The 57,671-nt window shown below is 69.5% G+C and carries 40 protein-coding genes and 3 rRNA genes (1 of these 43 running past the window's edge); 18 read left to right on the forward strand and 25 right to left on the reverse strand.

Annotated elements, in window-relative coordinates; genetic code table 11:
• The first annotated feature begins 176 nt into the window (after window positions 1-176).
• Together EJ357_RS18085 and EJ357_RS18090 are read left to right on the forward strand one after the other, a co-directional pair.
• The gene (locus EJ357_RS18085) at window positions 177-773 is read left to right on the forward strand and encodes a GNAT family N-acetyltransferase (RefSeq protein WP_126392664.1); all 597 of its coding nucleotides are present in this window, start codon (window positions 177-179) and stop codon (window positions 771-773) included.
• An 81-nt stretch (window positions 774-854) separates the two neighbouring features.
• Window positions 855-2,051: a winged helix-turn-helix domain-containing protein gene (locus EJ357_RS18090; protein WP_126392665.1), complete on the forward strand. Its 1,197-nt coding sequence runs from the start codon at window positions 855-857 to the stop codon at window positions 2,049-2,051.
• 12 nt (window positions 2,052-2,063) lie between these two features.
• On the opposite strand, the gene EJ357_RS18095 is transcribed toward EJ357_RS18090, so the two are convergent.
• The 7 genes from EJ357_RS18095 to mtnA form a co-directional block, all read right to left on the reverse strand.
• Window positions 2,064-2,810: a response regulator gene (locus EJ357_RS18095; RefSeq protein WP_126392666.1), complete on the reverse strand. Its 747-nt coding sequence runs from the start codon at window positions 2,808-2,810 to the stop codon at window positions 2,064-2,066.
• Window positions 2,811-3,011: 201 nt separating this feature from the next.
• On the reverse strand, window positions 3,012-3,704 hold the full coding sequence (hpf, locus tag EJ357_RS18100; protein ID WP_407698495.1) for a ribosome hibernation-promoting factor, HPF/YfiA family: 693 nt from the start codon (window positions 3,702-3,704) through the stop codon (window positions 3,012-3,014).
• 315 nt (window positions 3,705-4,019) lie between these two features.
• Complete coding sequence (locus EJ357_RS18110) at window positions 4,020-4,964, reverse strand: ComF family protein (protein ID WP_126392669.1); 945 nt, start codon at window positions 4,962-4,964, stop codon at window positions 4,020-4,022.
• Window positions 4,965-5,211: 247 nt separating this feature from the next.
• Window positions 5,212-7,050, reverse strand: coding sequence for an LpqB family beta-propeller domain-containing protein (locus EJ357_RS18115; protein WP_126399610.1), 1,839 nt, complete (start codon window positions 7,048-7,050; stop codon window positions 5,212-5,214).
• Window positions 7,040-9,115 (reverse strand): MtrAB system histidine kinase MtrB, encoded by a 2,076-nt coding sequence (gene mtrB / locus EJ357_RS18120; protein WP_126392670.1) that lies wholly within the window; start codon window positions 9,113-9,115, stop codon window positions 7,040-7,042. Before mtrB ends, EJ357_RS18115 begins: the two co-directional genes overlap by 11 nt.
• A 1-nt stretch (window position 9,116) precedes the next feature.
• Complete coding sequence (gene mtrA, locus EJ357_RS18125) at window positions 9,117-9,806, reverse strand: two-component system response regulator MtrA (RefSeq protein ID WP_187822996.1); 690 nt, start codon at window positions 9,804-9,806, stop codon at window positions 9,117-9,119.
• 183 nt (window positions 9,807-9,989) lie between these two features.
• Complete coding sequence (gene mtnA, locus EJ357_RS18130; protein ID WP_126392671.1) at window positions 9,990-11,132, reverse strand: S-methyl-5-thioribose-1-phosphate isomerase; 1,143 nt, start codon at window positions 11,130-11,132, stop codon at window positions 9,990-9,992.
• A gap of 140 nt (window positions 11,133-11,272) precedes the next feature.
• On the opposite strand from mtnA, the gene EJ357_RS18135 reads away from it, so the two are divergent.
• The 5 genes from EJ357_RS18135 to EJ357_RS18155 all read left to right on the forward strand — a co-directional run bounded on the left by EJ357_RS18135 (window position 11,273) and on the right by EJ357_RS18155 (window position 16,922).
• Complete coding sequence (locus EJ357_RS18135) at window positions 11,273-12,610, forward strand: glycerophosphoryl diester phosphodiesterase membrane domain-containing protein (RefSeq protein WP_126392672.1); 1,338 nt, start codon at window positions 11,273-11,275, stop codon at window positions 12,608-12,610.
• An 85-nt stretch (window positions 12,611-12,695) separates the two neighbouring features.
• Entirely contained in the window at window positions 12,696-13,424 is a 729-nt protein-coding gene (locus EJ357_RS18140; protein ID WP_126392673.1) for a DUF4129 domain-containing protein, read from the forward strand.
• A complete protein-coding gene (locus EJ357_RS18145) occupies window positions 13,421-14,623 on the forward strand; it encodes a DUF4350 domain-containing protein (protein WP_126392674.1) in 1,203 nt (400 codons plus the stop codon). The genes EJ357_RS18140 and EJ357_RS18145 overlap by 4 nt, the downstream gene beginning before the upstream one ends.
• On the forward strand, window positions 14,623-15,612 hold the full coding sequence (locus tag EJ357_RS18150; protein ID WP_126399613.1) for an AAA family ATPase: 990 nt from the start codon (window positions 14,623-14,625) through the stop codon (window positions 15,610-15,612). Before EJ357_RS18145 ends, EJ357_RS18150 begins: the two co-directional genes overlap by 1 nt.
• Window positions 15,612-16,922 carry a DUF58 domain-containing protein gene (locus EJ357_RS18155; RefSeq protein WP_126392675.1) on the forward strand — a complete coding sequence of 437 codons (1,311 nt, stop codon included), beginning with the start codon at window positions 15,612-15,614 and terminating at the stop codon, window positions 16,920-16,922. Before EJ357_RS18150 ends, EJ357_RS18155 begins: the two co-directional genes overlap by 1 nt.
• Window positions 16,923-17,036: 114 nt before the next feature.
• Here EJ357_RS18155 and rrf read toward each other — a convergent pair.
• From rrf to EJ357_RS18180, 4 genes are all read right to left on the reverse strand, one after another.
• Window positions 17,037-17,153 (reverse strand): 5S ribosomal RNA (rrf, locus tag EJ357_RS18160).
• Window positions 17,154-17,246: 93 nt separating this feature from the next.
• Window positions 17,247-20,368, reverse strand: a 23S ribosomal RNA gene (locus tag EJ357_RS18165).
• 322 nt (window positions 20,369-20,690) lie between these two features.
• Window positions 20,691-22,216, reverse strand: a 16S ribosomal RNA gene (locus tag EJ357_RS18170).
• Together the 16S, 23S and 5S rRNA genes form the textbook arrangement of a ribosomal RNA operon.
• A gap of 562 nt (window positions 22,217-22,778) precedes the next feature.
• Window positions 22,779-23,786 carry a stage II sporulation protein M gene (locus EJ357_RS18180; RefSeq protein ID WP_126392676.1) on the reverse strand — a complete coding sequence of 336 codons (1,008 nt, stop codon included), beginning with the start codon at window positions 23,784-23,786 and terminating at the stop codon, window positions 22,779-22,781.
• A gap of 130 nt (window positions 23,787-23,916) precedes the next feature.
• Here EJ357_RS18180 and EJ357_RS18185 point away from each other — a divergent pair, with 130 nt between their 5' ends.
• Window positions 23,917-24,969 (forward strand): RDD family protein, encoded by a 1,053-nt coding sequence (locus tag EJ357_RS18185; RefSeq protein ID WP_126392677.1) that lies wholly within the window; start codon window positions 23,917-23,919, stop codon window positions 24,967-24,969.
• A 50-nt stretch (window positions 24,970-25,019) separates the two neighbouring features.
• Here the strand turns inward: EJ357_RS18185 and EJ357_RS18190 are convergent, their stop codons facing one another.
• Both EJ357_RS18190 and ahcY read right to left on the reverse strand, forming a co-directional pair.
• Entirely contained in the window at window positions 25,020-25,634 is a 615-nt protein-coding gene (locus EJ357_RS18190) for a hypothetical protein (protein ID WP_126392678.1), read from the reverse strand.
• A gap of 130 nt (window positions 25,635-25,764) precedes the next feature.
• A complete protein-coding gene (gene ahcY / locus EJ357_RS18195) occupies window positions 25,765-27,222 on the reverse strand; it encodes an adenosylhomocysteinase (RefSeq protein ID WP_126392679.1) in 1,458 nt (485 codons plus the stop codon).
• A gap of 516 nt (window positions 27,223-27,738) precedes the next feature.
• Between ahcY and EJ357_RS18200 the strand changes: the two genes are divergently transcribed.
• Together EJ357_RS18200 and lepB are read left to right on the forward strand one after the other, a co-directional pair.
• Complete coding sequence (locus tag EJ357_RS18200; protein ID WP_126392680.1) at window positions 27,739-29,865, forward strand: fructose-specific PTS transporter subunit EIIC; 2,127 nt, start codon at window positions 27,739-27,741, stop codon at window positions 29,863-29,865.
• Window positions 29,866-29,958: 93 nt separating this feature from the next.
• Window positions 29,959-30,657 (forward strand): signal peptidase I, encoded by a 699-nt coding sequence (gene lepB, locus EJ357_RS18205; RefSeq protein ID WP_228473089.1) that lies wholly within the window; start codon window positions 29,959-29,961, stop codon window positions 30,655-30,657.
• A gap of 69 nt (window positions 30,658-30,726) precedes the next feature.
• Here the strand turns inward: lepB and EJ357_RS18210 are convergent, their stop codons facing one another.
• The 7 genes from EJ357_RS18210 to EJ357_RS18240 form a co-directional block, all read right to left on the reverse strand.
• A complete protein-coding gene (locus EJ357_RS18210) occupies window positions 30,727-31,707 on the reverse strand; it encodes a cation diffusion facilitator family transporter (RefSeq protein WP_126392681.1) in 981 nt (326 codons plus the stop codon).
• 170 nt (window positions 31,708-31,877) lie between these two features.
• A complete protein-coding gene (gene manA, locus EJ357_RS18215) occupies window positions 31,878-33,029 on the reverse strand; it encodes a mannose-6-phosphate isomerase, class I (protein WP_126392682.1) in 1,152 nt (383 codons plus the stop codon).
• A gap of 191 nt (window positions 33,030-33,220) precedes the next feature.
• The gene (locus tag EJ357_RS18220; protein ID WP_126392683.1) at window positions 33,221-34,348 is read right to left on the reverse strand and encodes an SIS domain-containing protein; all 1,128 of its coding nucleotides are present in this window, start codon (window positions 34,346-34,348) and stop codon (window positions 33,221-33,223) included.
• A 348-nt stretch (window positions 34,349-34,696) separates the two neighbouring features.
• Window positions 34,697-34,867, reverse strand: a complete 171-nt coding sequence (locus tag EJ357_RS18225; protein ID WP_126392684.1) for a Trm112 family protein — start codon at window positions 34,865-34,867, stop codon at window positions 34,697-34,699.
• A gap of 331 nt (window positions 34,868-35,198) precedes the next feature.
• Window positions 35,199-36,563: a phosphomannomutase/phosphoglucomutase gene (locus tag EJ357_RS18230; protein WP_126392685.1), complete on the reverse strand. Its 1,365-nt coding sequence runs from the start codon at window positions 36,561-36,563 to the stop codon at window positions 35,199-35,201.
• Window positions 36,564-36,676: 113 nt separating this feature from the next.
• Entirely contained in the window at window positions 36,677-38,293 is a 1,617-nt protein-coding gene (locus EJ357_RS18235; protein WP_126399619.1) for an L-lactate permease, read from the reverse strand.
• A 185-nt stretch (window positions 38,294-38,478) separates the two neighbouring features.
• Window positions 38,479-38,856 carry a DUF3499 domain-containing protein gene (locus tag EJ357_RS18240; RefSeq protein ID WP_030053098.1) on the reverse strand — a complete coding sequence of 126 codons (378 nt, stop codon included), beginning with the start codon at window positions 38,854-38,856 and terminating at the stop codon, window positions 38,479-38,481.
• A gap of 343 nt (window positions 38,857-39,199) precedes the next feature.
• Between EJ357_RS18240 and EJ357_RS18245 the strand changes: the two genes are divergently transcribed.
• Window positions 39,200-39,649 (forward strand): metallopeptidase family protein, encoded by a 450-nt coding sequence (locus tag EJ357_RS18245; protein ID WP_126399622.1) that lies wholly within the window; start codon window positions 39,200-39,202, stop codon window positions 39,647-39,649.
• A 92-nt stretch (window positions 39,650-39,741) separates the two neighbouring features.
• Here EJ357_RS18245 and EJ357_RS18250 read toward each other — a convergent pair whose 3' ends face one another.
• From EJ357_RS18250 to EJ357_RS18260, 3 genes are all read right to left on the reverse strand, one after another.
• Entirely contained in the window at window positions 39,742-41,268 is a 1,527-nt protein-coding gene (locus EJ357_RS18250) for a DUF5719 family protein (RefSeq protein ID WP_126392686.1), read from the reverse strand.
• Window positions 41,265-44,963 carry a glycosyltransferase family 2 protein gene (locus EJ357_RS18255; RefSeq protein WP_126392687.1) on the reverse strand — a complete coding sequence of 1,233 codons (3,699 nt, stop codon included), beginning with the start codon at window positions 44,961-44,963 and terminating at the stop codon, window positions 41,265-41,267. Before EJ357_RS18255 ends, EJ357_RS18250 begins: the two co-directional genes overlap by 4 nt.
• 234 nt (window positions 44,964-45,197) lie before the next feature.
• Window positions 45,198-45,461, reverse strand: coding sequence for a WhiB family transcriptional regulator (locus EJ357_RS18260; protein ID WP_003975777.1), 264 nt, complete (start codon window positions 45,459-45,461; stop codon window positions 45,198-45,200).
• Between the two features lie 648 nt (window positions 45,462-46,109).
• Between EJ357_RS18260 and EJ357_RS18270 the strand changes: the two genes are divergently transcribed.
• From EJ357_RS18270 to EJ357_RS18285, 4 genes are all read left to right on the forward strand, one after another.
• Window positions 46,110-46,616, forward strand: a complete 507-nt coding sequence (locus EJ357_RS18270) for a cysteine dioxygenase (RefSeq protein ID WP_126392688.1) — start codon at window positions 46,110-46,112, stop codon at window positions 46,614-46,616.
• A 91-nt stretch (window positions 46,617-46,707) separates the two neighbouring features.
• On the forward strand, window positions 46,708-47,667 hold the full coding sequence (cofD, locus tag EJ357_RS18275) for a 2-phospho-L-lactate transferase (RefSeq protein WP_126392689.1): 960 nt from the start codon (window positions 46,708-46,710) through the stop codon (window positions 47,665-47,667).
• Entirely contained in the window at window positions 47,664-48,980 is a 1,317-nt protein-coding gene (locus tag EJ357_RS18280; RefSeq protein ID WP_126392690.1) for a coenzyme F420-0:L-glutamate ligase, read from the forward strand. Before cofD ends, EJ357_RS18280 begins: the two co-directional genes overlap by 4 nt.
• Before the next feature lie 176 nt (window positions 48,981-49,156).
• Window positions 49,157-50,158, forward strand: a complete 1,002-nt coding sequence (locus EJ357_RS18285; protein WP_126392691.1) for a DNA-3-methyladenine glycosylase family protein — start codon at window positions 49,157-49,159, stop codon at window positions 50,156-50,158.
• A 324-nt stretch (window positions 50,159-50,482) separates the two neighbouring features.
• Here EJ357_RS18285 and manB read toward each other — a convergent pair whose 3' ends face one another.
• Both manB and EJ357_RS18295 read right to left on the reverse strand, forming a co-directional pair.
• Window positions 50,483-51,565 carry a mannose-1-phosphate guanylyltransferase gene (manB, locus tag EJ357_RS18290; RefSeq protein ID WP_126392692.1) on the reverse strand — a complete coding sequence of 361 codons (1,083 nt, stop codon included), beginning with the start codon at window positions 51,563-51,565 and terminating at the stop codon, window positions 50,483-50,485.
• 252 nt (window positions 51,566-51,817) lie between these two features.
• A complete protein-coding gene (locus tag EJ357_RS18295) occupies window positions 51,818-53,350 on the reverse strand; it encodes an N-acetylmuramoyl-L-alanine amidase (RefSeq protein WP_126399626.1) in 1,533 nt (510 codons plus the stop codon).
• Window positions 53,351-53,491: 141 nt separating this feature from the next.
• Between EJ357_RS18295 and EJ357_RS18300 the strand changes: the two genes are divergently transcribed.
• From EJ357_RS18300 to EJ357_RS18320, 3 genes are all read left to right on the forward strand, one after another.
• The gene (locus tag EJ357_RS18300; RefSeq protein ID WP_126392693.1) at window positions 53,492-54,247 is read left to right on the forward strand and encodes a TIGR03089 family protein; all 756 of its coding nucleotides are present in this window, start codon (window positions 53,492-53,494) and stop codon (window positions 54,245-54,247) included.
• A gap of 723 nt (window positions 54,248-54,970) precedes the next feature.
• Window positions 54,971-56,113, forward strand: coding sequence for an LCP family protein (locus EJ357_RS18315; protein ID WP_175647428.1), 1,143 nt, complete (start codon window positions 54,971-54,973; stop codon window positions 56,111-56,113).
• A 223-nt stretch (window positions 56,114-56,336) separates the two neighbouring features.
• Window positions 56,337-57,671: the 5' portion of an LCP family protein gene (locus EJ357_RS18320; RefSeq protein WP_126392695.1), read on the forward strand. 459 nt of this gene lie beyond the right edge of the window; the window shows 1,335 of its 1,794 coding nt (coding positions 1-1,335); its start codon is at window positions 56,337-56,339; the stop codon falls past the right edge of the window.

Here is a 57,671-nt window from a genome sequence, read left to right on the forward strand (position 1 = left end):
GCGACGGTGATCCGCCGCTTCAAATCTCCGTCAAAGGGGACAACGGCCGGGGGTCGCGGATGGTGCCGCGATCCGCCAACGAATTGTGCGAAACGCGATCACACGCTCACACACCGCATGGTTCACGCAGCGCATAAAGAATGGCGCTCCCGTCGGGCCCCGAGCAGAATCGGCCGATGGAACCCGTCACGCTCACCACGGACCGCCTCCTCATGCGCACGGTCGGCCCAAAGGACACCGATGCCGTGTACGAGGCCGTCCAGGACCCCGACATCCTGCGCTGGACCACGATCCCCTCCCCTTACCTGTACGAACACGCCCACAGCTTCACGCACCAACTGGTCCCGGAGGGCTGGCACAACGGTTCGATGTTCACGTGGGGCCTCTTCCTCCCCGAAGGGGAGGACCTGGTGGGGATGCTCGGCCTGACGATGCGTTCCATGAGCGACGCCGAGATCGGTTTCTGGGGCACGAAGGAGCACCGCGGCAACGGCTACATCACCGAGGCGGTCCTCGCCGCTTCCCGCTGGGCCTTCAGCCACATGGCGATCGACCGCGTGGAATGGCGCGCGGAGGTCGGCAACGCCCCCTCCCGCGCGGTGGCGGAACGCACCGGCTTCACCCTGGAGGGCACCCTCCGCTCCGCGATCGTGCACCAGGGCGTACGCCGCGACTGCTGGGTGGGTTCCTTCCTCCCGTCGGACCTGGGACTCCCGTCAACGGCGCCCTACCTGCCCGCCCCGCCCCGGAAAGCCGGGCCCAGCCGTCCCTGACCCCACGCCCGTGGAGGGGTACTCCTCCCAAACCCCCAGCTCACCCCGCATTGTCAGTGCCACCCTTTATCGTCCGATCCCATGACGACCCCGCGCCCCACTACCAACCTCTCGGCAGACGAAGCCCGCCGCATCGCGCTGAGAGCCCAGGGCTTCCTCGGCACGCCCAACCGCAGGTCCGGCGTCCGCGGCATACTCCGTCACCTCGGCGCGGTCCAGCTCGACACCATCTCGGTCCTGGCCCGCTCCCACGAACTCATCCCGTACGCCCGCCTGGGCGCGGTGGGCCGCAAGACGGTCGAGAAGGCGTACTGGACGACTGCGTCCGAGGGCGCGCCGTCCGCACCGCACGCCTTCGAGTACTGGTCCCACGCCGCCTGCATCCTCCCCGTCGAGGAGTGGCCCCACTTCGCCTTCCGCCGCCGCGCCTACCGCAGCCGCCCCCACTGGAACCACGACCTCCCCGACGGCACCTACGACCAGGTGATCAAACAGCTCCGCTCGGAGGGCCCCCTCACCGCAACCGAACTGGGCGGCGCGAAGAGAACCAGCGAGTGGTGGGACTGGTCGGGCGCGAAGGTCGCCGTCGAACGCGCCCTGATGTACGGCGAGGTGGTCTGCGTCGAGCGCCGCGGCTGGAAGCGCGTGTACGACCTCGCCGAACGCGCCATCCCGGAGGCACTGCTGCACGACGAACTGGACGACACCGAGTGCCTGCGCCGCCTGGTCCGCCTGGCCGGCCAGTCCCTGGGCGTCGGCACCCGCGCGGACATCGCCGACTACCACCGTCTCAAGGGCGAACAGGTGGACGCGGTGATCGCCGACTCGGGCCTGGTCCCGGTCACGGTGGAGGGCTGGGGCAAGCCTGCCTGGGCCGACCCGGCGGCCCTCGAAACCCCGCCGCGCGGCCGCCACCGTACGACGCTCCTGTCTCCGTTCGACTCGCTGATCTGGGAACGAGCACGTACGGAGCGGATCTTCGGCTTCACCCACCGGCTGGAGGCGTACGTCCCCAGGCAGAAGCGGGTCCACGGCTACTTCGCGATGCCCGTCCTGGCCGGCGGCCATCTCGTCGGCCGCGTGGACCCGGCCCGTGACGGCCACACGCTGGTGGCCAAGCAGGTCACCCTGGAAGGCCCGAAGGCGGTCCCCGCGGTGGCCCAGGCCCTGATCGAGGCGGCCGGCTGGGTGGACTGCACGGACGTACGCGTGGAACGGGTGGACGCGCCGGAGCTGCGTGAGCCCCTGGTGCGGGAACTCACCCGCGCCACCGCCTGAGCGCTCCCGCGGTCACCGGATCTCGAGGATCTTCTCCCGCATCGCGTACACCACGGCCTCCATCCTGGAGTGCAGCTGCAGCTTCTCCAGGATGTTGCGCACATGGTTCTTCACGGTGTTCTCGGAGATGAACAACTCCTTCGCGATATCGCGGTTGTTCATCCCGGTGGCAACGAGCTTGAGGACCTCCAGCTCGCGGTCCGTCAGCCGTGGCGCGGGCACGAGCCGACGCTCGTCCGTCCGCTGGATCATCGACTTGAACTCGGTGAGCAGCTTCGACGCCATGGACGGGCTGATCTGCGACTGCCCGTCGGCCACCGCGCGGATGGCTGTGGCCACCTCGTCCGTGGAGATCTCCTTGAGGAGATAACCGGTCGCGCCCGCCTTGATCGCGTCGTAGAGGTCGGCCTCCTCATCACTGATCGTCAGCATGATGATCTTCGCGCTGGGGGCCACCTCCTTGATGGAGGTGCAGGCCTCGATCCCGCCCCGCTTGGGCATCCGGACGTCCATCAGGACGATGTCCGGCAGCAGGTCCGCGGCCTTGTCGACGGCCTCAGCGCCGTCGCCCGCCTCCCCCACGACCTGGATGTCCTCCTCGGCGGCGAGCACGATCTCCAGTCCACGACGGAAGAGGGCATGGTCGTCCACGACGAGGACTCTGATCGGTTCCTTGCGTGAAGAGCCCGCGTTCGAGCCCATGCCGACGACATCACCGTCGGCATCGTCGTCCCGCATCGGTCCGAAGCTGTCCGCCATCGTTCCTCCCCCTGAAGGCTGTGGCTGGTCCTTTGCCATCGCCAACCCAAGGCAGCGGCCCACCGGTTGGGCCGGTGCGGCCATGATTTCATGCCCGTCCGACACTACGGTGACGAGCGGGGCGCGAAGTGGTCGCACACCGGTGCCCCTGGGGGCGCACGCGCGCTCCAGGGGCACCGGCTCAGCTGTCAGCCGGATGGGTCAGCCGCCCAGCGTGCCACCTGCCGCGGGAGCCTGCGCCTGGGTGACCATCGGGTCGGTGCTGAGGTGGATGACGCCGTAGTCGTAGGCGTGCCGCCGGTAGACGACACTCGGTTCCTTGGTCTCGGAGTCGACGAACAGGTAGAAGTCGTGCCCGACCAGCTCCATCTCGTAGAGGGCCTGGTCGAGGGTCATCGGGGAGGCGACGTGCGTCTTCTCGCGTACGACGAGAGGGCCTTCGCCCTTCACTTCCAGCGAGCCGATCTTCTTGGTGGGAATGCCGTCCGGTTCTTCCGTCTGGAAGGTGTGGCCGTTCCCGTTCAGCGTCGCCACGCCCGGAACGTGGTCAGGGACCTCGGCCGCCGTGAGTCGGCGTGCGCCTCGGCGTGAGAAACGCTTGTCGTGCTGCTTGCGCAGCCGGGCATCCAGCTTCTCCGCCGCCAGGTCGAGCGCCGCGTACGGATCGCTGGCCGCTGCCTCCGCCCGGATCACCGGACCGCGGGAGCGGAGCGTGATCTCCACTCGATCGCTGCGGTCGGCCTGTCGGGGGTTGGGCTCCTTGGACACCTCGACGTCGAGGCTGATCACCTTGGCATCGAGCCTCTGGATTTTCTCCAGCTTCAGCTTCTCGGCCACGTGCTTGCGGAACCGCTCGGGCACCTCGGTCTTGCGGCCCTTGACGACGATGTCCACGCAGAACTCCGTTCCCGGATCGCCCCGCTCCATCGGCGGAGCATCTCCCTTTTGCACCAGGCTCCGGTGAGCCCCGGAACCTCGGACTCGGTGACTTCCACCTCCTCCTCCCCCATGGGCAAGATCTCCACCCCATGGCCGCGAGTCAATGCGTAAAACCCGCAGCCCGGCATTCGGATATGACAGGGATGGCCTGCGCCTTTCCCTCACAACCGAACATATCTCGCCCGGACGGATGTCGTCACCCTCTACTGCGGCGTACCTCCGTTCAGGTGAATTGACCCTCTCGTTACCTGCAACGATGCAACTTCGCGGTCAGTTCCGGTTTATCTCGAAAGAATCCGGTGTCGCTGCGACCACGGCCGCGCACATCAGGTCACCGGACTGTCCGGAACCCATGATTCCCGGGTTCTTGCCCGCCCGCCGCACGACGCCCTCCGTTGATCCAGCACTCCGTTCCCCTGTGCTTTCCCGACTTCCCGCCGTGTACACAGCGGTTGTGCTGTCGCCCCGCGCACCGAACTCCGCGGCCACCCGTTCATACGCGTCCGCCTCCGCCGGCGTTCCGCCGTATACGCTCCCTCCCTCCGTCAAAGCCGCCCGCACGGCACGCGCCGCCTCCGCCAGGGACGCACCCGTCGTCATCAGGTCGTCGACGAGCACGACCGGACCACCGGCGAGCAGCCGGCCGCCCCCGGGAGCCAGCGCCAGCGCGCCCGCGAGATTGTCCAGCCTCTGCCGGGAGTTGAGCCCCGACTGATCGGCCACCGCACGCCGCTGCCGCAGCACGGCGAGCACCCGCGTCGGCATACCGGCCCGCCGCAGCTCTCCCGCCGCCGCGAGCGCGATCCGCCGCGCCGGATCATGCCCCCGCGCCCGCACAGCCCCGCGCGCGGACGGAACAGGTACGAGCAGCACAGGCGCACCAGCACTCCCGAACCGCCCCACACCGCCACCCGCGCAGGCCTCCCGCAGCCCCGCCCGTACAGCCCCCGCCAGAGCCGTCCCGAGCGGCGCGGCGAGCGCCAGCGCCCCGCGCTCCTTGTGAGCCAGCAGCGCCGCCCGCACCTCGTCCGCGTACCGGGCCGCCGCGTGCACGACCGGCAGCCCGGAAGGCTCCGGCACTGGTCGCACCCGGCTCGGTACGGCCCCGCCAAGGACGGCACGGCACTCCGGGCAGAGCACGGTGCGAGACCTTCCACAGCCGCCGCACTCGGCCGGCAGCACCAGGTCGGTGAGGTCCTGCCACCACCCCCGCATGCCCACCACTGTGCCAATGCCCGAGCCGACCGGCCACCCCTGTGGATAACTCCCTGTGGAAAACCTCGGCAGTCACACAGACGCCCTCTTCCGCCCCAAAGCCACGCCCAATCCCCGAGCAATCACCTGGAGCTGACCTCCCACCCCTACAAAAAAGCGACCGCCCCCAACCGGAGTCACCCTCCGGCCGGAAGCGGCCGCCAAGCTCACCGTCCGCGAACCTCAACGGCGCGGCCCGGGCACGACGTCACCCCGGATAAACCGGCGCCGTCCCGTCCGTCACCACCTTCTGCCAGGGCATCCCGGACGGCAGCCTTACGATCCCGTCCTCCGAGTAGCCGACCAGAGGCAGCCGTGTGTCCTCGGACGCGGTGATCTCCTTCACGCCGCTGAGAGCCGCGGGCACCGGCCCCTCCGGTGTCGAGCCGTCCACCTGCACATACCGCATCGACTGGACGCCGCCCTTCTCGCGCCCGGCCACCACGAGCCGGCTGTCCCCGGCCCACGACATGGCGGTGACCTCCTCCAACTCCGGCGTCGCGGAACGCAGTTCGTGCACCGACACGGCCGCTCGCTCGCCGTCCTTGCCGTCCTCGCCCCGCTCGATCCGCCCGATGAGCAGCGACGATGTGTCGCCCTTCTTCACGACGAGCGCGATCCGCACTCCATCGGCGGCCACCCGCACGGACTCGATGCGTCCTTCCAGCCCCGGTGTCTTCACCACCAGCGGATCGCCCACGCCCTCCTCCAGCAGGAGCAACCGGGGCTTGCGGGGATCGCGGTCCGCCACCCACAGGTCACCCTGGGCGTCCCAGCTCGGCGCCGACAACCGCTCGTCCTGCGTCCTGCCTTCACTGGTCAGCTCGGGCTCCCCGAGCGGGCCGCCCGACACCAGCGCCCCGACGTACAGCTCCTTGCCGTCCAGGCCGACCCCCGCCGCCATGTCCTCGTCACGCGACACGCCCACCGACCCGAGCTCCTTCTCGCCCTCCCCGAGGGCACCCGGCACGGCATCGGGATGCGTGTCGTTGGTGGCGGCGGCCAGCCGTACGAGCCGGTGCTTGGCGTCCAGGAAGTACAGGTACTCGGCGCGCTCGACCGACCCGCGCGCGGCCACGGCCTGTGCTCCTTCCTCCGTAAGCGTGCACAGCTGCCTGCCGCCCGCCTTCAGCTCGACCTCGTCCACGGTGGGGGTGAGGTTCTGCAGAGTGAACAGGAGCTGCGTCGCCATCTCATAGCACTTGGTCAGCCCGACCCGGGCCGCCTTGTCGTTCAACGAGACGGTCAGGATGTTCTGGTCGTTGGGGGTCAGCGAGGCGCCGTCTTCCTTCAACCCCGTACCGGTGGGGAAGCTCGACCTGACCACCGGATCGAGCCAGCTGGTGGGCCCCTTGAGCAGCGAACGCACCATCTCCGTCATGGGATCCACGTTCCTGCGCACGTACACGGGATCGGCGACGGCCGCCGTGTGCGGGGAGGTCCCGAGCGTGGTGTTCGTGGCGAAGTAGTACTTGTCGACGGGCATGTAGTTGCGCTGGAAGTCCGACTTGCCCATGACGACCCCGCGCGGCGGCACATCGATGCGCCACTGCTTGGTCTTCTTGTCCTGGGTGAGATGCATCGTCTCGCTGTAGTTCCCGTCGGCAGGCGAGTACGACTGCTGCGCGTCGACCGTGGCCACCTTGGCGCCGGTCAGCGTGTACGAGAGACTCTCGGTCTCCTCCCGGCCCCCCACCCGGTCGGATTCGACGCCCGGCCCGTCGGCGAGCACCGTAGTGGACAGCAAGGGCCGCCACTTCTCCGAGGCTTCCTTGGTCAGGTACTTGCGTGCTATCTCATAGTTCGGATCGTCACTGGTCAGCGCCTCCAGGAAGCCCGAGACGATCTCCGAAGACGAAGCGTTCTCGTGCGGAGGCATGGCGAAGACCCGCACCTGCGTGTCCTGGCGCGGCGTGGACTCGACGCCGCGCAGATCGCCGCTGTCGGGCATCGAGGCACACCCCGCCAGCAGTACGGCGCCACAGGCGGCGTAGGCCACCGCGCGCCCCGGCGTGCGCCGGGCGCCCCCGTCGCGGTCAGCGCCCACGAGATGCCTCCCCATGCTTGTTCGACTCCTCGGCCTGCCCGGCTTCCTCACTCGGCGGCCCTTCTGCACCGGGCGGGTCGTCCTGCCGACGCGCACCGGACGCGGGGCGGGGTACCACCCGCGCGCCGTTGCCCGGCAACGCCGTCGGATCGGCTTTGGGGACCGCAGTGCCCATCCGTGACGCGATCGGGCCCCTCGACGCCATAGGTGCCGCCTGGCCACCTGTGGGCTGCGCCGGCACCGTCGCGGCCTTCTCGCCTCCGCCGGACGGCAGACCGGCGTCATTAAGTCCTCGATTGCGCCGCGAGTCCTTGGGCTCCAGAGGTATCGGCGACCCTCGCAGCGGTTCGTCCGCGGTCCGCGGCAGCGTCAGCCGGAACTGCGAGCCGCCGCCCGGCTCGCCCCACGCCTGTAGCCAGCCGCCGTGCAGCCGCGCGTCCTCCAGCGCGATGGACAGCCCCAGACCCGTACCGCCCGTGGTACGCGCGCGTGCCGGGTCGGCCCGCCAGAAGCGGCTGAAGACACGGGTCGCCTCACCGGGCTTGAGCCCGACGCCGTAGTCCCGCACCGCGACCGCGACCGCCCCGCCCGCAGCCGCGAGCTTGACGATGACGTCCCTGCCCTCGCCGTGTTCGACGGCGTTGACGACCAGATTGCGCAGCACCCGCTCGACACGCCGGGCATCGGCCTCGGCGACGATGGGCTGCTGGTCACCGAGGATCCGTATCTGTGTGCCCTTGCGCTCGGCGAGCGGTTCGGCCCCGGTCACCACGCGCCGCACGACCTCCCTGAGGTCGATCGGCTCGGCCTCCAGCGCCGCCGCACCCGCGTCGAAGCGACTGATCTCCAGCAGGTCGGCGAGCAGCGACTCGAACCGGTCCAGCTGGTCGGTGAGCAACTCCGCCGACCGCGCGGTCACCGGATCGAAGTCCTCCCGCGCCTCATGGATGACATCGGCAGCCATACGCACGGTCGTCAGCGGCGTCCGCAACTCGTGCGATACGTCGGACACGAACCGCCGCTGCATCCGCGACAGGTCCTCCAGCTGCTGGATCTTCAGCTGCAGGTTCTGCGCCATCTTGTTGAAGGCCTCACCGAGCCGCGCGATGTCGTCCTCGCCGGTGACCTTCATCCGTTCCTGCAGCCGCCCGGCCGACAGCCGCTCGGCGATCCCGGCCGCCATCCGCACGGGCGTGACGACCTGGCGCACCACGAGCCAGGCGATGGCTCCGAGCAGTACGACGACGAAGAGCCCGGCGGTGGCAAGCGTCCCCTTGACCAGACTCAGCGACTTCTCCTCCTGGCTGAGCGGGAAGAGGTAGTAGAGCTGATACGGGTCACCGTTGGGATCGTTGACCTGCTTGCCGATGACCAGGGCCGGCTGGGACTCCTTGTGAGCGGTGGGCTGGTAGACGACACGGGTGTAGCTCTGGAACGCGCCCGTCGCACTGTCGATGCGATCGCGCAGGGCCTCCGGCACACTCGCGGTCGGATCCACACCGCCGGAGGCACGTCGCCCGCGACCACCGGTGTCACTCCCCGCGGAGGCCGGAAGCGTCACCACCTCGAAGGCGCCCTGCCCGCCGCTGGAGAGCGAGGACACGAGGTCGCTCATCCACTGGATGACGTTCTGATCCGAACGCTCGTCCACCGTCGCACCGTCGTCAGCGGTCCCGGCCTCCGCCTCGTCGGCCCTCTGCTTGGCCGCCGCGAACCCGCCCGTGGCCTGGCTCTGCGAGGCCTTCACCTTGGCGTCGAGCAGCCCGTTGCGCACCTGCCCGATGACCACGAAGCCCAGCAGCAGAACGACACCCAGCGACATCAGCAGGGTCGTGACGACGACCTTGAGCTGGATGTTGCGCCGCCACAGCCGCATGACCGGCAGCAGCGGCCGACGCACCCAGCGCAGCACAAGACGAAGGACCGGGCTGCCCTGGACTCCACCCTGCAGCAGCCCGCCCTCGAGGAACCGTCCCCATCGGGAGCCCGACCCCTTCCGGCCGACAGGCCGCTCCGGACGGGCCCCGGTCCGACCGGGGGCCGCAGCGGCACTGTCCCCGGACATGTCAGCTCGGCCCTGCCTTGTAGCCGACGCCACGGACGGTCACCACGATCTCCGGACGCTCCGGGTCCTTCTCGACCTTGGAACGCAGCCGCTGCACGTGCACGTTGACCAGCCGGGTGTCGGCCGCGTGCCGGTAGCCCCACACCTGCTCCAGGAGCACCTCACGCGTGAACACCTGCCACGGCTTACGGGCCAGCGCGACCAGCAGGTCGAACTCCAGAGGCGTCAGCGCGATCGACTGCCCGTCCCGCTTCACGGAGTGCCCGGCCACGTCGATCACGAGGTCACCGATGGCCAACTGCTCCGGCGCCGGCTCCTCCGACCTCCGCAGCCGCGCCCGGATACGGGCGACGAGCTCCTTCGGCTTGAACGGCTTCACGATGTAGTCATCGGCACCGGACTCCAGACCGACCACCACGTCCACGGTGTCGCTCTTGGCCGTGAGCATCACGATCGGCACCCCGGACTCCGCCCTGATCAGGCGGCACACCTCGATACCGTCCCGACCGGGCAGCATCAGGTCGAGCAGCACAAGATCGGGCTTGGTCTCCCGGAATGCGGCCAGCGCCTTGTCGCCGTCGGCTACGAAAGACGGCTCAAAACCTTCACCACGCAGCACGATGCCGAGCATCTCGGCCAGTGCGGTGTCGTCGTCGACGACAAGGACTCGTCCCTTCATGAATGCCATCATCCCATTCTCATAACAGTGGCGAAGGCAGTGGTGAGATAGGTCACCGGCCAGTGACCTTAGTCGTACGCGGTCGCCACTGTCTGCCCTTGCCGCGATCACACGGCGTTACCTTTGGGCGGCTTTACCCCCTCTGCCCGCCCGCCCGTTTCCAGCCCTTGCCTCACAAGCTCTGTGTCACCGGCTCTACGTCACCGACCTCGCCCTGGCACACAGCTCCGCCAGAGCCTCAGCCGTCACGGGCGAGACGACTCCCTCCTCCGTGACGATCGCCGTCACCAGCTCGGGCGGCGTCACATCGAACGCCGGGTTGTACGCCTGCGTCCCCAGCGGCGCCACCGGAATCCCGCCACCAGCCTCCGCCCCCGCCACCGGCACCTGAGGCGCCACGACTTCTGTCACCTCGAACCCGGGGCGCTGCTCGACCTCGATGGACGCCCCGTCCGGCGTCGCCGGATCCACCGTCGTCAGCGGCGCCACCACGATGAACGGCACATGGTGGTAGCGCGCGAGCACCGCGAGCGGATAGCTCCCGACCTTGTTCGCCACCGAACCGTCGGCCGCGATGCGATCCGCCCCGATCAGCACCGCATCCACCTCCCCGGCGGCGAACAACGAACCCGCCGCGTTGTCCGTGAGCAAGCTGTACGCCATCCCGTTGCGCGCCGCCTCGTACGCCGTGAGGCGAGCCCCTTGCAGCAACGGCCGTGTCTCGTCCACCCACAACCGCCTGAGCCGCCCGGCCCGGTGCGCCGAGAGCGCCACCGCGAACGCCGTGCCCTCCCCGCCCGACACCAGGGCCCCGGTATTGCAGTGCGTGAGGATGCGATGCCCACCGCCGGACAACAGCTCGTCCAGCAGCGCCAGCCCACGCTCTGCCATCCGCGCGCTGGCCTCGGCGTCCTCCTTGTGCAACGCCCGCGCAGCGCTCAGGGCAGCAGCCGCGGCCTGCTCGACGTCCCCACTCCGCGCGAGCTCGGCCCGGTACGCGGACTGGGCCCTTCGCACGCCGACGCCGAGATTCACGGCCGTTGGCCGGGCACCCGCCAGCGACTCCGCGGCGGCGTCCACGTCGAATCCGCGCGCGGCGGCGAGCGCGACCCCGTACGCCCCGGCGATCCCGAGCAGCGGCGCGCCGCGCACGGCGAGCGAACGGATCGCCTCCACCAGCGCGGGCGCGTCCGTGCAGACCAGCTCGACCTCCTCCGCCGGCAGTCTCGTCTGGTCGAGAAGCACCAGAACGGGACCCTCGGGTGGTTCGTCCCACCGGATCGCCGGTGTCCCCGTCGGCCTGTCGTCCTCGCCGGATTGCGCGTACTGATCAGCCATGCGATCAGTCTGCCCCTTGTCCGGCGGACAATTGAAGGTGTGCAGCCCATACCGCGGCCGGTACCTCGTCGACCACCCCATGGCACGATGGCTGCCAACCTGCCGCCGCGACCGCGGATGGGCACCGTGAAGGAGCGACGATGAACGACACTCCGGGCTGGGCCTCGCCCGGATCCGCCCCGTCCGACGGACAGGAACCCGGCGCGTCCGGCCCCACGGAGCCCGCGGACCGTCCCGACCCCGCACAGCAGCCGGGACCGGACCCACAGGACGCCGGCCAGAAGTGGTCCAAGGAGCAGCCGCCACCCGGCCAGTGGTCCGCCCCCACGGGGCCCCAGGCTCCCGGCCAGACCCCGCCGCCCCCACCGCCCGGCCCGGGCTGGGGCGCTCCCCCGCCTGCCGGCCCCGGCGGATACGGCGGCTACGGCGGCGGTCACCCGGGCTACGGCGCCCCGGGCGGATACGGCGCCTGGGGAAGCGGCTGGGGAGGCCCCCCGCCCGCTGCCAAGCCCGGCGTGATCCCGCTGCGTCCACTGGGCGTCGGCGAGATCCTCGACGGCGCGGTCTCCACCATGCGCACCTACTGGCGCACGGTCCTGGGCATCTCGCTGACCGTCGCGATCGTCACGGAGATCCTCGTGATCCTCCTCCAGGGCTTCGTCCTGAACGACCTCGCGAGCACCGAGGCCCTCAACGACCCGAGCGCCACCCTCAGCGAGCTGGCTCGCGCCACACGCGACGCCCTGCTCGGCTCCAGCGTGATCTTCCTGATCTCGGTGATCGGCGCGATCATCGCGACCGCCCTGCTCACGACGGTCACCAGCCGCGCGGTGCTCGGCAAGTCGGTGACCACCGGCGAGGCCTGGCGCGACGCGCGCCCTCAGGTGCTGCGACTCTTCGGCCTGCTCTTCCTGCTGTTGCTCATGACCTTCGGCCTGGTGTTCGTGGGTGCTCTCCCCGGCATCCTGGTGGCCGCCTCGGGCTCCGGTGACGGCGGCGCGGCACTCGTCTTCCTGGGCATCCTCGGCGCCGGCATCGTCGCGCTGTGGCTGTGGTTCCGTTTCTCCCTCGCCTCGCCCGCTCTGATGCTGGAGAAGCAGGGCATCATGAAGGCGCTGAGCCGCTCCGCCAAGCTGGTCCGCGGCTCCTGGTGGCGAGTCTTCGGCATCCAGTTGCTCGCCACGATCATCGCCAACATCGTCGCGGCGATCGTCGTCATCCCCTTCACCTTCCTCGCCGGCGCCCTCAGCGGCGACGGCGCGACCAGCTTCCTCGAAGGCACCAACGACCTCGGCTGGACGTTCCTCATCGTCAGCGGCGTGGGCTCGGTGATCGGCTCCATGATCACTTTCCCGATCACGGCCGGCGTCACCGTCCTGCTCTACATCGACCAACGCATCCGCCGCGAGGCCCTCGACCTCGAACTGGCCCGAGCAGCCGGCGTCCAGGGCTACGGCACCGGCACCCCGGGGAGCTGAACCGGTGAACCTGGCGGGGGGAGTTCTCACAACGGCATCAGCGCTGCCCGAGGCAGTCGTACGCGCGTTGCCAGGCACCGGCGACATGGTCACACCGTCGCTGTCGCGCTCCGGCGACACAGCCGTCCTGGCACTGCTCGCGCGTTCCGACGACGAGCCGCCGCTGACGATCCCACGCGATCCTGCGCGGGAGGCCGCCCGACGCGAGCTGTCCAAGGGCATGTACCACGAGAACGAGCCCAGTTGGTTCCAGCGCGCCCTCGATGCGTTCTGGGATTGGGTCGAGGACCTTTTCAGCAGCGCCGCGACCGTGACACCCGGAGGTCCGGTCGGCCTGGTCGTCGTCATCCTGGTCGTCCTCGCGGTCCTCGGCGCCCTGTGGTGGCGCCTGGGCACCCCACGCCGCGAACCCACCTCCTCCGCCGCCCTGTTCGACGACCGCCCCCGCAGCGCCGCCGAACACCGGGCCGCCGCCGAAGCACACGCCGCCCAGGGCCACTGGAACCAGGCCGTCCAGGAACGCATGCGCGCCATCGTCCGCTCCCTCGAGGAGCGCGCCCTGCTTGACGTCCGCCCCGGCCGCACCGCGGACGAGGCCGCCGCCGAAGCAGGCCGCTCACTGCCCTCCCACACGGACCGACTGCGCGCCGCGGCCCGGGACTTCGACGACGTCACATACGGCGGCCGCACGGCGACCCGGCAGGCGTACCAGCGCATCGCCGAACTCGACCGCGACCTGGAGAGCAGCAAGCCACAGCTCGCGAACAGCGCCCCCAGCACGGCCCACAACGCCCGCCAGGGAGCCGCCGAATGACGACCGAGGCCACGCTCCCGTCCACCTCGGCCTCGCCCACCGCACGCCAGGTATGGACCCGCGCGCGAGGCGTCGCCCTCGCAGTCGTGCTCCTCCTGGTGGCAGCCGTCGTGATCGCCACGATCCGCTCCGACACCCGGCACGGCACCCTCGACCCACGCTCCGCCGACCCCAAGGGCAGCCGAGCGGTCGCCGAACTCCTCGCCGACCGCGGCGTGGACACACGCGTGGTCACCACCCTTGACGAGGCACGCGCCGCAGCCGCTGCGGACACCACCCTCCTGGTCGCCTCCCCCGACCTGCTGACGCACCGTCAACAGTCCTGGCTGCGCTCGACGACCGCCGACTCCGGTGGCCGAACCGTCCTCGTCGCCCCGGGCAGTTGGTCCGTCGAACGACTCGTCCCCGGGGTCACCGCGGACCCCGCCACCAGCCTCGACTCGGAGCTCTCCCCCGACTGCGCCCTGCCCGCCGCCCAGCGCGCGGGCACCGCCGACCTGGGCGGAGTCCGCTACACCACCACCCACCTCGACGCCGACGAGTGCTACCCCAGCGAGCGCCTGGCCACCCTGCTGCGCGTCCCGGAGAGCACCGGGGACAGCGACTCCATCGTCCTCGGCGCGCCCGACATCCTCTACAACGAACGTCTCGACGAGCAGGGCAACGCCTCCCTCGCCCTCCAACTCCTCGGCTCCCGCCCCCACTTGGTCTGGTACCTCCCCTCGCTCTCCGACGCGTCGGCCGCCGACTCGGACGACGAACGCAGCTTCTTCGACCTGCTCCCTTCGGGCTGGCTCTGGGGCACGCTCCAGCTCTTCATCGCCGCAGCCCTGGCCGCCCTCTGGAGGGCACGCCGACTCGGCCCTCTGGTGCCCGAGAAACTCCCCGTGGCGATCCGCGCCTCCGAAACCGTCGAAGGCCGCGCCCGCCTCTACCGCAAGGCCAACGCCCGCGACCGCGCGGCCACCGCTCTTCGCTCCACCACCCGCACGCGCCTCGCCCCTCTGATCGGTGTCCCCATCACCCAGGCGCACGCGCCCGAGGCCCTGCTCCCCGCTCTGTCTGCCCACCTCCACAACCACGGAGACGGACAGACCCTGCACACGCTCCTCTTCGGCCCGCCGCCCAGCGACGACACGGCCCTCATCGCCCTAGCAGACCAACTCGACGCCCTCGAAAGAGAGGTACGCCGTCCATGATGGACCCGACCACTGACAACGCCGGGAACACCGGGGATCCGGGCACCGCCCGTGCTTCCCTGGAAGCCCTGCGCGCCGAGATCGCCAAAGCCGTGGTCGGCCAGGACCCCGCCGTGACCGGCCTCGTCGTCGCCCTCCTCTGCCGCGGACACGTTCTCCTAGAAGGAGTCCCTGGGGTCGCCAAAACGTTGCTCGTCCGCGCCCTCGCATCCGCACTCGAACTCGACACCAAGCGCGTCCAGTTCACCCCCGACCTCATGCCGAGCGACGTGACGGGCTCCCTCGTCTACGACACCCGCACAGCCGAGTTCTCCTTCCAGCCCGGCCCGGTCTTCACCAATCTCCTCCTCGCCGACGAGATCAACCGCACTCCGCCGAAGACCCAGTCGTCCCTGCTGGAAGCCATGGAGGAACGTCAGGTCACGGTCGACGGCACGCCCCGCCCGCTCCCCGATCCGTTCCTGGTCGCCGCGACCCAGAACCCGGTGGAGTACGAGGGCACGTACCCCCTCCCCGAAGCCCAGCTGGACCGTTTCCTCCTCAAGCTCACCATCCCGCTCCCCTCCCGCCAGGACGAGATCGACGTCCTCACCCGCCACGCCGAAGGCTTCAACCCGCGCGACCTGCGCTCCGCCGGCGTACGCCCCGTAGCGGGCCCCGCAGACCTAGAGGCGGCACGCGCCGCGGTGGCCAAGACGACGATCTCCCCGGAGATCACGGCCTACGTCGTCGACATCTGCCGAGCCACCCGCGAGTCGCCGTCCCTGACCCTGGGCGTCTCCCCGCGCGGCGCCACCGCCCTCCTGGCCACAGCCCGAGCATGGGCCTGGCTGACCGGCCGGGACTATGTCATCCCGGACGACGTCAAGGCACTGGCCCTCCCCACCCTCCGCCACCGCGTGCAGCTCCGCCCCGAGGCCGAGATGGAAGGCGTCACAGCCGACTCCGTCATCAACGCGATCCTCGCCCACGTCCCTGTGCCCCGCTGATGGCACTCACCGGACGCGCCGCGCTCCTCGCGGCCCTGGGCTCCCTCCCCGTAGGCATCTGGGATCCGAGCTGGACGGGCATCCTCGCGGTCAACGCACCCTTGGCCGCGGCCTGCGCCTGCGACTTCGCCCTGGCAGCACCGGTACGACGGCTGGGCCTGACCCGTTCCGGCGATACCTCCGTCCGCCTGGGCGAGTCAGCCGACGTCACCCTCACTATCACCAACCCGTCCGGCCGCCTGCTCCGCGCCCACCTCCGTGACGCCTGGCCGCCCAGCAGCTGGCAGCCAGGCACAGAGGTGGCGGCCTCCCGACACCGCGTGACGGTCCCCGCCGGCGAACGCCGCCGCATCACGACACGCCTACGGCCCACCCGCCGCGGCGACCGCCAGGCCGACCGCGTGACGATTCGCTCGTACGGCCCCCTTGGCCTCTTCACCCGCCAGGGCGCCCACAAAGTCCCCTGGACGGTACGCGTCCTGCCCCCCTTCACGAGCCGCAAGCACCTGCCCTCCAAACTGGCCCGCCTGCGCGAACTCGACGGCCGCACCAGCGTTCTCACTCGCGGCGAGGGCACAGAATTCGACAGCCTGCGCGAGTACGTCCCTGGCGACGACACCCGCTCCATCGACTGGCGCGCTACGGCCCGACAATCTACGGTCGCCGTACGCACCTGGCGCCCAGAACGCGACCGTCACATCCTCCTCGTCCTGGACACCGGGCGAACTTCGGCAGGACGCGTCGGCGACGCTCCCCGCCTCGACGCCTCCATGGACGCAGCACTGCTCCTGGCCGCCCTCGCCTCCCGAGCCGGCGACCGCGTGGACCTCCTCGCCTACGACCGCCGAGTACGCGCACTCGTCCAGGGCCGCACAGCAAGCGATGTCCTGCCCTCCCTGGTCAACGCGATGGCCACCCTCGAACCCGAGCTGGTCGAAACGGACGCCCGAGGCCTTACGGCCACAGCTCTCCGTACGGCGCCCCGCCACTCCCTGATCGTGCTGCTGACCACGCTCGATGCCGCCCCGATCGAAGAGGGCCTGCTCCCTGTCCTGCCTCAGCTCACCAAGCGCCACACAGTTCTGCTGGCATCAGTGGCGGACCCTCACATCGCAGGCATGGCAACAGCACGCGGAAACACAGACGCGGTGTACGAGGCAGCAGCATCCGCCCAGGCCCAGAACGAACGCCACCGCACGGCCGAACAGCTCCGCCGTCACGGCGTTACGGTCGTCGACGCAACGCCGGAGGAACTCGCGCCGGCCCTGGCGGACGCCTACCTGGCCCTCAAGACGGCAGGACGTCTGTAACCCATAGGGGGAGCCCGTCAATCGGACTCCCCCCAAAAGACCAAACCGCGCACGAACCAGAAATGCAGAAAGCCCCCGAACCGGTATCCCCGGTCGGGGGCTTTCTCAAATTTTGTTCGGCGGCGTCCTACTCTCCCACAGGGTCCCCCCTGCAGTACCATCGGCGCTGTAAGGCTTAGCTTCCGGGTTCGGAATGTAACCGGGCGTTTCCCTCACGCTATAACCACCGAAACACTATGAAACTGTCAAACATGCCGCACCACGCTCTGTGGGAACGCGGGGCCGTTCGTGGTTTCAGAACCAACACAGTGGACGCGAGCAACTGAGGACAAGCCCTCGGCCTATTAGTACCGGTCACCTCCACACCTCACGGTGCTTCCAGATCCGGCCTATCAACCCAGTCGTCTACTGGGAGCCTTACCCCATCAAGTGGGTGGGAGTCCTCATCTCGAAGCAGGCTTCCCGCTTAGATGCTTTCAGCGGTTATCCCTCCCGAACGTAGCCAACCAGCCATGCCCTTGGCAGAACAACTGGCACACCAGAGGTTCGTCCGTCCCGGTCCTCTCGTACTAGGGACAGCCCTTCTCAAGACTCCTACGCGCACAGCGGATAGGGACCGAACTGTCTCACGACGTTCTAAACCCAGCTCGCGTACCGCTTTAATGGGCGAACAGCCCAACCCTTGGGACCGACTCCAGCCCCAGGATGCGACGAGCCGACATCGAGGTGCCAAACCATCCCGTCGATATGGACTCTTGGGGAAGATCAGCCTGTTATCCCCGGGGTACCTTTTATCCGTTGAGCGACGGCGCTTCCACAAGCCACCGCCGGATCACTAGTCCCGACTTTCGTCCCTGCTCGACCCGTCGGTCTCACAGTCAAGCTCCCTTGTGCACTTACACTCAACACCTGATTGCCAACCAGGCTGAGGGAACCTTTGGGCGCCTCCGTTACCCTTTAGGAGGCAACCGCCCCAGTTAAACTACCCATCAGACACTGTCCCTGATCCGGATCACGGACCCAGGTTAGACATCCAGCACGACCAGAGTGGTATTTCAACGACGACTCCACGAACACTGGCGTGCCCGCTTCACAGTCTCCCACCTATCCTACACAAGCCGAACCGAACACCAATATCAAACTGTAGTAAAGGTCCCGGGGTCTTTCCGTCCTGCTGCGCGAAACGAGCATCTTTACTCGTAGTGCAATTTCACCGGGCCTATGGTTGAGACAGTCGAGAAGTCGTTACGCCATTCGTGCAGGTCGGAACTTACCCGACAAGGAATTTCGCTACCTTAGGATGGTTATAGTTACCACCGCCGTTTACTGGCGCTTAAGTTCTCAGCTTCGCCACCCCGAAGAATGACTAACCGGTCCCCTTAACGTTCCAGCACCGGGCAGGCGTCAGTCCGTATACATCGCCTTACGGCTTCGCACGGACCTGTGTTTTTAGTAAACAGTCGCTTCTCGCTGGTCTCTGCGGCCACCCCCAGCTCAAGCAGCAAGTGCCATCACCAGGTGTGGCCCCCCTTCTCCCGAAGTTACGGGGGCATTTTGCCGAGTTCCTTAACCATAGTTCACCCGAACGCCTCGGTATTCTCTACCTGACCACCTGAGTCGGTTTAGGGTACGGGCCGCCATGAAACTCGCTAGAGGCTTTTCTCGACAGCATAGGATCATCCACTTCACCACAATCGGCTCGGCATCAGGTCTCAGCCTTAACGGTGTGCGGATTTACCTACACACCGGCCTACACCCTTACCCCGGGACAACCACCGCCCGGGCTGGACTACCTTCCTGCGTCACCCCATCACTCACCTACTACAAGTCTGGTCCGTCGGCTCCACCACTCCCCTTTGCCCGAAGGCTCCAGGGCGGCTTCACGGACTTAGCATCGCCTGGTTCGATGTTTGACGCTTCACAGCGGGTACCGGAATATCAACCGGTTATCCATCGACTACGCCTGTCGGCCTCGCCTTAGGTCCCGACTTACCCTGGGCAGATCAGCTTGACCCAGGAACCCTTAGTCAATCGGCGCACACGTTTCTCACGTGTGAATCGCTACTCATGCCTGCATTCTCACTCGTGAACCGTCCACCACTGCCTTCCGGCGCGGCTTCACCCGGCACACGACGCTCCCCTACCCATCACGATCCCCGTTGGGGGTATATATCGCAATGACACGACTTCGGCGGTACGCTTGAGCCCCGCTACATTGTCGGCGCGGAATCACTAGACCAGTGAGCTATTACGCACTCTTTCAAGGGTGGCTGCTTCTAAGCCAACCTCCTGGTTGTCTCTGCGACTCCACATCCTTTCCCACTTAGCGTACGCTTAGGGGCCTTAGTCGATGCTCTGGGCTGTTTCCCTCTCGACCATGGAGCTTATCCCCCACAGTCTCACTGCCGCGCTCTCACTTACCGGCATTCGGAGTTTGGCTAAGGTCAGTAACCCGGTAGGGCCCATCGCCTATCCAGTGCTCTACCTCCGGCAAGAAACACACGACGCTGCACCTAAATGCATTTCGGGGAGAACCAGCTATCACGGAGTTTGATTGGCCTTTCACCCCTAACCACAGGTCATCCCCCAGGTTTTCAACCCTGGTGGGTTCGGTCCTCCACGAAGTCTTACCTCCGCTTCAACCTGCCCATGGCTAGATCACTCCGCTTCGGGTCTTGAGCGCGCTACTATATCGCCCTATTCGGACTCGCTTTCGCTACGGCTTCCCCACACGGGTTAACCTCGCAACACACCGCAAACTCGCAGGCTCATTCTTCAAAAGGCACGCAGTCACGAGATGGAAGCAAGCTTCCATCCGACGCTCCCACGGCTTGTAGGCACACGGTTTCAGGTACTATTTCACTCCCCTCCCGGGGTACTTTTCACCATTCCCTCACGGTACTATCCGCTATCGGTCACCAGGGAATATTTAGGCTTAGCGGGTGGTCCCGCCAGATTCACACGGGATTTCTCGGGCCCCGTGCTACTTGGGTGTCTCTCAAACGAGCCGCTGACGTTTCGACTACGGGGGTCTTACCCTCTACGCCGGACCTTTCGCATGTCCTTCGCCTACATCAACGGTTTCTGACTCGTCCTGTCGCCGGCAGACGACAGAAGAGAGATCCCACAACCCCGCATACGCAACCCCTGCCGGGTCTCACACGTATACGGTTTAGCCTCATCCAGTTTCGCTCGCCACTACTCCCGGAATCACGGTTGTTTTCTCTTCCTGCGGGTACTGAGATGTTTCACTTCCCCGCGTTCCCTCCACATACCCTATGTGTTCAGGTATGGGTGACAGCCCATGACGACTGCCGGGTTTCCCCATTCGGAAACCCCCGGATCAAAGCCTGGTTGACGACTCCCCGGGGACTATCGTGGCCTCCCACGTCCTTCATCGGTTCCTGGTGCCAAGGCATCCACCGTGCGCCCTTAAAAACTTGGCCACAGATGCTCGCGTCCACTGTGCAGTTCTCAAACAACGACCAGCCACCCATCACCCCGAACCAACAGATCCGAGTGCACTGGGGCCGGCATCGAAGGCTTCCCGGCCTCACGGCCGCACCTTCAGACACCCAACAGCGTGCCCGGCCAGGCCCCGTCCGGAGATCATGCGTTCCACGCTCTTACGAGCAGTACTAGCAGCCTCCGACCCGAAAACCCGGCCGAATAATCAACGTTCCACCCATGAGCAACCAGCATCAGACATTCGCTGATGTACTGGCCTCTGACCTCGCCCCGAAGAGCTCGGTAAGAAGTGCTCCTTAGAAAGGAGGTGATCCAGCCGCACCTTCCGGTACGGCTACCTTGTTACGACTTCGTCCCAATCGCCAGTCCCACCTTCGACAGCTCCCTCCCACAAGGGGTTGGGCCACCGGCTTCGGGTGTTACCGACTTTCGTGACGTGACGGGCGGTGTGTACAAGGCCCGGGAACGTATTCACCGCAGCAATGCTGATCTGCGATTACTAGCAACTCCGACTTCATGGGGTCGAGTTGCAGACCCCAATCCGAACTGAGACCGGCTTTTTGAGATTCGCTCCACCTCACGGTTTCGCAGCTCATTGTACCGGCCATTGTAGCACGTGTGCAGCCCAAGACATAAGGGGCATGATGACTTGACGTCGTCCCCACCTTCCTCCGAGTTGACCCCGGCGGTCTCCTGTGAGTCCCCATCACCCCGAAGGGCATGCTGGCAACACAGGACAAGGGTTGCGCTCGTTGCGGGACTTAACCCAACATCTCACGACACGAGCTGACGACAGCCATGCACCACCTGTACACCGACCACAAGGGGGCGACCATCTCTGGCCGTTTCCGGTGTATGTCAAGCCTTGGTAAGGTTCTTCGCGTTGCGTCGAATTAAGCCACATGCTCCGCTGCTTGTGCGGGCCCCCGTCAATTCCTTTGAGTTTTAGCCTTGCGGCCGTACTCCCCAGGCGGGGAACTTAATGCGTTAGCTGCGGCACCGACGACGTGGAATGTCGCCAACACCTAGTTCCCACCGTTTACGGCGTGGACTACCAGGGTATCTAATCCTGTTCGCTCCCCACGCTTTCGCTCCTCAGCGTCAGTAATGGCCCAGAGATCCGCCTTCGCCACCGGTGTTCCTCCTGATATCTGCGCATTTCACCGCTACACCAGGAATTCCGATCTCCCCTACCACACTCTAGCTAGCCCGTATCGAATGCAGACCCGGGGTTAAGCCCCGGGCTTTCACACCCGACGTGACAAGCCGCCTACGAGCTCTTTACGCCCAATAATTCCGGACAACGCTTGCGCCCTACGTATTACCGCGGCTGCTGGCACGTAGTTAGCCGGCGCTTCTTCTGCAGGTACCGTCACTTTCGCTTCTTCCCTGCTGAAAGAGGTTTACAACCCGAAGGCCGTCATCCCTCACGCGGCGTCGCTGCATCAGGCTTTCGCCCATTGTGCAATATTCCCCACTGCTGCCTCCCGTAGGAGTCTGGGCCGTGTCTCAGTCCCAGTGTGGCCGGTCGCCCTCTCAGGCCGGCTACCCGTCGTCGCCTTGGTGAGCCATTACCTCACCAACAAGCTGATAGGCCGCGGGCTCATCCTTCACCGCCGGAGCTTTCAACCCTCACAGATGCCTGCGAGAGTGATATCCGGTATTAGACCCCGTTTCCAGGGCTTGTCCCAGAGTGAAGGGCAGATTGCCCACGTGTTACTCACCCGTTCGCCACTAATCCCCACCGAAGTGGTTCATCGTTCGACTTGCATGTGTTAAGCACGCCGCCAGCGTTCGTCCTGAGCCAGGATCAAACTCTCCGTGAATGTTTTCCCGTAATCGGGACGACACATCACGAGAGCGGAACAGTCGAGCGGAATAGGCCCGACCGTTCACAGCGTCCTCGCTGTGTTTTTTCAAAGGAACCTCGTCCCAGCCGTGATGGCCGGAGACGGGGTATCAACATATCTGGCGTTGATTTTTGGCACGCTGTTGAGTTCTCAAGGAACGGACGCTTCCTTTGTACTCACCCTCTCGGGCTTTCCTCCGGGCGCTTCCCTTCGGTCTTGCGTTTCCGACTCTATCAGATCTTTTCTCGATCCGATTTCCTCGGTGCTTTCCAGGTTTCCGCTCTCGCGTTTCCCTTTCCGGCGGTTCCGACTTTATCAGAAGTTCCGGGCCGGATTGACCAGCCGCTCATTTCCGAATCTATCGGGAGGGGCTTCTCGGGAATCGATGTTCCACTGAAGCAGACAGATACTCACTCGGCCCGGTCTGGACTACATCCACTTCCAGGCAACTGTTCGAATCTACCTCCCCACGCGCTCCGTGTCAACGGCTCTTGTGGGGCGAAGAGGAGACTAGCAGTTCAACAGGGGTGTCCGCACATCAGGCCGCCGTTGGAACGGCAGCACTGCGCTCGGCTGCCTCAACATCGCCTGTCTCTCCGGCTCGGGCGGCACGGCCGCCGAGGACATAGACGTATGCGAGGAATGCCAGCTCAGCTATGACGCCGATGGTGATGCGCGCCCAGGTAGGCAAGCCCGATGGGGTGACGAAGCCTTCGATGGCGCCCGAGACGAACAGGACCAGTGCGAGGCCTATCGCCATGCCGATCGCGGCTCGGCCTTCCTCGGCGAGGGCTGAGCGTCGGGTGCGGGGGCCGGGGTCGATGAGGGTCCAGCCGAGGCGCAAGCCTGTGCCGGCGGCGACGAAGACCGCGGTCAGTTCGAGGAGACCGTGCGGCAGGACCAGGCCGAGGAACGTGTCCAGGCGTCCTGCCGAGGACATCAGGCCAAAGCCGACGCCGAGGTTGAGCATGTTCTGGAAGAGGATCCAGAGCACCGGGAGGCCGAGGAACACTCCCAGGATCAGGCACAGGGCAGCGGCCCAGGCGTTGTTCGTCCAGACCTGGGCCGCGAAGGAAGCCGCGGGGTGGCTGGAGTAGTACGTCTCGTACTGGCCGCCTGGGCGGGTGAGCTCGCGTAGTTCGCTGGGGGCCGCGATGGTCGCCTGCACTTCGGGGTGGGTGCCTATCCACCAGCCCAGGAGGGCCGCGACGAGGGTGGACAGGAGCGCCGTGGGTACCCACCAGTGTCGCGATCGGTAGACCGCCGCTGGGAAGCCGTGGGCCAGGAAGCGGGTGACATCGCGCCAGGAGGCGCGTCGGGTTCCTGTCACAGCGCTACGCGCGCGTGCCACCAATTGGCTGAGTCGGCCCGTCAGCTGGGGGTCGGGTGCGCTGGACTGGATCAGGGAGAGATGGGTGGCGGTGCGCTGGTAGAGGACGACGAGTTCGTCGGCCTCGGCTCCGGTGAGGCGGCGCTGGCGCCCCAGGAGGGTTTCGAGGCGGTCCCACTCAGCTCGGTGGGCGGTGACGAAGACGTCGAGGTCCATCTGCTTTCCTGCTCCCCGGCTGTTCGTCGGCGACTCGTCGTGGGTGTCAGCTTGTCGTACTGCGGCGCGATGCGCCCTCAGCTTGGCAGACTGGCCATTCGAGGGGCAGGTCAGGGGAAGGACGGACTGCGTGAGTGAGCTGGTGACGGGCGAGGCGGTGGCGCTGGAGTTGCGCCCCGCGAAGCTGCCCAGCAGGGCGCTTGCCGTCCTGGTCGATCTGGCGGTGGCTGTGATCGCCTATATCGCCGTGACCATTGGCGTGGTGGCTGCCACCGCTTCTCTGGACGAGGCGGCGCAGACCGCGCTGTCGATCGCGATGTTCGTTCTGTTGCTGGTCGGCGGACCGATCGCGGTGGAGACGCTGAGCCATGGGCGTTCGCTCGGGAAGTTGGCCTGCGGGCTGCGCGTGGTGCGCGACGACGGCGGACCGATCCGGTTCCGGCATGCGCTGGTGCGGGGACTCATCGGCGTGATCGAGATTCTGATGACTCTCGGCGTCGTCGCCGTCATCGCTTCGCTGGTGTCCGCGCGCGGGCGGCGGCTCGGTGACGTGTTCGCGGGGACTCTTGTCGTACGCGAACGGGTGCCCCTCGCGCGGACGGGCTTCGTTCCTCCGCCTCCGCCGTGGTTGGCCGGGCGGTTTTCAGGGCTCGACCTCTCGGCGGTTCCCGATGGCCTGTGGCTCGCCATTCGCCAGTACCTGACGCGAATGCAGCAACTCGATCCCCAGGTCGGCTGGAGCATGGCGGAACAGCTCGCGGCGGACCTCGCGGCGCACACGGGTACTCCGGCGCCGCAGGGCGTGCCGCCGGCCGCGTATCTGGCGGCCGTTCTGCAGGAGCGGCAGGCGCGAGAAGCGCGGCGCGCCTTCGGGAACGGGCCGGGGGCGGGTGGGGCGGCTGCCGGTGTCGGTGCTCCGGGCGGTGCCGGTGTGGTGGTGAGCGGGGCAGGGGCTGCCGCTGCTGCACAGAGTCCGTACGGTCCGGCGGTTGTTTCGCCCGCCGCTGCTGTGCCTCCGCCGGGCGTGTACGGCTCGGGGGTGGCTGCGGTCGGCGGTCAGCCCGGAGTTGGTGGGGAAGCGGATCGTTCCTCTGTACCGCAGGACGTCGTGCCGCAGACCCCAGCTCCGCAGGAGGCCTCGTCGGCAGAGCGGCCCGCTACCGGCTTCGCACCTCCGGCGTAGCTCCCTGGCGCGGGGCGCCGCGACGAAGTGGCCGACCTGCGCGACCTCGTTCAAACGAACGTGGACGGCGGCGACTCCAGGTCCTCCAGTTCGATGCCGGGGGCCGCGAGGACCACGTCGCCCGTGATGTGTACGGCGTGCTGCTCGCCCGTGTCCAGGGCTGTGACCTGGTATTCGTCCACGGTCAGGGGGCCGTTGTCAGTGGCGTGTGTTTCTCTGTTCACCAAGGCCCAGGACTGGTCCACGGTGCGCGGGGCGAGGACCGGATCCGTGAGGGCCACCAGGCGTACCCGGGTTGCAGCGGCGGAAGGGGTGAGGCGCAGGAGACGAGTGGTGGCGATGAGGAACGCGGGGGATGTGCCGGTGAAGGCATGGGCGCGCACATTGCCTTCCGTGGCGTGAGCCCCGGTGGGGTCGGTACGGACCCAGGTGACGCCGTCGAGGGCGGCGCCGCGGACCTGCCAGCCGCCCGCATGGAGTTCGAGACGGATGGGGCGACCGAGTTCGTCCAGGGCGAGGTCGACGGAGCCGCTGTGATCGCCTGCGGGGGTGGTCAGCTGGGAGACGTAGCGCCAGCCGGAAGGGCCGGGGGCGCAGTGGAAGTGCTCTTCTGCGAGGGGGGTGTGATCGTGCGGATCGTGGAGCGAATAACGGCCGCGGGGCATCGGGGTCCTGGGTCTTGACGGGCTGATCCGGCTGTACGGCCAAGGGCCGCATGAGCCGAAGGGGCAGGCCCCCGGCACGGGGGTGCGGGGGCCTGCCTCTGAGGACCTGCTGCTGAGAGGACGGTTCGGCTCAGTAGCGGTAGTGGTCCGGCTTGTACGGGCCCTCGACCTCGACGCCGATGTACGCGGCCTGCTCGGGGCGGAGCTGGGTCAGCTTCACGCCGAGCGCGTCCAGGTGGAGGCGGGCGACCTTCTCGTCGAGGTGCTTGGGCAGCGTGTAGACGCCGATCGGGTACTCGGACTGCTTGGTGAACAGCTCGATCTGGGCCAGCGTCTGGTCCGCGAAGGAGTTGGACATCACGAACGACGGGTGGCCGGTGGCGTTGCCCAGGTTCAGCAGGCGGCCCTCGGACAGGACGATGATCACCTTGCCGTCGGGGAAGGTCCAGGTGTGGACCTGCGGCTTGACCTCGTCCTTGACGATGCCCGGGAGCTTGGCGAGGCCGGCCATGTCGATCTCGTTGTCGAAGTGGCCGATGTTGCCGACGATCGCCTGGTGCTTCATCTTGGCCATGTCCGAGGCCATGATGATGTCCTTGTTGCCGGTCGTGGTGATGAAGATGTCGGCCTTGTCGATGACCTCGTCGAGGGTCGTGACCTGGTAGCCGTCCATCGCCGCCTGGAGCGCGCAGATCGGGTCGATCTCGGTGACGATCACGCGGGCGCCCTGACCGCGCAGGGACTCCGCGCAGCCCTTGCCCACGTCGCCGTAGCCGCAGACCACCGCGGTCTTGCCGCCGATCAGGACGTCGGTGGCGCGGTTGATGCCGTCGATCAGGGAGTGGCGGCAGCCGTACTTGTTGTCGAACTTCGACTTGGTGACGGCGTCGTTGACGTTGATCGCCGGGAACAGGAGGACGCCGTCGCGCTGCATCTCGTACAGGCGGTGGACGCCTGTCGTGGTCTCCTCGGTCACGCCGCGGATCTCGGAGGCCAGCTGGGTCCACTTCTGCGAGCCGTCCGTGATGGTGCGGTGCAGGAGCTCGAGGATGACGCGGTGCTCGTCGGACTCGGCGGTGTCGACCGAGGGGACCTTGCCGTCCTTCTCGTACTCGACGCCCTTGTGGACGAGGAGGGTGGCGTCACCGCCGTCGTCCAGGATCATGTTCGGGCCGCCGGTGGGCGTGTTCGGCCAGGTCAGGGCCTGCTCCGTGCACCACCAGTACTCCTCCAGGGTCTCGCCCTTCCAGGCGAAGACCGGGACGCCCTGCGGGTTGTCCACGGTGCCGTTCGGGCCGACGGCGATGGCGGCGGCCGCGTGGTCCTGGGTGGAGAAGATGTTGCAGGAGGCCCAGCGGACCTCGGCGCCGAGGGCGACCAGGGTCTCGATGAGGACGGCGGTCTGCACGGTCATGTGCAGGGAGCCGGTGACGCGGGCGCCGGCCAGGGGCTGCGCCTCGGCGTATTCCTTGCGGATCGCCATCAGGCCGGGCATCTCGTGCTCGGCGAGGGTGATCTCCTTGCGGCCGAACTCGGCCAGGGAGAGGTCGGCGACCTTGAAGTCCTGTCGGTTCTCGACAGTCGTCATTGCGAGCTGCTCCTCGGGGTTGGGTCGAGGGTGGGTACGGCTGGTCTGCGCGGCGGCGGACACCGGGGTGCCCGAAGAGGACACAGGCATGCCCGCGTACGCGCAGCGCAGTCCGTCGGAGGCCCTCTCTCCCTCGGTCGGTCCGTGTCGGGACCGCCCGACCGCCATCAGCAGCGACGTCTGGCTCTGTCCCAAGCTACACCGGGAGGTCCGGCCGCCCCCAGTCCGCCTACGAACAGATCGCGCCATCAGGGGGCTCGGGGAGGGTGGGCGAGGGGTCGTTCATGGTCGGTTGCGGGTGGCGTCGCGGTCGGGTGTGGGGGTGATGGGCGGGAGCGATAACAGGACACCAACGAAGCGTCGACAGGAGGGGATGAACCGGGGTTATCGGGGATCTTTGCGCCTTTGAGTCTGTGGCGGGGTGGTGCAGGATGCCCGGGAGATCTGAACAACTGATCGATCTTGCGGGGCGTCCGGGACGGCGATTCCGCATGACAAAGGCGTTAGGAGATCGATGTGACCAGTCAGGCCGGCCCTCCCCCCACGGGCAGCGACGGTGGCGAGCGGAAGCGGTTGAAGCTGCTCGCGGTGACCGCGTGTCCGACCGGCATCGCGCACACCTACATGGCGGCGGAGAAGCTCGCGCAGGCTGCCGAGAGCCGCGGTATCGACATGAAGGTGGAGACGCAGGGATCCATCGGGGCCGAAAACGTCCTCGATGACAACGATGTCAACACCGCGGACGGCGTCATCGTCGCCGCGGACAAGGACGTGGACCTGAGCCGCTTCGCGGGTAAGCGGGTCCTGACGGTTGGGGTGGCCGAGGGCATCCGGAACCCCGAGTGGCTGATCGAGCAGGTGCTGTCGGCGCCCGTGCACACGGCAGGGGGTGCCCCCACGGCCCCCGCGGCCGGTCGCGGCAGGGAGCGCAGCGTCGGGTACAAGGCGCTGATGAACGGGGTCAGCTACATGATCCCGTTCGTCGTGGTCGGCGGGCTGCTGATCGCGATCTCGCTCTCGCTCGGCGGGCACACCGACCCGTCGGGCGGTCTGGTCATCCCGAAGGACTCCTTCTGGATGGACGTGAACAACATCGGTGTCATCGGCTTCACGCTGATGGTGCCGATTCTGTCCGGTTACATCGCGTATGCGATCGGGGATCGGCCCGCGCTCGTGCCGGGCATGATCGGTGGCTGGATCGCCAACACCGGTGAGCTGTACGACTCCAAGGCCGGGGCGGGCTTCATCGGGGCGATCGTGACCGGGTTCCTCGCCGGGTACCTGGTGTTGTGGATCAAGAAGGTCAAGGTCCCGAAGTTCGTGCAGCCGATCATGCCGATCATCGTGATTCCGATCGTGGCGACGACGGGACTCGGGCTCTTCTTCATCTATGTGCTCGGCAAGCCGATCTCCTGGGTCTTCGAGCATCTGACCAGCTGGCTCAGTGGGATGACCGGCGCGAGCGCGATCCTGCTCGGCGCGATTCTGGGGCTCATGATCGCGTTCGACATGGGCGGCCCGGTCAACAAGACCGCGTTCCTGTTCGGTGCCGGGCTCATCGCGACCGGCAACCAGACGGTCATGGGCATGTGCGCGGCCGCGATCCCGGTCATGCCGCTGGGTCAGGGCCTGGCCACGCTGATACGGAAGCGGCTGTACACCGAGCAGGAGCGGGAGACGGGGCTCGCCTCGCTGTTCATGGGCTGCTTCGGCATCTCCGAGGGCGCGATCCCGTTCGCCGCGGCGCGACCCGCGCAGGTCATCCCCGCCAACATGCTGGGCGGCGCGGTCGCCGGTGCGATCGCCGGGGTCGCCGGCGTCGAGGACGCGGTGCCTCACGGCGGGCCGATCGTGGCCGTGCTGGGTGCGGTGACCGGTGTGCCGATGTTCTTCGTGGCCGTGGTGATCGGCTCGGTCGTCACCGCGCTGACCACGGTCGCCCTGGTCGACCTGCGTGAGCGTGGACAGCGTGGGGAGCAGGTCGGTGGTGCGGGGTCCGACGGGCCGGTGCTCGCGAGCGGGCCCGCGTTGGTCGGGGTGAGTGTCGGAGCGCCGGGGGCTGGTGCGGGCGGCGAAGGGGCAGCTGAGGCCGTCGGCGAAATGGCGGGTGCCAGTGGCGTCGTAGCGCGGCAGGTTGTGCGTGAGGCGGAGGCGGGGGACGCCACCGTCGCCGGTGGCGTCCCGGACGGGGTCCTCTCCGGCCATCTCACCGGGCAGACCGTGAAGGTCGAACTCGATGCCGCCGACAAGGAGTCCGCGATCCGGGAGATGGCCGGGCTGCTCGCGCGTACCGGCAAGGTCGCGGACGTGGACGAGCTGGTGGCGACCGCGCTCCGGCGGGAGGCGCAGGGGACGACCGGGCTCGGTGAGGAGATCGCGATTCCGCATGCCAAGACGGATGCGGTGACCGCGCCGGTCGTCGGGTTCGCGCGGTCCGCGGAGGGCGTCGAGTGGGGCTCGCCGGACGGTACGAAGGCGAGGCTGGTATTCATGATCGCCGTACCGGAGGCGGCCGCCGGCGACGAGCATCTGCGGATTCTGGCGCTGCTGTCGCGGAAGTTGATGGACGCGGGCTTCCGGGAGCGGCTGCTGAGCGCGGCCGACGAGTCGGTCGTCCTTGGGGTACTGCGCGAGGTCGGGTAGCCGCGCGGCCGGGCCCATGTCCGTGCATCGGGCGTGGGCCCGCACAGCCCGTTCACAGTCACTCGCTACGCTCTGCGCCCGCGGATGGGCCGCATGGAGAGGAACGAGATGTCGGGCAAGGGGCGGGGACTGGGGATCGCAGCCGTCGTGGTGGGGCTGGTGGGGTTGTTGTTGGGGCTGGGCGGTCTCGGCTACGCACGGCACGCCTTCGGCGGCTCCGTCGTGTCGAGCGAGAGCATGACACCGACGTACGGGCCGGGCGACCGGGTCGTCTACGAGCGGATCGACGGAAGCGAGGTGCGGCGCGGGGAGGTCGTGGTGTTCTCGGCGCCGGACCGGTACGGGTTCGACGGACTGGTCATGGGGCGGGTCATCGGCGTGGGCGGTGACCGTGTGGCGTGCTGCACGGGAACGCAGGCGGACGCCCCCGTGACCGTGAACGGGAAGCGGCTCGAGGAGCCGTATGTGAAGGGCGGGGACGCTCATGGCGGATACCCCGCGTCCTACGACGTGCAGGTCCCCGAGGGCCGGCTGTTCCTGATGGGCGACCACCGCGCGAACTCCCGTGACTCGCGTGCCTTCCTCGACGACCACGGCGGGACGCTCCCGGAGTCCGCGATCCGGGGGCGTGTGATCGACGACTACACCGTGCCGGCGCTACTCGGGACGGCGATGGTGCTCGGGGTGGTGTTGGTGCTGGTCGGGATCGGTCTGGGGATCGCCGCGGTGGTCGTACGGCGAAGGGCGCGGGCCATGATTCCGCCCCCGCCGCCGTGGGCTGTGCAGGTCTGAGGACGCGGTCGCGGGCGAAGACCGAGGGGCCCGCCGGGATTCCGGCGGGCCCCTCGACATGGGAGGACGTCAGTGCCCCTCGCCATGCGGCGCCGGTCCCCCGGGCGTCGCCTCGCGGTCGGCGCCCTTCGCCGCCTCGGCGTCGCTGTAGATGTCGGGCTCGAGGTAGATCACGCGGGCGATCGGGACGGCCTCGCGGACGCGGGCCTCGGCGGCGTCGATGGCGGAGGCGACCTCGGCGGCCGTGGCCTCGCGCCGGACGGCGATCTTGGCGGCGACCAGGAGCTCCTCGGGGCCGAGGTGCAGCGTGCGCATGTGGATGATGCGGGTGACCGCCTCACCGTCGACGACGGCGGCCTCGATGTTCTTGACCTCCTCGACGCCCGCGGACTCGCCGAGCAGCAGCGACTTGGTCTCGATGGCCAGGACGACGGCGATCAGGACGAGCAGGATGCCGATGCAGACGGTGCCGATGCCGTCCCAGACGCCGTCGCCGGTGAGCAGGGCGAGGCCGACGCCGCCCAGGGCGAGGATCAGGCCGACCAGCGCGCCGAGGTCCTCCAGGAGGACGACGGGCAGCTCGGGGGCCTTGGCGTGGCGGACGAACTCCTTCCAGGACTTCTTGCCCCGCAGGACGTTGGACTCCTTGATGGCCGTCCGGAAGGAGAAGGTCTCGGCGATGATCGCGAAGACGAGGACGCCGACGGGCCAGTACCAGTGCTCGATCTCGTGCGGGTGCTTGATCTTCTCGTAGCCCTCGTAGAGGGCGAACATGCCGCCGACCGAGAACAGGATGATCGAGACGAGGAAGGCGTAGATGTAGCGCTCGCGGCCGTAGCCGAAGGGGTGCTGCGGGGTCGCCTCGCGCTGGGCCTTCTTGCCGCCGACCAGCAGCAGGGCCTGGTTGCCGGAGTCGGCGAGCGAGTGCACGCCCTCGGCGAGCATCGACGACGAGCCGCTGAACGCGAACGCCACGAATTTCGATGCCGCGATCGCGAGGTTGGCGGCGAGTGCCGCCACGATCGCCTTGGTACCGCCTGACGCGCTCATGTGTCGCGTTGTCCCTTCGACTTCGTAGCCTTCGTGGCCTTCGTACGTACCCGTCCGGGCGGCGCCGAGGGGAGCGCGCGGCCCCCGTTCGGCTTTGCCCGTCCTTTGCCGGTGGGCCATTGTTGCAGCCCGGTCGGACAACGGCGCGCCGGGTCGTCGGATGGCCTCGATCAGGCGACGACCGTGGCCCGGAAGACCGTACCGGCCCCGGACACTTCGGCCTTTTCGCCCGCCGGTACGAAGACGGAACGGCCCGGCGTCAGCTCGTGCTCGCCGGCGCGGACGGAACCCGCCGTGCAGAGCAGGATCTGCGGGGTCGCGCGCGTGAGGTCGTGCGCGACGGTGCCCTCCGGGAGGACGTACCGGGACAGGCGGAACTCGTCGATCGGGGTCTCGTAGACCTCCTCGCCGTCCGGGGCGGCCTCGGGGCGCAGCACGCCCGGGTCGCCCGCCTCGAAGTGGACGATGCGCAGGAGTTCGGGGACGTCGACGTGCTTGGGGGTCAGGCCGCAGCGCAGGACGTTGTCGGAGTTGGCCATGATCTCGACGCCGAGGCCGTTCAGGTACGCGTGCGGGATGCCGGCGCCGAGGAACAGGGCCTCGCCGGGCTGGAGGCGCACGTAGTTGAGGAGCATCGCGGCGATGACGCCGGGGTCGCCCGGGTAGTGGTGGGCGATGTCCGCGTACGGGGCGTACGCGCCGCCGAGGCGGGAGCAGGCGGCCGCGGCCTCGGCGACGGTGTGGGCCATCTCGTCCGGGTCGGCGGTGAGGATCGCGGTGAGCACCTCGCGCAGGGCCGCGTCCTCGGGGTGGGCGTGCAGCAGGTCGACGTACGGCTTGAGGGAGTCCACGCCGAGGCCGGCGAGCAGGTCGGCGGCCTCGACGGGGGCGCGGAAGCCGCACAGGCCGTCGAACTCGGTGAGCGCGCAGATCAGCTCGGGCTTGTGGTTGGCGTCCTTGTAGTTGCGGTGGCCGGCGTCCACGGGGATGTTGCGGCGCTCCTCGTCCTCGTAACCCTCCTTCGCCTGCTCCAGGTTGGGGTGCACCTGGAGGGAGAGCGGGCCGCCGGCGGCGAGGATCTTGAGCAGGAAGGGCAGGCGGGGGCCGAACTTCGACACGGCCGCGGCACCCAGTTCGCGCTCCGGGTCGGCCTCGATGACCTCGACGAGCGTGCCGCGCCCGGTGCGTGAGGGTGCGCCCGGGTGCGCGCCCATCCACATCTCCGCCTGCGGTTCGCCGGTCGGCTCGACTCCGAGGAGCTGCGGGATCGCGGTGGTGGAACCCCAGGCGTAGGGGCGGATGGTGTTGTCGAGGCGGTCCATGCGGGTGTCTGCCTGCTCTCTGTCCGGGGGCGGCCGGTGCTCTGCCGGTTCTGGTGTTCGCGGGACGCGGGACGAGGTTTCGGGTTCGTTCTGTGTCCAACTGCCGTCGTGCGTCCGGTTCGCCCTGTGTACAACTGCCGTTCGTACGACGGTTTCTCGTGCGTACGGCTGTCAGGGCGCCCTGGGATAGATCAGGCCCCCGAGGCGAGCGCCAGGTAAACGGCGGCGAAATCCGTGATGGCGATCAGTTCCGCGAGGGTCTCCAGTTCGCCGCCGGCCTCCGGCTCCAGTTCGCTGATCGGCGTGTCATGGCTCAGGGCCAGGTCCCGTGCGGCGGGCGCGGCGGTGATGCCGCCGAGCGGGCGGTCGCGCAGCAGGACCACGCGCGCGTGCAGCGCGGGTGTCTCCTCCACGCGGTCGCGGAAGAAGTCGTCCGGGTCGGCGCTTGCCGCGAGCCGGCCGGCGAGCAGGGCGTTGTGCGAGGCGAGCGCCTCGGGCAGTTCGGCGACGAGGGAGGGGTGGCCGGAGAGCTCGGCGAGCGCTGCGGCGAAACGGCGGCCGGCCGGGCCCGCGGAGACGCCTTCGGTCCAGATCAGCGGGAGTGTGTCGGCGAGTTCGGCGGCCAGGGTCTTTGCGGGGTTGCTGTAGGTCGCGATGGCGGGGCCGCAGCGTTCGGCGATGTGGTCGAGACGGTCGGCGACCTTCTCGAGTTCCTCGGGCGGGGCGGCGAGCATGCCGGTGCGGTCGAGGAGCGCCAGGAGCGGGGTGAGCAGCGCCCACAGGACGCCGGGGGCGGAGGCCGCGAGGGGTTCGTCCTGCTCGTACGGGGCCGTCGCCATCGGCACGAACAGGCCGTGGTTGTTGTGCACCGCCTCGGTGAGCGGGGAGCGGGCGGGGGCCACGGCGACGACCGTGCAGCCGCGCCGGTAGGCCTGCTCGGCGAGCAGGGACAGGCCCGGCTCGGTGCCGTCGGGGGTGGCGATCAGCAGCAGGTCCACGGAGCCGGCCCAGCCCGGCAGCTCCCAGCGCAGGGCGCCCGCGGCGGGGGCGACGCCGGAGGGGGCCAGTCGGGTGACGGGGCTGGTGGCGCCGGCGAGTGTGCCGAGGAGGTCGGCGACGCAGAGGGCGGCGGCGCCGGGGCCCGCGATGAGGATGGCGCGGGGGCGGCCGTCGGGCTTGAGGTCCTGGACGCCGGCCTCGGCGGCGTGCCGGGCGGCGGTGCGGACGCGGGCGCCGGCTTCGGCCGCGCCGCGGAGCAGGGCGCGCTGGTCGGCCTCGGCGAGCGCCTCCGGCGTGTCCAGCAGCGATTCATCGAGCATGGGCGACAGCCTCCGATCGCCGGGGGGTTTGGGGGCGGGGCGGGGGTCTTGCTCGGGGGTCTTGCGCGGGTGTGTTCGCCGCGGTGGCTCGGTGGCGGGTTGAGGGTTGGTTGGGTCTGTGGGTGCTGGGTGCGGGGTGGTGAGTGCGGGTGCCGGGTGCGAGTGCGGGTCCGGTGGCGGTCGCTTTTGCGCCGGTGGCCGGGGCGGCTGTACGGCGGTCGCCGTGGCGTTTCCGCGACGGTGACCGTGGCGTCCGTGCGTCGGCGGCCTGGGCGGGTTCACGCTGGTGGCCGTGGCGCCTCTGCGGCGGTGGCCGTGGCGTGGTTGCGCCGGTGGCCGTGCCTCGCGTCACGCGGGGCGGCGGGCCTCGTCGACGAGCAGAACCGGGATGCCGTCGCGGACGGGGTACGCCAGGCCGCAGTCCTGGCCGGTGCAGGTCAGCTCGGCGTCCTGCTCCTTGAGGGGGGCGTGGCAGGCCGGGCAGGCGAGGATCTCCAGGAGGCCGGCTTCCAGCGGCATGAGGGGTCCCTTCTGGGGCGGGTGGGGGCGGTACGTGCGTGTGTGCGGATGTGCCTGGTCAGCGTACCGCCGGTGGGGGCGGGGTGCCGGGGTTGGGCGGGGGGGTGGTGGGTGGGGGTGCGTGTAGGGCGGGTTTTCTCGCCCCCGCCGCCCCTACCCGTCCCTCCTCCAGGGGCTCCGCCCCTTCGACCCCGGTTGCTTTCTGGGGGCTGCCGCCCCCAGACCCCCGCTTCGGCCCTGAACGGGCCTCGTCCTCAAACGCCGGACGGGCTGGAATTGCCGCCCCTCTGATATGCCGCGACCGGCGTCGAGAATTTAGCCGTCCACGGGCTCAGCCCCTGATGATCGCCAGCGCCTCGTCCCGCACCTTGGTCATCGTCGCCTCGTCGCGTGCCTCCGCGTTCAGGCGCAGGAGCGGTTCCGTGTTGGACGGGCGGACGTTGAACCACCAGTCGGCGGACGTGACGGTCAGGCCGTCGAGTTCGTCGAGTTCCACGCCCTCCTGGCCCTCGTACGCGGCCTTGATGGCTGCCAGGCGGCCCGCCTGGTCGGCGACGGTGGAGTTGATCTCGCCGGAGCCGGTGTAGCGGTCGTACTGGGCTACCAGGCCGGAGAGAGGGCCCTCCTGGCCGCCCAGTGCCGCGAGGACGTGGAGGGCGGCCAGCATGCCCGTGTCGGCGTTCCAGAAGTCCTTGAAGTAGTAGTGGGCGGAGTGCTCGCCGCCGAAGATGGCGCCGGATCTGGCCATCTCGGCCTTGATGAAGGAGTGGCCCACGCGGGTGCGGACCGGGGTGCCGCCGTTCTCCTCGACGACCTCCGGGACCGACCAGGACGTGATCAGGTTGTGGATGATCGTGCCCTTGCCGCCGTGCTTGGCGAGCTCGCGGGAGGCGACCAGGGCGGTGATGGCGGAGGGGGAGACCGGCTCGCCCTGCTCGTCGACGACGAAGCAGCGGTCGGCGTCGCCGTCGAAGGCGATGCCGAGGTCGGCGGACTCCTCGCGGACCCGCTTCTGGAGGTCGACGATGTTCGCCGGGTCCAGGGGGTTCGCCTCGTGGTTCGGGAAGGTGCCGTCCAGCTCGAAGTACATCGGGACGACGGTGAGGGGCAGGCCGGCGAAGACCGTCGGGACGGTGTGGCCGCCCATGCCGTTGCCCGCGTCGACGACGACCTTCAGGGGGCGGATGGAGGTCAGGTCGACGAGGGAGCGCAGGTGGGCCGCGTAGTCCTCCAACGTGTCACGCTGTGTGATCGTTCCCGCCTGGGTGGCCGGTGCCGGGGCGCCCGAGTCCGTCCAGCCCTCGACCAGTTCGCGGATCTGCGCGAGGCCAGTGTCCTGGCCGACCGGGGCCGCACCGGCGCGGCACATCTTGATGCCGTTGTACTGGGCCGGGTTGTGCGAGGCCGTGAACATCGCGCCCGGCAGGTTCAGCGCGCCCGAGGCGTAGTACAGCTGATCGGTGGAGCACAGGCCGATCTCGGTGACGTCGACGCCCTGGGCCGCCGCTCCGCGTGCGAAGGCGCGGGACAGGCCGGGGGACGAGGGGCGCATGTCGTGACCGATCACGATCGCGCTCGCGTCGGTCACCTGTACGAAGGCTGCGCCGAAGAGCTCGGCCAGCGGCTCGTCCCACTGGTCGGGGACGACCCCGCGCACGTCGTACGCCTTAACGAGCTGTGACAGATCAGCGGCCACGGCCACCCCTCCTGAAAGTCCTGTCGGTCGCCCCAAACTACCCGCCCGGACTGACAGTGCGCTGTGCGCCCGCTGAGTGGACCCCGAGCCGTAACCTCAGGTCAGCGCGGAGGTCAGGGCAGCATCCAGCCCAGCACCGGTGAACTCTGGCCGACCACGATCAGGCACATCACCAGCAGCAGGCCCAGACTCCACGGCAGCACTCGCCGCAGCAGGTCCCCCTCCCGGCCCCCGAGCCCCACGGCCGCGCACGCGATCGTGAGGTTCTGCGGCGAGATCATCTTGCCGAGCACACCACCTGAACTGTTGGCGGCGGCCAGGAGTTCCGCCGACAGTCCGGATTCCCGGGCCGCCGTCACCTGCAGCGCGCCGAACAAAGCGTTGGCGGACGTGTCCGAGCCGGACACGGCCACGCCGAACCAGCCCAGCACCGGTGACAGGAAGGCGAGCCCCGCGCCGGCCGCCGCCACGAAGTAGCCGATGGTGGCGGCCTGCCCGGAGAGGTTCATGACGTACGCGAGGGCCAGCACGGACGTCACGGTGAGGATGGCGAACCTCAACTCGTGCACCGTCGCCGCCCATTCCTTGACGGCCACGCGCGCGTGCACCCCGAGGACGACCGCCGTGCACACACCGGCGAGCAGCACGAGCGTGCCGCCGGTGGACACGATCGGCCAGGTGAAGACATTGCCGCCGACCGGCTCCCCGTCGGGGCCGGCGACGTTCAGGAGGGGCCAGTCGTACGTCTGCGTCGCCCCGGCAAGCCAGTCCTTGACCACGGAGATCTGCGCGACCGAGAAGATCAGCACGATCAGCCCATAGGGCGCATAGGCGCGTACGACCTCCCGCGGCGGGTCCGCCTCGTCCAACTCCTCGCTCCGCACGCCGGTCAGCACGGACGCGCGTACGGCCTCGGCGGCGGGCACGCGCGCGTGCGGTACGGCGACCAGGGCGCCCGCGCCGGCCAAGGCGGCGCCGATGTCGGCGAGTTGCGCGGAGACGTAGTTGGAGGCGGCGAACTGGGCGACGGCGAAGGCCACTCCGCATGCCACGGCGGGCACCCAGGTCTCGCGCAGCCCGCGCCGCCCGTCCACGAGCCCCACGAGCACGAGCGGCACGACCAGGGCCAGCAACGGTGTCTGACGCCCCACCACGGCGGCCACGGCGTCCAGCGGCAGCCCGGTGACCTGGGCCAGCGTCACCACTGGTGTGCCCATCGCTCCGAAGGCCACGGGCGCGGTGTTGGCGACCAGCGCCACGACCGCCGCGCGCACCGGCTCGAACCCGAGCGCCACCAGCATGACCGAGCAGATCGCGACGGGCGCCCCGAACCCGGCGAGGGCCTCCAGCAGAGCCCCGAAGCAGAAGGCGACGACGAGCGCCTGGATCCGCGGATCGTCGGACAGTCGCCCGAACGACCGGCGCAGAATGTCGAAATGCCGTGTCCGGACGGTCATCCGGTACACCCACAGGGCGTTGACGACGATCCAGAGGATCGGGAAGAGCCCGAACACGGCCCCTTGGGCGGCGCCGGACAGCGTCTGGTCCAGCGGCATGCCGTACGCGAGCCAGGCGACCAGAACGGCCGCCAGAAGCCCCGTGACCCCCGCCAGATGTGCCTTCAATCGAACCCCGCCCAGCAGGACGAGGACGATCACCAGCGGCAGCGCGGCCACGAGGGCGGACAGGCCGAGCGAGCCGGCGACGGGTTCCAGTTCCTGGACGTACACGGGCGCCTCCCCGGATTCCGCCATACGGAAAGCGATTTCTCGTTCCGGCATACGGAATGGTCGTGTCCGCGACAACCGCGCGTCAATGCCCGTGCATCACTCAGCGAAACGAGCGCACAGGAATCCAACGAGCCGAGCACACGCCAGCGGGCCCGGAGAGGGAAGGAGGGGGAGGAAACCGACGGTCAGTTGTCGGGCGACCGCAGCACGCGCAGGTGCCCGCGCCGCGCGACCTCCATCGGATCGGCGCCACGCCCGCCGCCACCGCCGGCCTGGGCCGCCCGCTCCTGCGGACGCGCCGCCTCGCGCACGGCGTTGGCAAGCGCTTCCAGGTCATCGCCGCTCGGACGGGCCGGAGCCGAGCCGTCCAGCAGCCGCACGACCTCCCACCCTCGAGGGGCGGTGAGGCGCTCGGAGTGCTCGGCGCACAGGTCGTAGCAATGGGGTTCGGCGTAGGTGGCGAGCGGGCCGAGGACCGCGGTCGAGTCGGCGTAGACGTACGTCAGCGTCGCTACGGCGGGACGGCCGCAAGCGGTGCGCGAACAGCGACGTACAGGGCTCACGACGTTGGACGGTACCGCACTCTTGAGCGGGCCGCGACGACTCTCCCCCAGGTCACTCCACCGTGTCGTGCTGTGAAACACCCCACACGCCCCTTCCGACCCACGCCGCTGACCTGCACGGAAGCCGGATTCCGAGATCCCGACCGCATCCAGAACCGGTCACCACTCGCTACAAACCACAACAATTACCTTGAGCTCGGCGGTCTCGGAGAGAAGCGGAATCGAGCCCAACTTGGCTGGAATGGTCAACTGCCGTCATGCCCGAAGCGGCCGACGGCCACGCCCGCGACGACCACACGCCGCTCGGACACGCGCCCACCGCGAGGACTACCCTTCACCAGTGATGGACACCCCCGTACCGCCCCGTGCCGTCGGCCCCGGGCCCCGCCGCCGTGATCGCCACGGGCGGGGCATGCGCGGCCCGATCGCACCGCCCCAGGTTCCCCTCGCCGCGAGCCGCGCCGACGTCTTCGCCGACCTGGTGCAGGACTCCGTGGAACGCCTCGAACGCCGCTGGCCCCAGCTCGCCGACTTCGATTTCCTGGTCCTCGAGGTACCCCGCCTGGACGGCCCCGGCCGCACCTGGAACGACGAGGCGGTCCCCCTCGGCGGCACGATCCCCGCGCGCGAGGGCCGACCGGCGCGGGTCGTCATCTACCGCCGCCCGGTGGAGATCCGCACCAAGGGCCGGGACGAACGAGCGGCCCTGGTCCACGAGGTGGTCGTGGAACAGGTGGCCGAGCTGCTGGGTCTGACACCCGAGACCGTGGATCCTCGTTACGGCGAGGACTGACGGCGCCGGCCGAGGTACACGCTGCGTCGTGGCCGTCCCGGAGCGGGGCGCGCAGCCCGGCGCCGAGGGGTGCCGACGAACCCGCGGAGGGCCTACTTCTGCAGCACCGACAGATCCTCGTCCGCCTCCGGCACAGCCACCATCCCCCGGTCGTCCGGCAGCGTCTGCACCGTGAAGCCCGGCACGCCCTCTGTCGTGACCGCCAGCATCCGGGCGCCGTACACCGGGCCGCCCGACACCGTCTCCACGGTCAGCGCATAGGTGCCCTTCAGCCCGCTCGGCACCGGCACCTCGATGTCCTGTGTCGTCCCGGACTTGATCGTGTACGTCTTGGACGCCGCCGTACCGCCCTCGCTCCCCGCGGAGGCCGTGACCTTGACCTCGGCCGCGCGGAACGGGGCCGTGAGGGACAGCGTCGTGCCCTTCGCCCTGTTGTCCACCGCCGTCGCGCGCGTGCCGAGCGGCCGGCTCGCCGGGATGAACGCCGTCTCCTGCTTGGCTCCCTCCCCGCGGACCACCCGCACCGCCGCGACCACCGGAACGGCCCGATCCGTGGGCGTCAGCACGAGGGACCCCGCCTCGCCCCGCATGAGCTCCCCGAGATCCACCGCGCTGGTCATACCAGCCTTGACGTGCAGCGTCTCGTTCCCCGCAGGCGTGATCTCCCCGGACGGCGAGGCGAGCCGCACCTTGAGATCCGCGTCCGCGTCGCCCGGCGTGAAGGCCACGAGGCGCACCGCCTTGGCGTCCTTCGGAATGCCGGGCACGACCAGGCTCCCCGCGGGGTCGGCGGACGCCGCGAGCCAGTCCCCGCCGAGCTTGTCGTCCAGCGCCTGCACCGAGGCACCCACCCGGCCACTGCGCACGCTCACGTGCACGGTGACGTTCTCCTGCTTCTCACTGGTGAGCGTCGACAGCAGGATCGGCTCCCCCGCGTGCGGCTGAACCGTGATCCCCTCCCCCACCGTGGTCTCCAGGGCGCCGTCCTTGCCGTACAGCTCGATGTCGACGACGGCGGCGGAGTCGTCGGGGTTGGTCAGATGGACGTAGTCCGTACGGTCGGTCGCCGTGCTGGCGCCCGGGAACCAGAACTCGGTGTCCGGCGCGGTGCAGTTGACGCCCTGCAGCCCACGCCCCGCGCCCGCCGCGACCTGCGTGCTCTCCTGGACGGTCCAGCCGGGCGCGAACTTCCCGTCGGCGGTCCCGACGAGCGCCGGCGAGTCCGCCCCCGACGCGTCCTCGATGACCGGCGTACCCGGTTCCTTGGCCGCCAGGACGGGCTTGTCGGCCTTCCCCGCCCTGTCGGCCTTCTTCCCGGCTTCGGCCTTCTCGCCCTTGCCGTCCGCCGCGTCGCCCGACTCCCGCGCCCCGGACCGCAGTTCCGCCTTCCCGTCGCTCGCCGTACCCTTCGTGACGGGCGTGAACGACGTGTACGTCGTCTCCGCGAGGTCCGAGGTGCTCGGCGCCGGGCACACCAGGCTCGACCGTTCCACGGGCAGCTCGGCGGCCGCCTTGGCGGTGTTCGTCCCGGACGCGTCCGGCGTGGTGAGCGCCGCGACCCCGGTTATGGCCGCGAGGGCCGTGGCACCGGCGATCAGGGACAGGGTCGTGCGGTTCACTGCTGGCTCCCGTCGGAACGCTCACTGCCGTGCGGATGCTGCTGCGCCGGGTCGTACGTGGCGTCGTAACCCTGCTGGTACGTCTGGTCGTACGAGGCGTCGTACGACGTGTCGTAGGCCCCCGCCTGGGGCTGCCCGCCGTACGCGTACGGGTCGTACTGGCCGCCCTGGTACGGATCCGCCTGATACGTCTGGTCGTAGGCGCCGCCCGCCGGGTGCTGCTGACCGCCCGGGTACTGCTCGCCGCCGTAGCTGCCGTACTCGGCGCCCGCATAGCTGGGGGTGTCCCACTCGCCATAGGACTGCTGCTGCGGAATCGCCGCGGCGGTCTCCTCCTTCGGAGGAGACGGGAACTCCCCTCCCTGACCGGCCTCTTCGGTCTCGGCCTGGGCGCGCAGCCGACGGGCCCGACGGCCCTCGCCGGCCATGGCCTCGGCCGGGACGACCTCCTCCTCGGGCAGGTCGTCGTCGACGTCACGGCGACGTCCGGGCAGGGCCATCACGACGAGGACGAGGGCGAGGAAGCCCTGCGCCCACAGCCAGGCGGTGTGGCCGATCGGGTCGTCGTAGGTGACGTCGAGCCTGCCGCCGCCGGAGGGGAGTTCGAAGCCCTGGGCCCAGCCGTCGACCGTGGTCGGCGTGAGCGGCCTGCCGTCCAGGGTGGCCGTCCAGCCGTCGCCGGCGCTGTCGGCGAGGCGCAGGAGGCGGCCTTCGGCACCGCCCGGAATCGTGGTGTGGATCTCGACGGGCCCGGCGGCGACGGGCTGGGGCTCGGCCGACGCCGTCTCCGAACCGGATCCGGAGACGATGGCCGCGCGCGACACCTGCCGGTCGACCCGCCACAGCCCGCTGCCGTTCTGCTCGCTCAGCCGCTGCAGTCCCGGCGTGGCGTCCAGCACGCGCGTGACGTCGCGGGGCGCGCCCTTGTGGACGAGGACGTAGCGCACCGCGAACGCGCCGAGCTGGTCTGCCTGGTCGGCGCCGGAGCCTGCGACGAGGTTGGCGACGATCTTGTCGAGCTTGGCGTTCTCGCCGTCGGCGGCCGCGAGTTCGGCGTCGCCGAGGCGGGCGCCGGAGCCGCGGACGAGCATGTAGCCGACCTGGGTCGTGGTCTCGCTGTCGAGGACGAGGGTGCGGGCCTGGTCGCGGTTGTTGCTGTCCTCGGCGACGAAGGCGGGCACCTGGACGGGGTCGCGTCGCTCCAGCGGCCCGTCGGCGCCACCGATCATCCAGCCGGCGGCGACCAGCAGCGGCCCCGCGGCCGCGGCGAAGGCGATCAGCGCGGCGACCGGCTGACGCCAGCCGAAGCTCTGCTCGGCCACGCGCGAGCGTGCCCCGTCGGCGCCGAGCAGCGCGGCGGCCAGGAGCGCGATGCCGTAGACGAGCGTCGCGGGGCCGGCCCAGGTGGAGCTGTTGGAGAGGGCCGCGAAGACGAGGCCCACCAGGGCGACCGCCCAGGCGGTCCAGATGCCGAACTGGCGCTCGGAGCGCATCAGGGCGGCCAGCGCGGCCAGCACGACGCCGATGAGCATCAGCCCGCTGACGGTGCCGGGCCCGCCGGGACTGGCACCGAGCAGGTCCAGGGCGGACGCGGCCGAGGAGCCGTACTCCAGGCCGGCTTCCCGGAAGAAGCCGAACGGGAGCAGCGACAGCGACCAGGGCGCCAGCACCAGCAGGGGCACGCCGAACTGGGCCAGGAAGCGCAGGCCGTACGCGGTGATGTCGGTGCGTCGCACCGCCAGCAGCCCCAGGCCGAGGACCAGCGCGATCGGCCAGACGATCGGCGTGAAGGCCGTGGTGATCGTCAGCAGCAGGGCGTACGCCCAGGTCGCGCGCCAACTGCCACGCGCACCGGAACCGTTCGCCAGGCCGCTCGCCGCGACGCCCGCGCGCGCGACGAGCGGGAGCAGGACGGCGAGTACGGCGGTGCCGATGCGGCCGCCGGCGAGGGCGCCGGTGGCGGCGGGCAGGAAGGCGTAGACGACGGCCGCCCACGCGCGCAGGAGGCGGGACTCGACGAGCGGGCGGGAGGCGAAGTAGGCGGTGAACCCGGCCAGTGGCACCGAGCAGACCAGCAGGATCGTGACCGCGAGCCCGGTCGAGCCCAGCAGGGTGGAGGCGAGCATCGCCACGATCGCGAGATAGGGCGGCGCGGACGGGGTGCCGCCGGCGCCGACCGGGTGCCAGGCGTCCAGGTAACGGGACCACAGCTCGCCCGAGTCGGCCGGGGCGGGCAGCAACGCGCCGCCCGCGAGGGCGCCGCCGCCGATGAGTTCGCGGCAGGCGATCAGCGAGGCGAACAACAGCGCCAGGAAGAGCACCGGGCCGGGCTTGCGGGCGATGCGCTTGAGGCGCGCGAACTGTTCTATCTCCAGGAAGTCCGCGTCGTCACCGCCGGGCCCGGACTCGACCGCGCCGCCGTGCCGGCCGGCGCCGGCGGCCACCTCCGGGTCGGAGCGGCCGACGAGGTTGCTCGCGACCTGTTCGACGGTGGCCCGCACGGTCGCGCCGGGCGGCGGGAACAGCGCCCGCAGCTCCCCCTTGTCGATGGCGGGACTCCCGCGCCTGCGCCGCCCGGCGATGATCCGCTCGGGGCGCAGCAGTGTGCCCATGAGGCCGCGGATCTCGTCGAGGGCCTGCCCGGGGACCTTGCCCACGAGGTAGGCGAGGGTCCGCAGGACCGTGCCGAGGACGAGGCGCAGCAGCACCCAGGGCAGCACGGCCGTACGCGTGTTGACCAGCAGGGTGTAGGCGGCGCCCGCCTTGTCGACCTTGTGCGGGGAGGCGGCGGTGCGGCCGACGCAGTCGACGGCGCGGCGCTCGCGGGAGGCCGCCTCGGCGTGTCGTACGACCGCCTCGGGGGCGACGAGGACGCGGTGGCCGGCGGCGGTCGCGCGCCAGCACAGGTCGACGTCGTCACGCATGAGGGGCAGTCGCCGGTCGAAGCCGCCGAGTTGTTCGAAGATGTCGCGCCGGACCAGCATGCCGGCGGTGGACACGGACAGCACCGAGCGGACGTGGTCGTGCTGGCCCTGGTCCTGTTCGCGGCGGTCGAGGCCGGTCCAGCGGCGCCCGGAGTTGGCGATGGTGACGCCGACCTCGAGGAGCTGCCGGCGGTCGTACCAGCCGCGCAGTTTGGGGCCGACGACGGCGACGTCGTCCCGTCCCAGCTCGTACTCGTTCTCCACGACGCGCAACAGCTGGGCCAGGGCGTCGGGTTCGGGGGCGCAGTCGTCGTGCAGGAGCCACAGCCACTGCACCGGCTCCCCGTGCGGGAGTTCGGGCATGTCGTAGGCGTCGTCGCGCCACGTGCGCGTGACGGGGTCCCAGCCGCTCGGCCGCTTCAGATAGGTCAGCTCGTCCGGGGTGAGGAGGGGGGCCGTGCGGTTGGCCTCCTCGACGGCCTGGCCGAATCCGGTGCGCCGGGCGAGGTGCAGTACACGGTCGGCGCCGAGGGCGTCGGTGACCAGCTGCGCGGAGTGGTCCGCGCTGCCGGTGTCGGCGGCCACGGCGAACTGGACGGGGCGCTCCTGGCCGAGCAGCCCGGCGAGCGCGTCGGGCAGCCAGCGGGCGCCGTCGTGGGCGACGAGCACGGCGGTGACCACGTGACGCGGGAACTCGGGCGGGTGGGCCGGGTTGAACGCTGCTGCGGCAGCGGAGTCGTGATGGGCTGCCGGGTGACTGTGCACGGACATCGAGGTACGGGCCCCGGTTCGATGGACTGCGGTGGACGCCTGTGCCCCCAGGGGACAGCGGTGCGTCTCGGACGAGCGACCACACTATCGGCTGGGCATGAGAACGGCCCGCCGCCTGTGGATAACCACCTGCGACGGGCCGTGCGTGACGTATGTACGTGCGGTTGTCGATCCGGTACGTGCTGTTGGCGGTCCGTTTCGCCGGACAGGGGCCCTCTTCAGCCGGCGGCCGCCTCAGACGGCGGCCTTCTTCAGCCGGCGGCGCTCCCGCTCGGACAGGCCACCCCAGATGCCGAAGCGCTCGTCGTTGGCGAGGGCGTACTCGAGGCACTCGGAGCGGACTTCGCAGGCGAGGCAGACCTTCTTGGCCTCGCGGGTGGAGCCGCCCTTCTCGGGGAAGAAGGACTCGGGGTCGGTCTGGGCGCACAGCGCGCGCTCCTGCCAGCCGAGTTCCTCGTCCGCGTCGTCGACCAGCAGTTGCTGCACCAGCTCGGTCATGTGCGCCCCTCGTCTGTCTTTCGCGTCCCCGTGATGTTGCCGTTACCGATTCCGGCTGAACGACACGAGTGAAATTACAAGTGTGCTGCTCCGGGCGAGTCAAGCCGAGATCTGCTATTGAGCCCCTTATTCACTCTGCGGAACCAAGGCCTAGCGGAAAGTGTTCAAATCGGCCTAAACCTTGACAAGCAGATGAGGCCCAGGTGGGCCGCCGGCCCTACGCAGAGCCTGTACGGAAAAGGACGCCCATAAGTTCGATCTCGTTGCACGCGTGCGTAGAAGCGAACCGGATCACAGTCGGATCACAGGATCGCAACGACGCCCGTGCGCCCGGTTGTGCGCCATGTGTCCCGGCTGTCCCATGAACAAACCTTTCGCCACCAAGATGAACCGGATGAGGTGAAAGATGCGCCACATCGCCGGGCGTCGAGTTGACAGTGCAGGCATGAACCGATGTCCTTGTGGGCATGCTCGCGAACTCGGCACTCACCTCGACCCGCACCGCCGGGTCCCACGGTGCTGCCCGTGCTCGCTGTAGCTGTTGCTGTCCCAGCTGTTGAGCCGTACCCGCTCCAGCTGTAGGCCGAGTCACCCGTCCCTCGGCTCTCGTTCCCTCTGACCTTCTTTCACTGAGGAACCACCCACCCCATGAACAGCGACAGCGACCTCCAGATCGCCGGCGACATCCTCGAAGTCCCGCACCTCCTCCAGGCACCGCGCGAGCACCCGGCCACCGTCGCCGACTTCGTCGGCCTGGCCCGCTCCATCGCCGCCGACCGGTCCCAGTGGGAGCACCTCGTCCGCTACGACGCGACCACGCGCTGGTACCACCGGCTGCGCACGGGCCCCGGCTACGAGGTGTGGCTGCTGTCCTGGGTCCCCGGGCAGGGCAGCGGACTGCACGACCACGGCCGGTCCTCCGGCGTCCTGACGGTTCTGGACGGCACGCTGACCGAGCGCACGGAGCGCGGCACGCGCGTGCTGGGGGCGGGTGCGCAGCGGGTGTTCGCGCCGGGTTACGTGCACGAGGTGGCGAACGACGCGCTGGAGCCGGCGGTCAGCCTGCACGTCTACTACCCGGGTCTGACCGAGATGCCGATGCACACCGCCCGGGCCTGCGAGGCCCGTGTCGAGCCACGCCCGGTGAGCGCCTGACCCGTTGCCGCGTGCGAGGACGGGCGTGACACCTCGTCGCGTCCGATGACTGCCTGACGCGTTGTCGTACCCGCCTGCAAGACTGGCTCCCATGCGCATTGTGGTTCTGGCAGGCGGCATCGGTGGTGCCCGGTTCCTGCGCGGTCTGAAGCAAGCCGCGCCGGACGCGGACATCACGGTCATCGGCAACACCGGAGACGACATCCACCTCTTCGGCCTGAAGGTCTGCCCGGACCTCGACACGGTGATGTACACGCTGGGCGGCGGCATCAACGAGGAGCAGGGCTGGGGCAGGGCCGACGAGACCTTCCATCTCAAGGAGGAACTCGCGGCGTACGGCGTCGGCCCGGAGTGGTTCGGGCTCGGCGACCGGGATTTCGCCACGCACATCGTGCGGACGCAGATGATCGGCGCCGGTTATCCGCTCAGCGCGGTGACGGAGGCGCTGTGCGACCGGTGGAAGCCGGGAGTCCGTCTCCTCCCCATGACCGACGACCGCGTCGAGACCCATGTCGCGGTCGAGGTGGACGGCGAGCGCAAGGCCGTCCACTTCCAGGAGTACTGGGTACGGCTGCGGGCCCAGGTGCCGGCCGAGGCGATCGTGCCGGTCGGGGCCGAGCAGGCCAAGCCGGCGCCGGGCGTCCTGGAGGCCATCGCCGACGCGGACGTCATCCTCTTCCCGCCGTCCAACCCGGTCGTCTCGATCGGCACGATCCTCGCCGTGCCCGGCATCCGCGAGGCGATCGCCGACGCCGGGGTGCCGGTGGTGGGCCTGTCCCCCATCGTCGGGGACGCGCCCGTGCGCGGGATGGCCGACAAGGTGCTCGCGGCGGTCGGCGTGGAGTCGACGGCCGCGGCGGTCGCCGAGCACTACGGCTCCGGGCTCCTCGACGGCTGGCTCGTCGACACCGTGGACGCGGATTCCGTGGAGCCGGTCGAGGCGGCAGGGATCCGCTGCCGGGCCGTACCGCTGATGATGACCGACATCGACGCGGCCGCGCAGATGGCTCGGGAGGCGCTGACGCTGGCGGAGGAGGTGCGGGCGGCTTGAGCGCGCGCGATGTGTCGGGCGACGGCTACCGGGTCTGGGCCGTCGCCGGGATTCCCGAGGTCCAGCAGGGCGACGACCTCGCGAAGCTGATCGCCACCGCCGAACCCGGTCTGGTCGACGGAGATGTGCTCCTGGTCACCTCGAAGATCGTGTCCAAGGCGGAGGGGCGGATCGTCGAGGCGGCCGACCGGGAGTCCGCGATCGACGCGGAAACGGTCCGGGTGGTGGCGCGTCGCGGCACGCTGCGGATCGTCGAGAACCGGCAGGGGCTGGTGATGGCCGCGGCCGGGGTCGACGCCTCCAACACCCCCGCCGGGACCGTGCTGTTGCTGCCCGAGGACCCGGACACGTCCGCGCGGGCGATCCGGGACGGGCTGCGTGACGCCCTCGGTGTCAACGTCGGGGTCGTCGTCACCGACACCTTCGGGCGGCCCTGGCGCTCGGGGCTCACGGACGTGGCGATCGGCGCCGCCGGGGTGCGCGTACTGGACGATCTGCGCGGGGGCACGGACGCGTACGGCAACCCGCTCAGCGCGACCGTCGTGGCGACGGCGGACGAACTCGCCGCCGCCGGAGACCTGGTGAAGGGCAAGGCCGCCGGCCTGCCCGTCGCCGTCGTGCGTGGGCTGGCGCACACGGTGGCCGAGGAGCACGGGGAGGGGGCGCGGGCCTTGGTGCGCGGCGCTCGTGACGACATGTTCCGGCTGGGGACGTCGGAGGCGGTACGGGAGGCGGTGACCCAGCGGCGTACGGTACGGGCGTTCACCGACGAGCCCGTGGACCCCGGGGCCGTTCGACGGGCGGTCGCGGCGGCGGTCACGGCGCCGGCGCCGCATCACACGACCCCGTGGCGCTTCGTGCTGCTGGAGTCGGAGGAGTCGCGGACGCGGCTGCTGGATGCGATGCGCGACGCGTGGATCGCCGATCTGCGGCGGGACGGCAAGAGCGAGGAGTCCATCGCCAAGCGGGTGCGGCGCGGGGACGTGCTGCGGAAGGCGCCGTATCTGGTGGTGCCGTGCCTGGTGATGGACGGTTCGCACACGTACGGGGACGCGCGGCGGGACGGGGCCGAGCGGGAGATGTTCGTCGTCGCCGCCGGTGCCGGGGTGCAGAACCTCCTGGTCGCGCTGGCCGGGGAGAGGCTGGGCTCGGCGTGGGTGTCGTCGACGATGTTCTGCCGGGGCGTGGTGCGCGAGGTGCTGGGGCTGCCGGAGGAGTGGGATCCGATGGGGGCGGTGGCGGTCGGGCATCCGGCGGAGGAGCCGAGGCCTCGGGCGGAGCGGGATGCGGGGGGCTTCATTGAGGTGCGCTGATATGCGCCCTGGGGCGCGTGGACTTGTGGGCTCCTGGGGGCTTGTGGCCCCCTGGGGAATTGTGGACCGCTGGGGAATTGTGGATTCCAGGGGGCTTGTGGTGCAGAGGTCGTAGGAACCCTTCCGGTAACTATGCTCGTAGGACCGCTCCCTCCCGTACCGCTAGGACCTCATCCGTGGCAGGACGTTTCCCTCCGCGACCCACGCGTACGACCGTGCGCGGTGGGCATGTCGCCGTGCCCGCGGGTGTGCCGCGGCAGGCTGCCGGGGCGGGGAAGGTGCGGACGGTGGTGCCGGACGGGCCGCTCGATCTCGGGCTCGTGCTGGGGCCCTTGCGGCGCGGGCCGGGGGATCCGACGTTCCGGGCGATGCCCGACGGGTCCGTGTGGCGGGCCTGCCGTACGCCTGCCGGGCCCGGGACGCTGCGGGTCGGCGTGCGGGGTGCCGAGGTGCGGGGGGAGGCCTGGGGGCCGGGGGCCGAGTGGCTGCTGGAGCAGTTGCCGGATCTGCTCGGGGCGGCCGACGATCCGTCCGCGTTCGTGCCGCGGCATCGGCTGGTGGCGGTCGCCCGGCATCGGCGGCCGGGGCTTCGGCTGACCCGGACCGGGCTGGTGATGGAGTCGTTGATTCCGTCGGTTCTGGAGCAGAAGGTCACGACCGATGAGGCGTATCGGGCGTGGCGGTTGCTGGTACGGAAGTACGGGGAGCCGGCGCCGGGGCCCGCGCCCGGGCGGATGTGTGTGATGCCGGATGCGGAGACCTGGCGGCTGATTCCGTCCTGGGAGTGGCATCGGGCCGGGGTCGACAACAAGCGGGCGTCCACGATTCTGCGGGCTGTGCGGGTTGCCGCGCGGATGGAGGAGGCCGTGCGGATGCCTCCGGCGGAGGCGCAGGGGCGGTTGGAGCTTGTGCCGGGGGTGGGGCCGTGGACGTCGGCGGAGGTTGTGCAGCGTAGTCATGGGGCGGCGGATGCGGTGACTGTGGGGGATCTGCATCTGCCGGGGATTGTGGGGTTTGCGCTGGCGGGGGATCGGGATGCGGATGACTCCGTGATGTTGGAGTTGTTGGAGCCGTATGCGGGGCAGCGGCATCGGGCGGCTCGGTTGATTTTGTTGAGTGGGCGGGTGCCGGGGCGGCGGGCGCCGCGGATGCCTCGGGGGGATATCGGGCGGTTGTGACGGGGCGGCGGTGTGGTTGGCGTCGGTTTTCCTCGCCCCCGCCGCCCCTACCCGTCCCGTCCTCCAGGGGCTCTGCCCCTTCGACCCCGGCCCGCTTCTGGGGGCTGCGCCCCCAGACCCCCGCTTCGGCCCTTAAGGGGCCTCGTCCTCAAACGCCGGACGGGCTGAAATGCCGGGACCGGCGCCGAGAAGTCACCCCTGCCCACATCACGCCCCCTGCGGGTGGGCGGGGGTTCGGGACGGCGGGCCCTGTCCTCGAATCCCGGACCGGCTGGAATGCCTGTGAGTGGGGAGCGGCGGAGTGGCTCCCCCTACAGATCAGGGCTACAGATCCGGCGAGAAGCGCACCGCCCCCGACGGGATTCGTGCGTCGCACCACACCCGTACGCCCTCCCTCAGTTCGTTGTCGGCGCCGATCACCGCGCCGTCGCCGATCACCGTGCCCGTCAGGACGGAGCGTTCGCCTACGCGGGCGCGGGTGCCGATGAGGGAGTCGGTGATGATGGCGCCGGGTTCGATGACGGCGCCGGGGAGGATCGTGCTGCCGAAGACGCGTGCGCCCTCGGCCACGAAAGCGCCCTCGCCCACCACCGTGCCGCCGGTCAGCTTGGCGTCGGGGGCGACCTGGGCCGTGGGGAGGATCAGGCGGTCGCCGCAGCGGCCGGGGACCGCGGGGGACGGGGCCCGGCCCAGGACGAGGTCCGCCGAGCCTCGGACGAAGGCCGCGGGAGTGCCGAGATCCAGCCAGTACGTCGAGTCGACCATGCCCTGGAGGTGGGCTCCGGCCGCGAGGAGGTCCGGGAAGGTCTCGCGTTCCACCGAGACCGGGCGGCCCGCCGGGATCGTGTCGATGACCGAGCGGCGGAAGACGTACGCCCCCGCGTTGATCTGGTCGGTGACGATCTCCTCGGGGGTCTGCGGCTTCTCCAGGAACGCCGTCACCCGGCCCGTGTCGTCCGTGGGGACCAAGCCGTAGGCCCTGGGGTCCGTCACCTTGGTGAGGTGGAGGGAGACGTCCGCGCCCGTCGTTTCGTGTGTGTGGACCAGGGCCCTGATGTCCAGGCCGGTCAGGATGTCCCCGTTGAAGATCAGGACCGGGTCGTCGGGCGCGGAGTGGAGCCGGGAGGCCACGTTGCGGATCGCGCCGCCCGTGCCGAGGGGCTCCTCCTCAGTGACGTACTCCAGGTGGAGACCGAGCGCCGAGCCGTCGCCGAAGTACGGCTCGAAGACCTCGGCCAGATACGACGTCGCCAGGACGATGTGGTCGACGCCCGCCGCTCTCGCTCTCGCCAACTGGTGCGTGAGGAACGGAACCCCGGCCGCCGGGACCATGGGCTTCGGCGTGTGCACGGTGAGCGGACGCAGCCGAGTGCCCTTGCCGCCGACCAGGAGGATCGCTTCTGTCACCTGTCGTCTCTGCTTCCTGCCGGGACCGGCCGAACTGTCTTTCGGCCGGCCAGTGTATGCAGACCGTTGTGCGGCGCCTTCGACGGCAGTGCGGCGTACGCCCCCACTTGGCCCCCCAATTGCCCCCGTATGCCCACCCATGGCCCAGCCGCGCACGCATGTGTGCCCGGACGTGTGCCCAGCAGCATGCTTCCGCACGGTGGTTCGGTGGGTCCCCCGTATCCCTACATTCCGGTGAACTCCGTCCTCGTCTCAGCGTCCCTGGTAACGGGCCGCCGCAGCGCGGGCCGTGCCGAGTTTGCGGTAGAGCTGCAGTCCGGGGCACGCCGTGGAGTAGCCGTCCCGGTGTCCGGAGATCGTGTTCAGTCGTACGTTCTTTCCCTTTCGGTAGAGATTGCCACCACCGGACTTCAGGTATGTCTTGGCGCGCGGATTGACGCCGAAGAGGCCCAGCTTCCAGGCCGTGAGCCGGGCGATGGCCCGCACCGCCGCGCCGGACGGCTTGGCGGAGCCGTAGCTGCCGAGGACGGCGATCCCCATGCTGTTGCTGTTGAACCCGCGCGTGTGGGCACCCAGGACCGGCTTCGCCGCTCCCCCCGCGCGCCCCTCGTAGATGTTTCCGCACTTGTCGACGAGGAAGTTGTAGCCGACGTCGCGCCAGCCCATGCTCTTGACGTGGTAGCGGTAGATACCGCGAATGAGTGAGGGAACCTGCTTGCACGTGTACTTGGCACCGGTCGCGGTGTGGTGCACGAAGGCCGCCTTCACCCTCTTCGTGTACGTGAACTGCTTCTCCCGCCAGCTCTCGTTCGCGCCCCAGCCACGCCGTGTGACGATGCGCGGCCGCGGCCCGATGTGCGGCTTCGCCCGCTGCTCCTGCGTCAGCTCACTGCCGCGCAGGGCCGACATCTCCCGCTCGGTCTCGGCCCGGCCGAGCTCGGGGATCTCGGTGGCGCCCAGCGGGGCGAGTTCGGCGTTGACGGCTGAGGCGGCGGTGTCGGCCCCGGAGGCGCCGAGGGCCTCGGCGGTCTCGCCGGTCTCGGTCGCCAGGAAGCCGGGGCGGGAGATGCCGTCGGGGTCCTCCGGTGCGGGGGCGGGATCGCCGGGATCGACGAGTTCGAGGCGGAGGCCGGCGGGGAGTGGGGAGACTACGCCGGTACCGGAAGGCTGGGCCGGGTCGCCGGAACCCGTAGGGGTCTTCTCCGACCGTCCCTCGGCAGTCGCGGCCGTGACCCGCACCTCCACGCCGTCCGACTCCCCCACCCACAACGGCGCCGTGGAGCCGCGCACCTGGGCCGAGGTGCCTTCGGCGGTGCCGGGGTCGGCCGCGTGCTCGGCGTTGTGCGTCTCGACGTCCTGCCAGCCGGACCAGTTGCCGGTGCCGACCGCGCGGGTGCGGACCTGGACGCGGCCGTGCAGTTCGGCGTTCGGGTCGTCCCAGATGACGCCGACGAGGGAGAAGGGCCGTACGTCCTGTTGGGGCAGGCCCTGTTCGGTGGGTGGGTCGACGGTTCGGTCATGGGTGAGGGGGGCGAGGGGCAGCGACTGGGTGCTGCCGGACACGGACGGCTCGGCGTCCGTACGACGCACCGCAGATCCGGCCGCCGTGACCACCGGCGCGCTGATGGCCACCGTCCGCGCGCCCATGGCCACCGTCCGCGCGCTCGTGGCCACTTCCGCGCCGAGCGCCGGTCTCGCGGTCGCCGCGACGGCGGGTGGGGTGAGCGGGAGGGCTAGGGCCGCCGCGCACGTGACACCGATCGAGGAAGCAAGGAATCCACGCATGCTCCCGATCGTGGACATAGTCATACAAACCTGTCCATCTGGGGGTTGACGGGGCGTCGGTCCACGGTTCGCCCGAACCGGTGGCGGCGGAGTACCGCCGACCGGGCGTGTGCGGGGGCGGGTCCGCGTACCCTTGCGCGGGTGAATGCCACCGATCGCACCCCTGCCGACCTGCTGAGTTCCGCGCTCGCCGCGGATCCCGGACGTCCCCTGGTGACCTTCTACGACGACGCCACCGGGGAACGCGTCGAATTGTCCGTGGCCACCTTCGCCAATTGGGTGGCCAAGACCGCGAATCTCCTCCAGGGCGACCTCGGGGCCGGGCCGGGAGACCGGGTCACGTTGCTGCTGCCCGCGCACTGGCAGACGGCTGTGTGGCTGCTGGCGTGTTCGTCCGTGGGCGCGATCGCGGACGTGGGTGGGGATCCGGCGGCGGGGGACGTGGTCGTGAGCGGGCCTGACTCGCTGGAGGCCGCGCGGGCGTGCCGGGGGGAGCGGGTCGCGTTGGCGCTGCGGCCGTTGGGGGGTCGGTTTCCGCAGACGCCGGGTGGCTTCGCCGACTACGCGGTGGAGGTGCCGAGTCAGGGGGACCGCTTCGTGCCGTTTGCGCCGGTCGATCCCGAGGATCCCGCGTTGATCGTCGCGGGGCGGGAGTTCAGCGGGGCGGAGGTTGTCGAGCGGGCTCGGGCCGAGGCGACGGGGCTGGGGCTTACGGGGCCGGGCTCGCGGATCCTGTCCGCGTTGGCGTACGACACGTGGGAGGGGCTCAACGCCGGGTTGTACGCGGCGTTGGCGACCGACGGGTCGGTGGTGTTGTGCCGGCATCTGGAGATGTTGGGCGAGGAGGCGCTGGCGAAGCGGATCGAGAGCGAGCGGGTGACGGCGACGGCGAGGTGACGCCGGGCGCGGCCCGGTTGCCCCCTTGCCTTTCTCGCCCCCGCCGCCCCTACCCGTCCCGTCCTCCAGGGGCTCCGCCCCTTCGACCCCGGCCCGCTTCTGGGGGCTGCCGCCCCCAGACCCCCGCTTCGGCCCTGAACGGGCCTCGTCCTCAAACGCCGGACGGGCTGAAATGCCGGGACCGGCGTCCAGAGGTGACAGCGCGCTTGGGGTGGGTGGGGGATCGGGACGGGCTGGAACACCTGAGCGGCGTCCAGAGGTGACGGGCCGGGAACGGACTTGCCCCACTCACCCGCAGTCGCCCACGGCGGGAAGGGGACGTGCCGGGGGGTGTCCGCCCGCAGTGGCCGGCGTCAACACGCAGCACCTCCCGGCCTAAGTCCAACCGCCGGTCCGAGGACGGACACCCCCCGGCACGGCCCCGACCCACACCCCACCCGCAGGCGCTACGCGCACCCCCACCAAACCCGCACAGGCCGCCGCAGGCATAGACGCGCACCCCACCAAACCCCCGCCCCACCGCCGAAGGCCCCGTCACCCATTCAGCCCACCACCACCCACCCCCAACCCCCCACCCAGGCCATGGTCGTAACAACAGCCCACACCGCAAGCAGCACGCCCTGAGGAGTGGAGCCACCTGTGACCGGCACATCGCGCCCACGCCCCGGACGTTCCGGTTTCGTCGGGGGCGGGTCACGTGGTGGCAGGCGGGGGTGGCGGTGGGTGCGGCGTGGGGTCGTGGGGGTGGGGCTGGTGGTGGTGGCCGCCGCGGGGGCCGGGTGGGCCGTCTACGCCAAGCTCGACTCCAACATCACCGCCGACCAGGCCGCCGCCGCGGAACTCGAGCGGTACGAGAGGGAGCGTCCCACCTCGCTCGTGCGCGACGCCCGGAACATCCTGCTCATCGGATCGGACACCAGGTCCGGCAGCGGAAACCGGCGATACGGGCGCGACTCCGGTACCGAGCGCTCCGACACCGCCATCCTTCTCCATCTGTCCGCCGGGCGCCGCAGCGCCACCGCCGTCTCGATACCCCGCGACCTGATGGTGAACGTCCCCGGGTGCCGGCGTTCCGACGGCAGCCGCAGCGACCCCATGTTCGCGATGTTCAACTACGCCTTCCAGGTGGGCGGCTCGGCCTGCACCGTCCGTACCGTGGAGCGGCTCACCGACGTCCGTGTCGATCACCACATGGTCGTCGACTTCCAGGGCTTCAAGGAGACGGTCGACGCCCTCGACGGCGTAGAGATCTGCCTCACCGAGCCCATCGACGACAAGGCCGCCAAGCTGAGGCTCCCGGCCGGCAAGGTGACCCTCAACGGCGAACAGGCCCTCGGCTACGTCCGCGCCCGCAAGTCCCTCGGCGACGGCAGCGACACCGAACGCATGGAACGCCAGCAGCGATTCCTCGCCGCGCTCGTGAACAAGGTGCAGAGCAACGACGTGCTGCTGAACCCGGTGCGGCTCTACCCGGTCCTGGACGCCGCCACGTCGTCCCTCACCACCGACCCCGCGCTGGCCAGCTTGCGCGGTTTGTACGACCTTGTGCGCGGCGTGCGCGACATCCCCACCGAACGCGTGCAATTCCTCACCGTTCCTCGGGAGTCCTACATCCACAACGCCAATCGCGACCAACTCATGGAGCCCGCCGCCGAGCGGCTCTTCCAGCGGCTGCGCACCGACACCCCGGTGGAAGTCGTGGATTCGTCCCGATTGCGACGCGGGTCGTCGCACGAATCCTCGTACAAGAGTTCCCATGACGGTGACGGGAAGCCGGGCGGCAAGCTGATCGACGACTCCACAGGACCCACTCCCCCGCCCCCCACCTTCCGCGGCAACACAGCCGCCGAGAACGCCTGCGGGTAAAGCGCTCACCAAGTCCACGAACCTCAATTCAAAGAAATGCGCCGATTGCCCAGTTGTAGGGACGTGGAATTTGTCACCGTCGTCGCTTAACGCTGAACTGGCCGGATAGTGTGAGCGATCCGGTGCACCCGGCCGTAGTTAGGCTTGCGCACTGTTTGACCGAGACCCGAGCGCCTTGGAGGGGGTAGGCGCCGCGTGGCCCCGACGGAGGATTCAGACAACCGTGGACGCGCAAGGCCGTGGGCGGGCGGACGACATCGATCCCGCAGACCAGTGGGTACTCAATCCGAGCACCGGTGAATACGAACTGCGACTGACTCCTTCCGCTCCGCAGTCGGCGGTTCCGGGACCTCGCAGATCCGCCTCCCGTGCCGGCGCCGCCGCGCGCGCCGCCGGCACGAGCGCCCCCGGCGCGGGCGGTGCGGCGGCCGGCGGCGCGGTACGCAACCGCACCGCCGCTCCGGGACGCGAGACGCGGACGGCGCCGGGCCGTGAGGTGCCGGCGCAGCGTCGGCGCCGGGGCGCGCCCGAGGAGCCGTTGCCGGGGCGGCGCGGTCGCCGGCCGGTGAAGAAGAAGAGCAAGGCGAAGAAGGCCGTGCTCTGGACCGGCGGAATAATGGCGTTCGTGGTCGTCGCCGCCGCTGCCGGTGCGTATCTCTACATCGAGCACCTCAACGACAACATCCAGTCCGTCTCCGACGACGGCGCGAGCACCGGTGGCTTCTCGAAGGACAAGGCCATCAACATCTTGCTCATCGGCACGGACAAGCGCACGGGCGCGGGCAACGACAAGTACGGCGACTCGGGCAGCGCCGGGCACGCCGACACCACGATCCTGCTGCACGTCTCCAAGGACCGCTCGAACGCGACGGCGCTCAGCATCCCGCGCGACCTGATCGTCGACATCCCGGACTGCCAGACCACGCAGGAGGACGGCACCCAGAAGGTCATCCCGGGAGAAACCGGCGAGCGCTTCAACACCAGCCTCGGCCAGGAGGGCCGTACGCCCAGCTGCACCATGCGTACGGTCACCGAGCTGACCGGGATCAAGCCGGACAACTTCATGGTCGCGGACTTCAACGCGGTGAAGACGCTGACCACGGCGGTCGGCGGCGTCGAGGTGTGCCTGGCCAAGGACATCGACGATCCGGACTCGCACCTCAAGCTCTCGGAGGGCAAGCACGTCATCGAGGGCGAGCAGGCACTGGCTTTCGTCCGCACCCGGCACTCCGTCGGCTTCGGCGGCGACCTGAGCCGGATCGGGCTCCAGCAGCAGTTCCTCAGCGCGCTGATGCGGAAGCTGAAGTCCAACGACACGCTCACCAGCCCGACCAAGATGATCAAGCTGGCGGAGGCGGGCACCGAGGCGCTGACCGTCGACAGCAACCTCGACAGCATCGACAAGCTGAAGGACCTCGGCCTGGAGCTGGGCAAGCTCAACACCAAGAACCTCACCTTCACGACGATTCCGGTGATCGACAACCCGGCCGAGAAGGTGAAGACGACCGTCGTACTCAACGAGACGACGGCCCCCCAGGTCTTCCAGGCCATCAAGAAC

This window comes from Streptomyces cyaneochromogenes, assembly GCF_003963535.1.
In the GTDB taxonomy this organism is placed as follows: domain Bacteria; phylum Actinomycetota; class Actinomycetes; order Streptomycetales; family Streptomycetaceae; genus Streptomyces; species Streptomyces shaanxiensis.

Coding starts and splice junctions, on each gene's coding strand:
- EJ357_RS18210 (WP_126392681.1), bottom strand. CDS start 31,707: ATGAGCGCGTCAGGCGGTACCAAGGCGATCGTGGCGGCACTCGCCGCC.
- EJ357_RS18180 (WP_126392676.1), bottom strand. CDS start 23,786: ATGGACCTCGACGTCTTCGTCACCGCCCACCGAGCTGAGTGGGACCGC.
- manA (WP_126392682.1), bottom strand. CDS start 33,029: ATGGACCGCCTCGACAACACCATCCGCCCCTACGCCTGGGGTTCCACC.
- EJ357_RS18220 (WP_126392683.1), bottom strand. CDS start 34,348: ATGCTCGATGAATCGCTGCTGGACACGCCGGAGGCGCTCGCCGAGGCC.
- lepB (WP_228473089.1), top strand. CDS start 29,959: ATGGAGAGGAACGAGATGTCGGGCAAGGGGCGGGGACTGGGGATCGCA.
- EJ357_RS18245 (WP_126399622.1), top strand. CDS start 39,200: ATGGACACCCCCGTACCGCCCCGTGCCGTCGGCCCCGGGCCCCGCCGC.
- mtnA (WP_126392671.1), bottom strand. CDS start 11,132: ATGGCTGATCAGTACGCGCAATCCGGCGAGGACGACAGGCCGACGGGG.
- EJ357_RS18095 (WP_126392666.1), bottom strand. CDS start 2,810: ATGGCGGACAGCTTCGGACCGATGCGGGACGACGATGCCGACGGTGAT.
- EJ357_RS18110 (WP_126392669.1), bottom strand. CDS start 4,964: ATGCGGGGGTGGTGGCAGGACCTCACCGACCTGGTGCTGCCGGCCGAG.
- EJ357_RS18135 (WP_126392672.1), top strand. CDS start 11,273: ATGAACGACACTCCGGGCTGGGCCTCGCCCGGATCCGCCCCGTCCGAC.
- ahcY (WP_126392679.1), bottom strand. CDS start 27,222: ATGACGACTGTCGAGAACCGACAGGACTTCAAGGTCGCCGACCTCTCC.
- mtrA (WP_187822996.1), bottom strand. CDS start 9,806: ATGATGGCATTCATGAAGGGACGAGTCCTTGTCGTCGACGACGACACC.
- EJ357_RS18155 (WP_126392675.1), top strand. CDS start 15,612: ATGGCACTCACCGGACGCGCCGCGCTCCTCGCGGCCCTGGGCTCCCTC.
- EJ357_RS18090 (WP_126392665.1), top strand. CDS start 855: ATGACGACCCCGCGCCCCACTACCAACCTCTCGGCAGACGAAGCCCGC.
- EJ357_RS18255 (WP_126392687.1), bottom strand. CDS start 44,963: ATGTCCGTGCACAGTCACCCGGCAGCCCATCACGACTCCGCTGCCGCA.
- EJ357_RS18190 (WP_126392678.1), bottom strand. CDS start 25,634: ATGCCCCGCGGCCGTTATTCGCTCCACGATCCGCACGATCACACCCCC.
- cofD (WP_126392689.1), top strand. CDS start 46,708: ATGCGCATTGTGGTTCTGGCAGGCGGCATCGGTGGTGCCCGGTTCCTG.
- EJ357_RS18225 (WP_126392684.1), bottom strand. CDS start 34,867: ATGCCGCTGGAAGCCGGCCTCCTGGAGATCCTCGCCTGCCCGGCCTGC.
- EJ357_RS18140 (WP_126392673.1), top strand. CDS start 12,696: ATGGTCACACCGTCGCTGTCGCGCTCCGGCGACACAGCCGTCCTGGCA.
- EJ357_RS18150 (WP_126399613.1), top strand. CDS start 14,623: ATGGACCCGACCACTGACAACGCCGGGAACACCGGGGATCCGGGCACC.
- EJ357_RS18145 (WP_126392674.1), top strand. CDS start 13,421: ATGACGACCGAGGCCACGCTCCCGTCCACCTCGGCCTCGCCCACCGCA.
- EJ357_RS18085 (WP_126392664.1), top strand. CDS start 177: ATGGAACCCGTCACGCTCACCACGGACCGCCTCCTCATGCGCACGGTC.
- EJ357_RS18270 (WP_126392688.1), top strand. CDS start 46,110: ATGAACAGCGACAGCGACCTCCAGATCGCCGGCGACATCCTCGAAGTC.
- EJ357_RS18260 (WP_003975777.1), bottom strand. CDS start 45,461: ATGACCGAGCTGGTGCAGCAACTGCTGGTCGACGACGCGGACGAGGAA.
- mtrB (WP_126392670.1), bottom strand. CDS start 9,115: ATGTCCGGGGACAGTGCCGCTGCGGCCCCCGGTCGGACCGGGGCCCGT.
- EJ357_RS18295 (WP_126399626.1), bottom strand. CDS start 53,350: ATGCGTGGATTCCTTGCTTCCTCGATCGGTGTCACGTGCGCGGCGGCC.